Raw genomic sequence first — 56,565 nt, forward strand, 5'->3', positions numbered from 1 at the left:
TCAGGAGCAACTGCCGAGTCTGTTTTAAATACCCTGGCATCACCAGTAGGTAATCCAAATGCTCCCACTTGCATGACGTTCCCGGCTGCCGTTCCGACGTCCTTCGTAGCGCTACTTCCCAAACCGAGGTTTGTGCGACTGCCTTCTGCAGTGGTTGCCCCGGTCCCGCCGTCAGCGATTGCAAGCGCACCGTTGCTCCCTTTCTGGGCTAGTTTACCGATGCCGGGGATGGTTACTGGCGTGCCGTTGATGGTTACGGTGATGCTCTGATTTGCCGATGTGGTGGCGAACGTCTCCCACGCACCGATATTCTCGTCATACTCTTTGATAAGCTGAGACATCGCCTGTGCCAGGCCATCGACCGAGATATTGTCAGATACCAGAATGCCGTACTTCTGGCCGCTCAGCGCCGGGGAAGCAGATGGCGTAACCGTCATTGACGTGGCGCTGTTCACGGATGAAATCTGAAACATCTGGACCGGGTTAGACATGACGATAATCGTCTGGCCAGCGCGTACCTGGCTGGCCGGTGCCGTCCAGTTTGTGCCAGTGCCGGTTGCGGTATTTCCGTTAATAGCGATAGTGCCAGTGTTATAAAGCATGAACTACCTCACGATAATAACGATCGTTTGAAACGATCAATCATGTAAAATTGATCGCTCATATCAATCTGACTATTTTTTAAACTCTAATAAAATGGATATTCCCGCATTTACAGGAATGTAGAAATGAAACGATTATTTGCTGCAGTATTTTTGCTGCTGGCTGGATGTTCCAGTAAACACACAGACAACGCATTCAGAATGGACTATCCGGTTGAAGCTGCCCGTTTATCATTGGGCGGTGATATTCACGTGAATATTGACTGCGCCACACGGGAAATGACGGTTATTTCTGACAGTAGCAATGGAATATTTAGCCGACATGTAAATAAACGGCTCAGTAATATTTGCTATAAAAAAACCGATAAACTGGATGTTGTTTATCGCTTCAACGCAGCGAAAGGGGTGAGACAAAATATGATTGCCACTCAGTACCCTCGCGTTCCCCCTGAGTCAAATACCGACAAACTGAGCAATGGGGATTCGTAATCCCCTGCCCTGAAATGTCTGGCTCCAGCTGCGCTGGTTTTTTGAAATGTACCGCCCCTGCAGCTGTGAGCCCGTCCATTTGAGCACTATCCCTGAATAGCCCGTAACGGTTCCATCATCGCTGAGATTGCCAGGGCAGTTATTTACCAGAATCCAGGGGTTAAAGCTCAGGCTCACGGAAAGCGTATTGTTCTGCAGATCATAGTTCGCCGGCACATCGAAGAACCCGACAACACGTGGCATTTTTGATGCGGAAGCTGCGCTCCATATGAGATTCCCTCCGCTGTCAAATACGTCAAGATAACCACTCTGCATTCCAATATTACGTGCAGTCCGGATCATACTCCCCGCATTATCTTCAAGCAGGTCTGCACCCGGCATACCGTACCTGTTTGTGCCCAACTTCAGCCATCGCAATCTGCCGTCATTCCAGAATTGCTGCGGTGTAAAACCCAGCGTGCTGCCATTACCAAACGGGCTATCTACCTGGTAATAACCCTTACTCTCAACAGCTCCGAGAGTCCGCTGGTCATAAAAAAGGGTGGACCTGTTTTGTGAGTCCACCAGCAGTTTACCATCGCTGTTATAAACTTCGAATCCGCTCATTGAAAGTTATAAACCTCCACATTGAGTGTTATCGCAGGGCTTCCGGTTGTCGGCAAATAATAAGCAGTAAAACCGCCGTTATATGCGCGGCAGTGGTATTCATTGACCGTAGCGCCAGTAGACACAATCGAAATAAATGAGCCGTCCTGTGTTATTCCCCCGAAAGAAACGTTTTTCGACGTCTCCCCCGCAGCAAAAGTTACAGAGGTGCTTCCGATATACCGGATCGCATAATCGCTTAAATCAACTGCAATCCGCCCTGCACTATCCCAACATTGCAAACCCTGTGGCATTACCATAACCCCATTCTGACGCGCAGCACATTGTTGCTGTCGTAGATGCGAATGAGAGTGCTGGTTATCAGCATCCTCCCGCCCCCGGCCACGCCGTTGATTTCGAACGTCCCTCCCTTATCAAGCTTCCAGCCTGCAGATCCAGCCACATAATTATTCGACTGGATATAGTTGCCGATTTTGGCATTCTCAATGGTGCCGTCCTGAATGAAACTGGCCCGAATGAATGTCTGCCCGTTCTGGATCACGAACGGCAAAGCCACACTGTTTCCGGCTGCCGTGGTGACGGCGAAGCGGTCAGCCAGGAAGATAACCTGCGACTGCATGCCGGATGGCGTATTCTCAACGCCGATCCCCATCCCCGCGGCGTAATACTGCCCGTTGCTGGAGACGCCAACCTTGATGTTATACATCGCGCTGAGTTCGCCGTTTACGTTCGCTATCGCCTGAGCGTTAGTGGTGATGGCGGAGGTATGCCCGTTCACCGTCGCCGTTATGCCGTTTATCTGCGTGGCCGTGGCCTGCTGGTAATCAGAGAACGTCTGATTCAGGCTATTGATGGATGCCTTGTTGCCGTTAACGTCCGTCTGCAGGCTCAGCAGCGAACGTGCCGTTGCCTCCTTCTCGTTAACGATTACCTCATCAATACGATCCAGCTGCGCGCTGTTACCGGCGACCGTTGCGGATAGCCTTTTGCGTGTGGCCACCTGCGCCAGCCCGTTCTGGATAATGGCAATGGCTGAGTTCTTGACCCCGCCCGTCATGCCGTCCATAGACACACTGATGCTGTCGATTCGCTGGCCCAGCGCGGTATCAGCCGTCGCAACGGTCTGCTCAAGCTGACTGAGTGAAGACGAAACATTCCCGACCGTGCTTGAAAACTCATTAACGCTGGTCTGAACCTTCCCGACGTCCTGGGCATTTTTGGCAATGTCCTTCGCCTGCTGCTCCAGTTCGTCGTTGGCCTGCTTGATATCGTTAGCCATGCCCGCAATTTTTTCATTGCTGTCCACCGCGTTCTCGATCAGGTCCTTGAACGTTTCCGACTCTTTCATATCCGCCAGAATGTCATTCGTTATTTCGCTGACATCTATCGAGGACGTGCCCATGATCCAGTCGGTCCAGTCCCCGGCGTTACCGATACGGTCAATCAGGCGCGCGCGGTACCACTGGCGAACGCCGGCAGGCATGGGGCCATGCTGATAATCTGCAGCCGGGTACGGCACCAGGACCAGCAGTTCAGGATTGGCGTAGTCGGCAGTTGTGGCGCGCTGTATCTCTGTATAGGCCGTGTCGCCAGAGCCATCCGGAAATTTCCAGGTCAGGTCGATATGCCAGACCACATCTTCGGTCGCCAGGAAGTTGAGCGGAGTACCCGGTTTTCCCGTTTTACCGGAGAGATAAGTTGTTTCACCGTATCCCCATGGTGACGACGTATCCTGCGCATTCAGCGCCCGGACGCGCACGTCATAGCTGCCGGAATAAATGCCCTGAACCGAGAAACCCTGCGCGCTGGTAACCGGAACGTTTATCCAGTCCCCGTTGTCCTTACGCCACTGGGCAACATACCTGATTGCGCCCTCTACCTTATCCCATGACACATCCAGGCTTGCTACAGTCAGCCCCTGAGACACATGATCGCTCTCAGTCACCACGATATTCTTCGGAGCAGACAGGACGCTTATCGGCGTGACGGTGATCGGGGGCGACTCGACCCGTACGCCGTCATCGATGTAACGATATTTGTTTGGATCGTGCTGAACGGCCGTAATAGTGAAACCGCCTGTGCTGTCGTCGTTAGCCACGATTGAGGTGACCCTGAAGTACTGTATTGCGAGGTTATCACTGTCTATTGCCCAGACAGCGCCCGTCACAGGAATCTGACTGAATGCCGTAGCCACCGTCACCGTTTTTTTATCGGCGCTCACCGCGCTGATTGTCCGCGTCTGGGCTTTTCCGTCGGGAAGGTTAACCACCAGCCGGTCTTTCGCCGCGTAGTCTATTTCTCGATCAAGGGTAATCTGGCGGCCGTTGACCGCGCTTATGCGGCCCCCGTTCTCCTTGCCGGAACGGAAAGGATCGGCGACACCGATAATTTCAGCGGGCAAAGGGATATAACCATCCAGCCCCACGCCAAACGATACGGTCCCGTCTTTGGCATTGGAGAGCAATACCCAGCGACCGCGTCGGTGCGCTTCACTTTGCGAGGTGCAGCCGATTGCGGTCAGGGACGTCTGCCGGACGTCGTAACGTTCTACAAGCGCCGAATCATAGACCCCCTCAACGGTATCGCTGTAATGGTTCTGCGGATCGGACCAGGACACCAGGCAGGAGCTGTAGCGATTTTTGTATGAGCCACCCGCATAAGTAAACAGCCCATCGATAACGTTTGAGACGTTATAAACCCAGTCAACATCGTCCTGCGGGACGTCTGCCTGGACATAAATCTGATCGTTGCCCCAGAACGTTATTCCACGAAATACCGCGGCGAGATCGTTAAGTACCTGCCAGGCGTCCTCCTGGCTCTGAATGAAAACGTTGCAGGTGAAACGCGGTTCGGTGCCACCGGCCCCGTCGGAAACCATTTCGTCACAGTACTGGGCGATTGAATACAGCGCCCACTTATCCACCATGGACGCATCCACGCGCGTGCCCATGCCGTAAATTTCATCCAGAACCAGATCGTAAAATATCCAGGCGGGGTTATTGGACCAGGCCATTTTGAAACCGCCGGACCATGAGCCAGAATAGGTTCGGGTTATCGGATCGTAATTATCCGGAACCTTTATCAGCTTGCCCTTTATCTTACAGGTCACCTTCGGCGCGCTGCCGTTGAACTGGCTGCTGTCCACTTCGACATACAGTAGCGCGGTCAGAGGATAACGAAGCTTGCTGTCGATGACTTCCGCATACGAAAACACCTTGAAGGCGTTAACCAGTTTCGAATTTGATCCGCTGGCATCAGCCGTAATACGCCTGACCCTGACAGACCAGCCGGACGTGGATTTTGGCAGATCGATACGGTGGTCACGCTGATATTCCGTCGTGGTCTTTCCGTCAAACTTGCCGTTTACAACCGTTTTCCAGGCGCCGCCGTCCGTTGATAAATCGATCGCATACTCGGTAACCGTGCCCACCATATCGCCGTTATCTTTATAGAGATACTGGACCGGAAGGCTGAGCTTGATGCGGATGGCATCCAGGGAAAGGTTGGTAAACTGGCGTGTCCAGGGCGCGGTGGTGGTGACAGTTGTGCCCACCGCCAGCTCGTTATCGACCTGGGGCATCCCGGCAATATAGGTCTGGTCCTGTGTGCCCTTGCGGAACTCCCATTTCACGCCGCTGAAGTTGTATTCCCCGCTGTCGTTTGCCAGCGGCGTATCGTTGAGAAAAATGTTCTGTGCGGTCAGGTCGCCCTGTATTTCCCCCTCAGAAACGGCAATGAGCATTTTTAATTTTGCGACCGACAGCAGATCGTCAGGCTGCTCAACCGGAGTATGCGCGCTACCCCCGCCCCCTTTGGCACCCTGCATGATGGTTTCTTGTTCAAGAAGCTGCATTTTTTCACCCATAAAAAAAGGTGCCGAAGCACCTTTAAGTTAATGGCCGCTGGCCTACTGCTGATCGCTCGAGTACATACCGGCGCTGACTATCGCTCCCCCTGCCTCGATCAGACCGTAAGCCAGGGGGACAGGATGCCCCATAGCGACGGTATTGACCGGCGCCCCGAAGGCATAGTTAGGCGTGTTATCCGTGCTGGAGGATTTACCCGCGCCGAAGGATGGCTGGGGCGTGAGCATCTGGACAACGCCGCCCAGCATCATTGATACCCCGACCCCGGTCAAAATTGACGTGGCGCTGATGGCTGTTGCACTCATCGCCGCCCCCCAGGCTGCCATACTCGCACCGGCGGTAAAGAATGCAGCGACCAGCGCGACGGCACCAACAACTATCTGAAGGACGCCCGAGTTTTTGGCCCCCTCATAAACGGGCACGATCCGGTAAACGCTTCCCCCGCGGGTCATATCGAACTCTTCCAGCCCGATATTGTTATCCCCGTTGAAAAAGGCGAAACGGATCCCCTTCATATGGGCTTCCGACATGTATTTTTTGAAGCCGGGAACCTGCGAACATACTGCCCTGAGCATTTCACGCAGATCGGCAACATCAAACTGAACGCGGGCCCCGAATTTTTTAGCCATCTTACCGTCGAGAATAAGCGTTTTAAGCATTCATGTTGTCCTTATGCCTGACCACCCGGACCGTTCTGTCGCGATAATATTTCCCATACGGCGTACGCGAAGAAAGGTGCCCGAACAAATGATGAAGAATGATGTTGTCACCCAGATATACAGCGGCGTGATTGGTCACCGATGCCTGCACACTCATCATGATGATGTCCCCGGGCTGCATAGCACCGGCGTCAATCTCAACGAACCCCTCACGCTCCCAGTTGTCATCGTAGAGCCGCTCTTTGCCGCTCTCCCACCATTCGTAAGGCACTGAATAGTTCCCGAGGCCAATATCATATTCACGCTGATAATATTCCCGGATCAGCGACCAGCAGTCCGCGTAACCCAGCAACCATTGCCGCCCGGCATAATCCCGGTCTTCACGCGGGGAAATCGTACAAAAATCACCGTCCGGCCAGGACATGATCCCCCACTCAATACCCGACCAGTCACACTGGATGCGGTCCAGCTCGGAGGGCACCAGCCGGACCACATCCGGATGGGAGTGAATGACCATAATGATTTCACCGAGCGCGCGGGCAGCAAGCTGGTCTTCCGGAGAGAGCGTGAATGTTTCCTCCGGTTTATCCGCGATGTTGCGACAGGGAATAAAGATTTGCTGCTGCCCTGACTGAACAATCAGGCCACAGGCTTCTTTGGGGTATTCACCAGCGACGTGCTGACGGATAGCATCCAGCAATTTTTCACGCATTATCATTTCCCCTGCAGGTTGGCGGCCGGAAAGCCCCCGAATGGCAGCGGCGCGTCCGGACCGTGACGATCCTGACAGTCCTGACGGCGACCGCCACATACATCCTTCGACGGATCATCGGTAGGCGTGCCATCCTTGGTAAAATATTTCGTACCGTTGTAGTCGCATCCGGTTCCGCTTCGGTACCAGCCCCGCATACACCAGGTGCAGACAGGCGTAATCTGCCGGGTAGGCAGCTGAAGGCTCTGAATATCGAAGGGAGAGCACAGCTCAAAATCAACCTGTACCCTCGTCTCTGCGGTTTTGGCATTGACGAAAAAGAGTTGTACGCGCTCATCGGCCGGGCTGGCCCCCGGATTGCCGTCTTTCCAGTTGGCGGCATCGAGGTACTTAGAGAGCGTTGTGTGGATTTTTACTTTCGCCCGGACCATGTCATCATACTCCAGGCATAGTGCCGTGACATAGTTCCCGACGTTCCCGACTGAGAGCGTGGGCGTCGGCTGGGACCCGGTGCTTGATAACTCCATACCCTTCAGTTCGTAAGGATGAGGATCGTACTGGTTGCCCTGCCAGATTATGGCGGGCAGGTTCTCAGCGGCGAAGGCTGCCCACCCCTCCTCCTGGATATTGTGCGCATGAAACCGCAGCACCTGATCCATACCGAATTCGGTGCCGTCGATCTCAATCAGCTGAATAACGCTGCCGGGCTCAAGCTGTTGGATGTCTGCCGTAAAACTCATACTCCCCCCATAAAAAAAGCCGCCCGGAGGCAGCTTTCAGTGTTTGTCGAGAAAATCAGGGCGCGAACGCCTGTTCAAAAGTGAAGGCCACAGTGGCTTTTTTCCCGGTAGGGAAAGAAACACTGAACGAATCGGCCTTCATTCTGAACAGCTTTTTTTCACCCCATGGAGTGGTCCACCAGAACGATTTAGTAACGTGAGACATCAGGAAAGCTCGCAGCGCAGCCGCCTCCTGTCTGGTGCCCGTCCAGTCCAGGTTCCACGTTTCCTGTTTGTCGTTGATCCCCATCCCCGCTATCTGTTTGTAGCCATCCCCGAACTGGGCCTGCAGCGTTCGGGCTGTTTCAGTACCCTGCGCTGTTTTTCGCGTGCGCCAGGTAAACGTGTCCGTCACTGTGTCCTCCTCGAATAAAGCACGCCGCCTGCGGACATTTCTTTTTTCAGTCGCTCGGTGATTGTCTGCTGAACAATCGCCTGCAGCTGTTTCGCCGTCCCCGTGGCGTTCGCCTGATTTATGCTCCCGTCACTCCCCTGCTGGCTGATGCTGACTGGGGCATAAACACTGATCCCGCCGATGCCAGCACCGGCTGCGCTACCGCCGCCGACCAGACCACCCGAAGCATACCCGCGCATCAGGCGATAGAGATTAGCCACGCCGATGCGGCTGGTTGATTCTTTGGTGAAGACGAATTCCCCGCGGTGAACGATACCGGCTGGCTCGTACTTGCCGCCGTGCCCGGTAAAACCGCCCACGTCAAAACCCTGTGGCCGGTATGACGGGACCGCGAATGACTGCCCTGCAGAGGAGGTTTTCGCCCCTCCGCTCACCCAGCCCATTGCGCTCTGGATGGTGTAAGCCACCAGCAGCTGGTTGATAACGGACACTATCATTTTAAGGATGGAGCTGGTGAAGTCCCTGAAGCTCGCCTTCCCGGTTGTCGTCAGGCTGGTAAGCTGGCCCGCCAGCCCGCTGAACGTAGCCTGCGAAATCTGCTGAACAGAGCTGAAAACGTTTGTCGCTGAATCCTGATATTCGGCCCAGCCCTGTTTCGCACCGGCCAGCCAGTTTGCGCGCAGGGCATCTTCAGCCTCGAACGTCGCCCTTTGCTCTTCGAGAACCTTTTGCTGCGCCTGAGGGTTGTACGAATAGCTTTCGCTGAGACGCTGCAGCGTAGTTTGTCGCCCGGCTTCCCGGGTGGATACCCCCTCAGACTGAGCCTGTAGGCCCGCCCTGGCGGCTTTTTGCTGCTGCTCAAACTTCACGGCCTGATCGGCCAGCTGGTTGAGCTTTTGCTGCCTGGCAACCTTATCGCCCAGATCGGCCAGCTGCCGCTTGTACTCGAGCGTTTCTTCCTTGTGCGCCAGCAGGGATTTTTCCTGCGCCGTAAGCTGACGACGCCCCGCGGCCTCCTGCAGAACGGTGAACTGATTTTCAGCCTGCCAGAGATCCTGACGCTGTTTGCTTATGACGTCGTTCACGCTGGTATGCTGCTCAAGCGTTTTAAGCTGGGCCTGCAGGGTGAGAAGTTCGGTCTGCGCCTTTTCCTCGGCTTTATCCCCGGCGGGCGTTGAGTAGCTTTTGCCTTTCGGCGTTTTTGGATCCTTCCACTGCTTTTCAATCCCGGCGCGGGCAGCGGCAATGTCCTTTTCAGTCCACAGCGTGGCGACACCGTCTTTCGCATCCTGGCGGTTTTTCTCAATAAGCTGACTGAGCTTTTTCTCTGCTGAAGCCCGCTTTTCTGCCGCCGTCGCGCCGGACTCCACCAGCTGATTAAACTGCTGCTGGTTGCGGATTGCCTGAGCCTGCTGGTCCGTCCGCATTTTTTCCCGCGCGGCTGCCAGCCCTTCCTGGGCATATTGCTGATCGGCAAGATCGTAAGCCTGCTTTTTCAGCTCCACCTGCTGGCGCGCGTTTCTCAGCCTTTCCGCATCCGCTTTCTGCAGAACGTTGTTACCGGCATAATCCGGGTCGACTTTAAGATTGCTGGACAGCGCGCGGTACTCTTTCTCTGCTGCCTGCCATTCAGCAAAAGAGTCCTGGCGCTTCATCGCGGAGTCAGGATTACGCCCTATGCCAAGCATCGCATCCCATGCGCCGGAGGCGGCATTCTTCACCCAGTTCCAGGCTTTTTCGAGGGAGCCAAGATTATCCTCGACCGCCCCGGCGCGCTGAATGACCGCGTCGGAATATGCCCGCATGGCCAGCTCGGCAGCTTTCTGTGAATCCCCCAGCGCCTGAGCAGAAGCTATCTGTTCATACTGGGTGGCCGTCAGAAAGTGAAGGGAATCGTTGAGCGTAGCGACTGCGTTAACCGGATCATCCTTCAGGCGTTTAAATTGATTTATGGTTTCGTCAACGGCCTGCCCGGTAGCCTGCTGCAGCCTGGCGGCAACATTACTGACCATGCTGACGTCATTCCCGCTGAATGCGCCGCTTCCAACGACCTGTGCCAGCATGCCTGCAGCGGCATGCTGCGTGATGCCATTACCGGCCAGCGAGCGCGCCAGCGCCTGAAGCTGCCCTGACGTTTTCCCCGCGTAGTTCCCGGTCAGGATCAGCTGCCTGTTAAATTCCTCAGACTCTTTGCTGCCGTCATACCAGGCCTTACCCAGCCCGAATACCGCCGCGGCAATCCCACCAACCAGGCCGGCGATCCCCAGGCCGCGCAGCGACAGCAGCTGGTCTATCCATCCTGCCCGGTTCGCCAGCGTGATCCCGGAGCCGCGCAGTGCACCTAAGTTACCGCGCATGACCTCGCCGATAAGTACCCCCAGCTCCTGCCGGGCAGCAGCACTTTGCAGCCCCAGACCGTGCGTGGCCACTTTGGCAGATTCAAGTTTACGGATATAGACCTCAGCCGCATCGCTGGCACCGACCTGCGCCGCCTTCATGCGCAGCAGCTCGGTACCGGAGAGCTTTTGCTCTGCAACCTGTTGCTTCAGCTGGCTGAGGAATCGCGTGCGCGCTGCGGCCGATTTTTCCTCCACGATCTGCAGTTCTTTTTGCCGGGCCGTGGTGCGGGAAATAAGGGCGAGATAATCCTGCTGGGTGATATTGCCCTGTGCCCTCGCTGCGCGAAAGCGCGCCTGCACGTTCGCAAGCGACTGTGTCTCACCATTGAGCTGGCGAACGCCGTCAATCTGGCGGAAAAATGATGCCGCCAGTTCATCCTGTCGACGGGCAAGCGCTGCGGCCTGCCCGTCATTCTCACGCATGCGCTGATTAAGCTCGGTCACGCGGCGGTGAGTTTCATCAACGGACTTTGAAACGTTCTGCCAGTCTTTGGTCAGCCCTTCCGTTGCGGCCGACTGGCGGGATTTCATATCTGCGGCAGCCGCCGCGCCAGCGTCGCCCACAGTTTTAAACGCAGCCGCCTGCCGCTCGGAAGCGCGCTGCATTCGCTTCTGGACTTTTTCAGAGTCCTCTGCCATCCCGGTGAGCTGGCCCTTGATGCGGGCAACCTGCTCACTAAACGTGGCGCTGTCGACGTCAAGGTTGATGACCAGATCGCTAATCTGCTGGGCCATATCGGATACCTCCTGTTATCCCCTCAGCTGCGGTCATCAGCGTCTCGTCGTTCGGCTCATCATCGCTGACAACGACACCCGAAGGAGAAAGCAGGCTGAAATGTGCGGGGGTAAGTTCCGGGTCGCGGAAGAAAAGAGTGGAGATGGAATAAAGCAGCTCTGAGAAATGCGCATCGAGCTGCGCGTCCTGAAAATAATGCTCCCGGTAGAACTGGTGCCAGTCGCCCAGCTCACTGGAAGTCATTCCAGCCAGCATGGCGCGCCAGTCGGGTCGCCCGAACTCGCGCGCCAGATTCAGGACAAACTTCAGCTCGCTGGCAAGGGCTTTTCCGCCGTAACGGGTTCAGCGCTTTCGGCCTCCGCTAAGGCATCCGGATCGGCAACGTTGTCATCCTCAACCGGAACGAGCATGCCGGAGAGCAGCTTTATTTCCATTTCTGCTTTACCGATCGCCTCCGGCGGCCAGCCGCTAAGCACCTGCTGATAAAGCGTCTCCACATCCGAGCCGGCCGGATCGTTATGCCACAAAGACATCGCGATCAAACGCGCACCGCAGCGAATATTTGAGCCTATCAGCCTGGCGGTCATTTCCTGATCGCTGATGCCGTCGCTGTCAGCGCTGACGGCCTTTTCCTCTGCGGCCATAAACGTGATGTACTCAATACGCTGCAGCGCCGACAGCTCGAAGATGGTCAGGGATTCTGTTTGCCAGTTGAACTTCTCTTTTTTCAGAAACATGCGTCCTTCCTTACGCTGCTGTTACGGTGACTTTGCAGACCGCAACGAAATTACCGTCGCTGGTCATTACAATAATGTCAGCGGTGCCTGCCGCCACGCCGGTGACGGTGATCACGTTGCCGCTAACCGTGACCGTTGCTTTTGCCCCGTTGGAGGTCGCCACGCGGAACGAGGTATCAGAGGCGCTGGCAGGATTAACCGTCACATTGAGCGTTGTGGTTGCACCGACGGTCACGCTTGCCGTGGCTTTATCGAGCGTAACGCCGGTGACTGGGATATTCGGGCTCCCGCTTTCTTCAGCCAGCTCCGGCTTGCCGGTGTTGGTGATTTTCGCTGTGCGGGTAATAACCTCTTTTGCCGGAATGGCTTTACCCAGGCTGCTGCACCAGCCGCGGAAAACGTCGACGGTACCGTTCGGGTATTTGATTTTGTAATAGCGTACTGAGCCATCAATAAACCATGCGACCAGGTCTTTTTGCCCTTCTTCACCCGGCTTCCAGGCGAGGGTGAAAGAGGTGTCGCCAGCAGATTTTGCCCCCTGAGCGGTCGCGTTCCAGTCGGCGTCCTCGTCGTCGAGGTAGGTGTCGTCATACGATTCGGCGGTCATTTCGCCCGGCGTCAGCTCTTTAATTTTTGCCAGGCGGTTCCAGTCGATATCCGAGAGTGGGTTAGCGAAAGCGTTGCCCGTTCCGGTGTAAAGCCAGAGGGTGGTACCGGCACCTTTCACGGGGGCCAGCGGGTTTGGAGTAGGCATAAGTACCTCTTAAATTGAATAGGTGATTAAGTACGTGAAATCGACTGAACCCCAGGTGGCCATTTCATCATCCCGCTGATAGTCATAACCCTGCGGGGTGAACGTCTCGACCAGTTCGGTCAGACCCGGGATGAAGGCCATTGCCGGATACACTTTCTCTTCCATCCAGGAATCAAGCGCGCTGTCGGGGCTGGAGGCTTTAAGAAATACCTCGATGTGAACAACCGCCTGCCACGAATCTTCGTCAAGCGAATCGCCGGTGTACTCCGCGTCAGAAAGGTATACAGCCACGGCAGGGAGATCCTGCTCTTCAAGAAAAACAGGGCGCCCGTCAAACCAGGTGACGGTGTCGGTGATATCGGCTTTCAGTTTTGCCAGAATGGCTGCACGAATTGCGCTGTGTCTGTTCATCGCTTCAGGTGGATCCTCAGTTGGTTTTTCAGGGCTGCGGACAGTTCTTTGGGCATATCGCTTTCAATAAGGCGCTTTGAAATAGCGGTGAATGCCACGGTGAGCGGTGTCTCCAGAGGAACTTTGACCACATCAATCGGATAACGGGCCTGACCTACGCGCCGCATGACCTGCCAGCGCCCGTTGGCAAGCTGTTGAATAAAAGCGTTACGAAAGGTATAGGGGCCGATTTTGAGGACGCTGCCCGCTCCGTTTCTGACCCCTTTTTTACGCGAGAGCCGGACGCGCGCCGTGCCGAGCTTTATCGCAGGAAGATTACCGCGGTTGATTTTTATCGACGCGACCGGGCGATCGTGACGGGCCTTGCGCAGACGGGAACGCTGGCGGACCAGACGAACCGGAAGCCCCTTTTTCCGGTTATCATCAACTGTTGCTTCTTTCGCTACAGCTTTGCTCCCCTGGCTTATCGTTCTGCTGGCCACCCGGTTAAGTGCTTTTGCGGTTGCCTCAGGAACGATTAACCGGCTGAGGCTGTTCAGGTTCTGAATAGCCCTTTCCAGTCCTTTCACGGACATAGCGCCTCCTCATTCGAGATGGATGCGGGGTTTTCCGTTGAACATGTCATAGCGGGTAACGGTCAGGTTCTTACCGTCGTAGTCGACACTGTCGTTTCGGCGTGGCTGGTAAAGCTCAGAGAAAACCACCAGCGAAGTACCTGTTCCCGACAATGGCCCCATTTCCTCCAGCTGCTCGGCGGGAACAACGTCATAGCTGCTGCCATTGATGATCGCTGTCTTTCCCATCTTTTTTATGGTGGCCGCGTCCATGCGCGCCGCCATCCGGTCAAAGGGGTTAGACATTGATCTTAACTTCAACAACGGTGGTGCTTGCCCCTGCCTCTTCCCAGGCGATACCTGCGGCAACGGCATCCGTTTCTTCGATCGTGATTTTGCCGTCCTTCAGATACACCTGTGCCCCGGCAGTAACTGCATCAGCGGGGACTTTTGGCAGGAGGAATACCCCTTCAGTAATGCCGTCCCCGGTATCGCCGACAGGAATATCCGTAATCGCCACAGCGATAAGTTTGCCAACCACAACCGGATCGCCGCTCTGAATGTCGGTTGTACCACTGTTTACCAGAGGGATCGTTTTCCCGTCCTGCGCATAGTTCTTAGCCATAAATTTCTCCATTCAGCCCCTTGCGGGGCTGGTTTCAGGTATAAAAAAAGCCCTTACGGGCATCTGTTTGTCAGGACTGTTTTTTACTGACCAGTGGATTTGGTCATGCCGCGATAGTCCAGCGGTGCCACACCGGCATCGATACGTACTTTCGTGGCGATACCATCAGTGGTGAAGCCTTCCTGCTGATCGATGTAAGGGGTATCGACGCCGTTGAGATACGCAACCTCGATGGTATCGGTGCCCTTCGCGGCAGCCAGATACCAGGCTTTCGCATCAGCCTCATCCAGACGTGGTTCTGCAATGACTTCTGCAAAGTTCTGGATAGGGTTAACGATCCCGGCATTGATATCTGCACCTTTAACACTGGCCGACTTGATGGTCTGATTTGCCAGAGTTTCCAGGGCGACGGGCACCAGCATGTAGGCCGGACGGATATTCAGGGTTCGCTCCCCCTCCTTCTGCAGACGCATCAGCTTGCGCGACTCGTCCAGGCTGGCCACAGAAATTGCGCCCGCGCTCAGGTTCTTGTGATCGGCATGGAACAGCGCCTTTCCGTCTGAGAGTTTCGGGTTTTTAGTCAAAATGGCATAAACCAGATCGCCAATCGTTGCTTTCGCCGCGCGCCCCATCTTCATCGGTACGTCGGTAAGCTGGTTCAGATCGTCGTTGATGATCGCCTGGCGGGTTACTGAGAAGATTTCACCATACGTGGCAAGCGCGATGGTTTCGCCTTTATCACTGGTAGTGATGTACTTGTACTCAGCCCCTTCGCGAACTTTTCGCAGAGAAGGGAAACCACCCATACCGACACGATGCGCCGTTTTGAAGTCCGACAGCTGGCCTTTTTTGGTCCACTGCTCGAAGGTTTCCTGCGCCTCGTCCCAGCCCTGAATCAGCGCTTTGTTCGCAACATCAAGCAGAATGTTGCCAAAGTCAGAGGTGCTGTGGGTCAGCGCCAGGCCAACCATCTGCATCGGGTTGTAGCTGGCCACGCCGATACCTTTTTCAGTCAGGGCCATACGCGCATACTCGCGCAGCGTCATACCGTTATAAACGTTATCCCGCTCCTGACCTTCGAACCCCGCACGCGCCATCAGTGCCTGGCGAATACCATCCGCGACGAAGTTACCATTGCCCGCATGAATATGCGGCTGGGTGGTTTTATTGGACGGCGTGGCCGTTTTACCGAGTTCTGCCAGCAGCAAATCTTTCGCCTTATCGACGGAACAATCAGGGTCGGCTACACACTGGTTCTGCAGTTCCATGTGCTTATTGCCGAACATGGCAAAGAGATCGCCGATAGCGTTAACACGGGCTTTCTGCTCAGCCAACACCTGCGCGCGGATCGCATTTTCATCCGGTGCCGGGTCTGTTTTTGCCTGCGGTGCCTGAGGCTGGGTAATAACCGGGTCACGCTGGGTAGTGTTGCGCGGCGGGGTGATCATGTTGCGAATGCTTTTTGGCATTTTTTCAAATTCCTCAATACGTTTTGAATGAATACAGGCCATAGCCTGAAGGGATGGTGTCACCTGGTCGGCAAAACCCAGTTCAAGGCACTCGCTGCCGTTCATCCAGGTTTCGTCCTCCAGCATTGCCGCAATTTCTTCGGTGGATTTTCCGGTTTTCTGCGCATAAGCCGGGATAAGAACGGATTCAACCTTGTCGAGAAGATCCGCATAGTCGCGCATATCGCTCGCGTCACCACCAGCAAACCCCCAGGGCTTATGGATCATCATCATCGTGTTTTCAGGCATGATGACCGGATTGCCTACCATCGCAATCACCGAGGCCATGGAGGCCGCGAGACCGTCGATATGCACGGTAATCGCCGCGCCGTGATGCTTCAGCGCGTTATAAATAGCAATACCGTCGAAGACATCACCACCGGGCGAGTTGATATAAAGGTTGATGTGGGTGACGTCCCCAAGTGCCCGGAGATCATTGACGAACTGTTTCGCCGTTACGCCCCAGTACCCGATTTCGTCATAGATAAAAATGTCGGCCTCGCTGTTATTGCTGGCCTGCATGCGGAACCACGAATTACTTTTTGCGCTGGCTTTCGGACGGTGGCGCGCCCGGTTCTTTGGCTTCGGCACTGGTGCCTCCTTTATCATTGGCGGGGTCGGTGTCAAACACCAGGCCCTGTTCACGGTTCTCGTCAACCTCCGCTTTACGGCGTGACTTAACATCATCCGGGTTGCGCCCGCTGGCACGTATCCAGTCGGATTCAGTAGCAGCACCGCCGCGGATCTGCGTTTTCCAGGCATTCGCTTCTTTAACGGGGTCAATCCACGGCATAACGGGCCCCGAATAAACCGCGTTATACAGCGAGTCCATATCGATGCCTCTCGGCAGCTTGATTTCTCCGGCAGCAATAGCCATCTTCAGCCAGGCTCGGTACATGGGCCGGGTCACTGAACCGATGAACCAGTCCTGCAGAATCAGATATCCGTCGGTTGACTCCACAAGCTCCTGCCGCTGGGCACTGTACGTTCCGTTGTAGTTTCTGGATGTGCTGGAAAAGCTGAGGCGACTGCCGGCGGACACGGCACGCAGCTGTCCGTTACGAAACGACTCGAGGTTAGGGTTCGGGCGATCGGATTTAATCATCCCGATTTCTTCCCCGGCCTGCAGCTCGTCATAGAGCATACCGGGCTGAATCATCAGCTCCCGATCATCGCTGCCGGAATCAGAATCGAAGCTCTGTCCGTCGCCTTTTTTGATATACATGCCGAGTGCCGCAGCAATTCTGGCAGCAGTAAGCTCCGAGTCCTCATACTCTTTCAGCGCGCTCAGACGCATCAGAACACCAGACAAAAGAGACGTTCCGCGGGTCTGGTGCAGGCGTCGGGTGAATTTGAGATGAAGCATGTTTTCTGCATCTATCTCTTTGGTATCGAACTGACGCCCGGATACTGGCAGGCTTTTATACACCTGATATTTTTTCGGGCGCCCCCAGTTATCGACAAAAACGCCCTGATTGAGCTGGGTGGCGGCATCGCTGTTCATCGGCACGAAGTCCGGCTCCAGCGCTTCCAGCCAGAACGGCACGCCCGCAACCGGCTGAAGACCATTTCCGGTACCGCGAACCAGCTGAGCAAATACCTCACCGTCCCGGAGCCACGTTCGTAGCATCAGCCGCTCCAGCATGGGGCGGGTAAACTGGGTTGTGACATCGGGTTTTACGGACCATTCGCCCCACTTTCTGCGGATATCAGTGGCCAGCTTTTTAGCGATCTTGCCGTTATTCAGCATCGGATGCGGTTCAACTATGATGCCCTTCGCACCCACCACCCTTTCTTCCAGCTTGTCGAAAACGCCGATCACCAGATCGTGGTTGTTGTCCAGCCAGCGCGCCTGCTGCCTTAGTGAAACCGCCCCCATCTGGCTGAGCTGATCGGCTGAGCGACTTTCCTTCTGGGCTTTGTGGGTACGCGTTTGCTTTACCGCCTCATACGCCTTAATAACCGCACGGGCACGCAGGCGTGAGGCTTTCCAGCCTGGTGAAAACAGGCCAATCGCATCATCTAAAAAACTCATCCAAACCTCGCCAGCCTGTAGCCGGGTCGCCCTCGGCGTTTGTTATTGAGCGTAGCCAGTCGTCGCTCCCATTCCTGACGGCCTTTTCTGATTTCCGACAGGTTTTCGAGCGTCATCTGCTGCCCGTTGAAAGTGATTGATTTCCCCTCCAGAACAGACAGCTCGGCTGCAGCGTAGCGGTCGATCATGTTTTGAATATCTGCTGGATTCACACCCAACCTCCTGACGAAGACCACGGATTAGCCTGCTCGGTTACGGGCTTCTCACGTTTTGGTTTTGATTTAGATTTCGGCGCAGGCGACGGGGATGGCATTTCGCCAGCTTCCGTCTGCGTGTCCTCGATCCACGTTTCCCGCCGTGCCCACTCAGGAGCTGACGGCCATTTGATTTTTTCGTAACCACTAAGGATGGCGAGCGCGTCGGCATAAACGAGCAGGTCAAATGCTTCGTTTGCGCCCCGGCCTGGCTTACTCCATTTCCCTTCATTCGAGCGTTCCTCATACGTCAGTTCGTCATAGAACCAGCTGCCCAGCCAGGCGGGGAAATGCACATAGCCAGGGCCGGGTGAATCACGCCACAGTGCATTATTCACCCGGTCTTTAAGGGCATCGGTCTGGAGAAGATAAAGAGGCACATCCCCCGTCGCCTGTGCGCGGCGCGTTGATCTGCCCGTGTTGTCGGGAAACGTTCGCTGGATAAGTTTGCTGCGCCTGACGCTGTCCCCCTTGAAGAGATAGATACGCTTACCCAGCCCCTCACGGCGACATCTGCGCCAGAACTTGTAGGCATTATCCGTCACGCCATCTTCACCCCCGGAGTCCACGGCCATCGACATCAGCCTCATTCCCTTTGACGGGTCAGCTGCGAGTGGCCACGTTTTATCAAAGACATCGGTGAGTAAAAGATCCCAGTCCTCCGGGTAGCTCGCCGGATCCACCTGTAAGCTTTTCCCGTTTCCGTCGCAGCGCAGCGAATGCCGGATGTTGTAACGGTCAACTATCCAGCGCTCCCCCATACTTCCATAACCCGTAATCTGCACAACAAAACGCCGGTTGCGCCCGGCCTGCACGTCCACGGTCGCGGTGAGAAACTGAACGCCGTCCGGTACCGAACGTTTTGGGACTTCTTCGGCACGCTGCTCGAGCAATTCACTTTTACGCTGCTCCATGCTGGCCCGCGGCAAATAGGGCCTGCCGAAATCGGTGTTAATCACCGTCTTCAGGGTTTCTTCGCTGCGCGTGGATTCGTATTCCTGCTCGGCTGTCAGGAACTTATAAATAAGCTGCGCCCAGGTCTGGTAAGCAGCTGCCGGACCTTCCATCCAGAAGGAGGCAATACGGGAACGACGGCCATCACCGCTAACCTGGCCTTTACTGTCGATGGTTTGCCCGTCCCGGAGCCAGACACATTTCATGTTCAGCGCACGCTTCATGTCAGGCGTGATCCTTCCTTTACAGGCAGGGCACTGAAGAAACGCCGCTTCGCTGGCAAGCACAGGATCGCTGCTGTCGCGGTATCCGGTCATATTGTCCATTTCCGGCTGGAAATATTCGCCGCAATGCGGGCATGGCCAATAAAGACGACGGCGGTCACCACGGTTATAGAGCGATAAAATTCCGGTGGTCGGAGGGGCTTCATGGGGCGTGGAGCGCCGCCATTTTGTGTCTCTGATATCCCTCCCGGGCGAGCTTTCAACCAGCGTCATCCCGGAGGACATGAATGTCGTGGTACGCTTCGATGCCAGTGAAAAAGCATCCCCCTCCCCGTCGATATCTTCAGGAAAGCGGTCATAATCCGTCAGCGCCACACTCTTATAGTCCGAGGACGACATGATATTGACGGATGGCCAGCCCAGCTTCAGATAGTTACCGGCGCGAAATGTTCGGTCGTAGACGTTGTTATCGTTACGTCTTGGGCTCAGCCGGGTTTTAACTTCAGGGCTGCAGCGAAAAGTACGGTCCAGGCGTTTTTTGGAATGCTCGCGCGCTTTTTCCTCAGATACCTGAATCACAAGCATATCTGCCGGATCGCAGACAATGTTATAAACAATCCAGCCGTCAATCAGCCCGATGGTTTTACCCGTTCGTGCCGGGCCCACAAACACCACCGCATCGTATTCACGCGATGCCAGGCAGTTCATCGGCTCAATCACATAGGGTGCCAGATCCGGATCCCACGGAACTGAGTTTCCCGCCCCCATTGGCACGCGCATATAAGTACTGACCGCATCGGCCACCGGCATACGACGCGGGGCTCGTAAAATACCGGAAACATCGCGGCGGATGTCTCTGGCGGATGCCCGCTTTGGCATCAGTCCTCCTCAGGCTCTTCCTCCTCTTTTTCAGCGTCCTGCACCCTCTCCGCCATCTGGTCGCGCAGATCATCGATAACGCTTTGCACACGAACCACCGCAGCAGGCGTTAAGGCACAGTCGCGCTCGAGCACATCCGGGAGGGTTTCAAGTACCATGACGACGGCTTTCGCCATCAATGAGAATTCTCGCGCCACTTCATCTGCGGGTATTAACTGCCCCGTATCCTGTTCGAACTTCAGCCTCTCGTTCTCAGCTTTCCAGTGGGACAGCCTGTCAGAGGGGGGCATATCATCAATGTTGGCCGAAACGGTAGGGATCATCAGTTCGGTCAGAATGTCGGTCACCAGATAGAGCTTTAACTTGCTGTTGCTGCCTGGAGCAGGTTCAACATTTTTCAGTCTCGCGGCAACCGTCTGACGGTGTACGCCGGTTATCCCTGCCAGCTGGTTGATATTGAGTTTTAAAGTGGCAATTTCCTGGTCCATGATGGTGAACACTTTTTGAACGATTCGACATCTAGCGAAAATGGCCTCTAATTAAATCAAAGACCTGCGAACATGATGATGATGACCCTGGATCCGAAAAACTAGCCGTTTCCCGCGAGCGCGCCGCCCCGTGGCAGCCCCGCCCATCTGGGAGGACCCGTAAAACGTGAGTAATTTAATTAAAACTCTTCCTGTGTGGGTAATGACCAAGGTAAATCAAATAGCTATAGTAACCATGCAATCTCTACCACTACCCAAAACCAAAGGTAAAGCGTATGGACATTAGAAACAAAATTGACACAATCCTACTTTGTGACATTGCCAATCACCTCGGGGTTGAAACTGAAATTGATACTGACCTAGTAAAATATGCGATCACCACAGGAAACTCGTGGATCCTAGACGCTAAATACTCAATTTTTAACGTAGAAGAAGCCTCGAAGAAAGATCGTGACTTTGTGGTGGATATCTTGAATATGTATCGAGGTTTATCTGCTGCTATTCGTAAATTACCAGAGGATACGCAAAAGAATTTCGTAGAGAAATTTGAATTAAGAGTAATTGATAAAAACATTCAAATTCCTGGATTCGATGGTAATAATGAAGCGCAGTACTTTTCTATTTTAGAAGCATTTCTTAAATTCGATCGATATGTTGAACAGAAAGAACCAATTGAAAATACCCACTCAGAAACTGTTGATGGCTACTCAAAAATGCTGATGGAGTATAAAAAATTCGGTGCACCTAATCGAAACTTCAAACTCAATGAAGAAGAAATAGCAGCAATTTTAAGCCTCGCACCTCATGGTATTTAAGATGACATAATTTAAGCCCTTGCTACAAGGGCTTTTATTATCTACTTGCTGACAAAAGTCCATATACGTTTTGAGATAACTCAATGAATACACTCCTCCAGCTTATCGTATATAGGGATCAGTTACGTTATATCAATCGATGAGATTTATACGCTTAAAGAACACCGACAAACTCGCTTTTTAAGCGTTACTGAAAAAACTTGTGCGGCTGACATAACAGACTAATTTTTTTGATGTGTTTAATATGCTAAAATTTGTATGCTATATGTTCAAACTCACAAACATAAGGACGAATATGAACAATGACAATGCAATAAAACAACTTCAATCTGAAGTTGCCGCTCTGAAAACCATCATTACGTCAATACTCAAAACTGCTAGTGATGAGCAAATAAACCTTTATGTCAAAGAAGTCTCCATGAACCCAATCCACGAAATTGCAGTTTCCGATCAAACCCAAGCAGCATTGATACAAAACGATGCTCAACGGATTGCGCGGTCATTGGTTGAAGGTATAAAAAAAGGTCGTATGTAAAACATTACTATGAAGCTGGCTTCTGGAATCAGAGGCCGCTTCGTTTCTAACTTAACAGATCTTCCTAATTAGCTTGTTTGGTTACTTTTTGGCAGTTCGCCTGCCACACTTTGTTATGCGCCAGGATGTATTCTTCGTCTGGCAATCCATAACGTCTATATCGTACACCAATAGGTAATTTGGCCCCCCACCCCCACCTTTCTGCCTAAGTAAAATCTTAATTCTTTCCGCTTACGCTTGTTGATCTCTGGCTGGATGCCAGGATAACTAAGACTCTGATGCGGGGAATGCCAACTTCCGGGAAAAATCCATAAAAAGAGCATGTGAAACTGAGACTCTGGTAGCCCTCCCTGTGAGGGCATTTTTTTTCAATTCGGTGCTTCGCTTGTTAAATATCGAGACTTTTCTACAATTTAATGGTGCTTTGCTATGTCAGGTAAAGCCGTCGTTCAGAAATACCCGTGTGCTCAAGGACGAGCCATCCCTAGTTTTTTCTTTCCTGCTCGATCTGCCTTATGCCAGAGAAGTTATTGTTTCCCTTCTCAATAACGGCCAACAGAGGCTTAATCCACAAAACAGCCTGGCAATACGTCATTGAACTGGTGGTAGCGGAACGATCATGGACTCCGTCAGTTCCCTCGGTATCGGTGTGCATTGCGCTGGAACGTAAACGGTACGCGTGTTCGAGCAGCCCACCAGCAATGTCAGCAGGAACAGGCAGATCACAGGTTTTTTCACGGCGGAGTATCTCCCGGTATTCGATTACGGTTTCTTCGGTGCTGGTGTCGATCAGGGAGTTAAGCCTGTTGGCATGTTCTGCAACCTGATTAAACCGATTGAAGTTGAAAGCCTGAGTGGCAATCACCTGATTCTGCAAGTTGTTGTCACTGCGCAGTACAGCATTATCGCTCTGGATATTACTTACTTCAGCGCAACTTTTTACGAGTGCAATAGCCAGCCCGGAAATGACTACAACAGCGATGAACAGTGGATTAATTTTCATTGATCCAGCCCCCAGCAGGCCAGCGCGCTTTCCTGATCACGCCGCTCAACCTGACCATAGCAGCCATTCTTCTGGCCTTTAGTCATACGGCAATCACGTCCACCGTCCTTAATCCACCAGCGGATTGCCTCGCATGCACCGATGCGGTCACCTGCGTTGATGCGCTTATAGAAGGTCGATGGGAAGCATTTACCGGGGCCGATATTATACGGGCAGAAGGATGCGATACCCACCTTCTGTGGCTCTGTCAGAGGCACTTTGATATTGCGATCAACCCAGGCTAATGCCTTATCGCGTTCAATAGCGTTAACCTTACGGCATTGTTCCTCAGTGACCGTCATGCCTTTAACAACACGCCTGCCATCGATAACGGTCACGCCGTGACATAAAGACCAGACACCACCCGGATCAACAACGGCCACCAGCGCATTACCTTCTTTCTCGCTGATGAATTGGTCGAAAATGAGTGGAGCAGATGCACCTGACGCGATTAGCGCCAGCACTGCAGCGCTGAGCTTAGACTTATTCGACATTATTCACCCCGCGCAGCTTTGCGGCGATCCGCTTTGATTTGGAAGTACAGACTTGTTAACCACGTCAGCAAACCAAACATGAGGCTACCGAGCACACCAATGGCCGCCCATTGAGATGGGGAGACTTTATCGAGGAGCTGAAGCAACCAGTACCCGGTCCCCCCTCCCGATGCGCCGTATGCAATACCCGTCGTGATTTTTTCCATTCGATACATGCTCTCACCTCGCTACGTTGCGGGTGTCCTGTTGAGGTAATAAAAAGGGCCGCGATAGCGACCCAAGCTTTTATTCCCCTGTCAGCTGCCTTACCTCACTTACCGTCTGGTTGAAACGTTCCTCTTCCAGTTCTACACCGATAGCCTGGCGGCCTAGTTCTATGGCTGCTTTAACAGTTGATCCCGAGCCCATAAAGAAATCAGCTACCACATCGCCGGGCCTGCTGCTGGCGTTGATGATTTGCCGCAACATATCAGCGGGCTTTTCGCACGGGTGTTTGCCTGGATAGAACTGGACGGGTTTATGTGTCCAGACGTCTGTATAGGGCACGGTTACTGTCACAGAGAAATGCCGCCGAAGAGATTTGTACTCTTCCAGCAGATCAAGGTATTTCCGGTTCAACGAATGCCATGTGGCCACCAGCTGGTGATGCGGTGCTTCGAGTTCAGAGGCGCGGTGCTTCTCAATGGCGATCTGAGTGAACAATTCCTGCAGCTTTTCGTAATCCTGCTCGTTTGGTAGTTGCCACTGACTGGTACCGAACCAGTGAGACGCCATATTTTTCTTTCCGATGGCGTCAGCTATCTGCCTGGACGAGACACCCAGTTCAGCTCTTGCATCTCGAAAGTAGGTGATTAACGGAGCCATGACGTGCTGTTTGACCTCGTTGCTTTTCTCAGCAAACCCGTCGCTTTTCGGCTTATATGGCCCCTGATAGTGCTCAGCGAAAAGGATGCGTTCCGTTGCGGGGAAGTAAGAGCGAAGACTTTCCTTGTTGCATCCCTTCCAAGGTCCCGCTGGTTTCGCCCAGATAATGTGGTTCATGACGTTGAAGCGTTCACGCATCATGATCTCAATATCGGATGCAAGTCGGTGGCCTGAAAACATATACAGGCTACCGGCAGGCTTCAGCACTCGCCAGAACTCGGCAAGACACATATCAAGCCAGCGAAGATAGTCGGCGTCACCGTTCCACTGATTATCCCAGCCGTTCGGCTTCACCTTAAAGTAAGGCGGATCCGTAACAATAAGGTCAATGGTGTTATCTGGGAGGGTTGCGAGGTAATGCAGGCAGTCAGCGTTGATAAGCTCAACACTGTTTATATTTACAGTATTTTTCATAGATCCGTAAGCGTAACTCTGATAGGCTCACAATGCTTTTGCGCTAAAGCAGTGGGCCTTGGTTAGCTTGTGACCTGAAAGCATGAGCTAATGGCTGGTTGGGTGCGACAACACCCACCAGCCGCCCATTTCACAGCAAGAACACCTCATGGTTGAGGAGTGTTTATTATTTCGTTAGTTTGGTCACTAACTTCCATTCTGAATCAATACAACTTACAGTTGCTTTAATTAGCTCCTTGATAACATCATCAGTATCGTAATATTCGACATTTCTTACCGACAACCCTATATCTTCAGTAATCTTATCGATAAGATTTCTCATTTTAGCAAACTGTGATTTCTCATCAATCATTAGCAATAAATGATAACGAGACAAATCAAGGTCATACGCCACTTTATCAAGGCTCACCCTGCTTTCGTAATTCATATTAGACATCGATAGCTTACGCCCATAAATGTCTGGCTTTAGCATTAATGACAATTTTTCCACATCAGCTAGAAACGTAGACATTCTGGTTCTTAGTTCATTAGTGAATGTTTGCTTATCGATTATCATCTGCTGTTGCAGCATTTGTTTTCTGTTAGCTTTAATAGCATACCAAGCTACGAAAGCAGATAAACAACCGGCAACCAAAGTTCCAGTAGCAGTAGCTAATGCCCCAATATAATCTGGCGATGTTTCAACAAAAATATGAGGAATTTTTTTAATAATTAAATTAGAAGACTCCAGTAAATCACTGTGCATGAATTTAAATGGTATACCTTGCCACATATAGCCCCCTTTTTTTGACGGACTATCATAACAAAAACCCGCCACACAGCGGGTCATTATAACTTTGGCAATGTATCAAATTAGAATCAAATATCGCTCATTTTGTTGCATTTTGCAAGCCTAATTGATGGAGTTAGTGAAAGTTACCTCACATTTCCGCCACTTTCAGTTCTTGGTACTCTTCGTATCGTGTCAAAATTTCGCTTAGTGCCTGGCTGTCCATTTCAGCAAACGACGCTTTGAAAGCCGCCCAGTGGCCTGAATACACTCTGAGCCAGGTGGAACGCTCAACGCTGACCATGCGCGCCAGAGCTGCACCAGCATACTCCTGATAGGTATCGTTATTACGCGAGGCAGCAACTTCTTGCGCCGCCAGCCAGACAAGCCCTATCAGTTTTTTAGTGACACGGCCCTGTATTTTTTTGCTGCTGTGCTGACGCTGAAACTGTTCCCACACGTACTGGCACATTAACGTCTGGTACCGGAAGGTCAGGTCATACCCATAGCAGTACCGCACCCATGCCTGCAAATGCTCACCCAGACCATTTACCGACCGACGCCATGCTGAACAAGCGAACTCCGTATCCTTAATAGGCGGTAAAGGTCGACGACGGCTCCTTGTCTCAAGAACATATAGTGGAGTGGCCAGCGTTTTTATAACCTTTGACCCACAACCTTCCCCACCCTCCATGACGATTTCAGGATGGTGCCGGGGGTATTTGTTCTTATCTGCTGGTGGATGCTCACGAAACGCCTGCAGCTGTCCTTTTGTCGATCCTGATAAATCCGCCAGCGCGCGGCGCAGTTCAATCCGAGTAAATTCCAGTTCTTGTAAATTCATTATGCTCAGCGCTCCATACAATTACGCTTTTGTTATTACGCCGATCGCCAGCGCTCGATTCATAAACTGGAATAGCAGCTCCAGCTGGGTACCGTGTTTTTTCTCGAACGCTGCAACATCAGCATGTAATTTGTCGTGACACTCTCTGCACAGAGGGATCACGAACAAATCGTGGGCTTTAGTGGCGGTACCGCCCATGCCGTGACCAATGACATGGTGTGGATCATCCGCTGGCCGCCGGCAACCTTCACAGGGCTGGGTTTTAACCCACCGGGTATAGTCCTCATTCACCCACCGGCGGTGTTTTGGGCGCAACATGAATGATTCAGGAGATTCAGGATCCGCATGCAGAGCCAGAACCTTTGGCTGGTCATAGGCCACTTCCTGATTTGCTCCATGCTTTAATTTCGCAGCCGTGACCGCAGGGGTGACCTTCTTCTGCAAAATACTTTTTGCAGGGGGCATCGGCACAATGTCACTTTCTCGATATACGGATAAAAACGGCTCGTCCGGTAAGCGAAGCGCACGCAGGGCCATCCTTTCCGTGATTGCATCAGCAATGCCTGAATAAACGGCCCACCAGCACAATTCACCGAGGGATAATTCACGCTCGTTGTTATAGCCAAGCGATGACAGGATGGAACTGATCAGCCAGTTAATGAGATTACGCCGGGCCAGTTCTGCCATCGCCGGGGTGGTTTGATCGCGCAGCTGGTTATCGCAATGCCAACAGAGCAACATTGATCCAGGGGGATGTCGCATCGTTACCAGCTCATGATGGTGATAATCAGTGTGCGGGTACTGGCATTCCTTCACGTTACGCTCTAACCAAGATTCCAACGCGTTCAAACCGCCTGCTGCACGGATAACTCTCTCGTCGGTGAAGAATCCCTCGAGGGATTCATCTTCTGCCAGCTGCTGCCTGGTATCAGGGACGAGCCCCGACGGAAGTCCAGCCATGCTTTTTGGCTGAGGCTCCACCAGCACACGCCCCTGTTGAAACAGAGACATCAGTTCGCTACCCGGCTTTAACACCACAAGCCCCAGGCGCGGAACAGTCTCGGCTGTAAACAGTCCTCTCACGCGGCATGCCCCTTAGCGATGTGTGCCGTCCACAGGCCACCGATCCACTCGATGCCTTTGGGTGTAAAACGTGCCTGGCTAAAGGCGTAGTTATTTTCGCTCGAAGTGCCAGTTTTAACTTCAAACCGCCCGGCGGCAATGTGCTGGTGCCGCGGTGTCAGCACTCCGCCGAGCCGGTACATAATGTCGCTCTCAATGAGGAACAAGCGGAAATCGTTCTCTTTGGCCTGCAACAGCTTTGCCACCTGGCGGAAAGACATTGAGCCATTAGCAGTACAATACCGATCGACAAACTCAACTTTCGGCGCGGCAGCGGCTAACTGCTGGGCCAGTTGTTCTTTCTGCTCGGCCAGATCCGCGGCGAGACGTAATGCCTCCGGCAATGTTTGCGGGACACTTACGGCCTGACTGTTCTCCAGCTCTTGCCAGCGATCGACAACAGCGGCGGTAAATTCTGGCGACAGCCGGGCGACGATCACCAGAGAATCACGTTTGTTGAACCAATACTCCTCGTAGGTTTGCCCGTTTTGCGGGTGTGTGTAGGGGGTGTGCGCCAACGGCGCGGTTAAAATACCAGCAGATGCAAGGCGCTCAGCTGAGCGCTTTACATCACCATGCTTGCTCTGCACCAGCCTAGCAATTTCACGGCTGGACATTGTCACAACACCCTTTGCGGTTAACTGATTCATGCTTTTTCTCCATATCAGGCGGCTGCACCCGCCTTTTGATTTGCACATAATTCAGGAAGATTTGCCTTTCCAGCCCCACCAGAAAGTTATCAACGATAAATTCACGCATTTACGGTCCCCTGCATGCTGTTGAAGAGACCACCAGCGGTCGTGATAATCTCACTCGTCGGCATACGTTCGAGCCACAGCTGGTTGATATTGGCTTTCAGCTTGTTCTGTTGTGAAACAGGTAGAGCGTCAGCCCCTTCAATCTGGTTAAACACCAGCCCAACCTCAAGAGGCCAAACGCGCGATTCGTTTAACGCCTTGTCATTTGATTCCTGCGTCTCACGGACATGGGCGCGGATCCCCCGAATATTTGACCATTTGGCTTTATCCAGGCTTTCCATGGTCGCGATGAATTCAATGTGGTTAATGCCGTATTCTTTCGCAGACTCAACGGCAACCGTGCGTAACCGCTCTGACATGTCTTGTTTCACGTCATCGCTATCAAAGCGCAATGTTTCCAGCCATGCATTAACACCCACCAGGATGCTCTCGCTGATCAGCTTTTTCGCTCTGTCGATCGTCAGCGGTGAAACATTGGTAAATTCAGGGTTTTCCAAAGAGTCGGCAGCCCAGGTATGACCAAACTTTGACTCGCTGAAGGTGTACTCATCTTTCTCGCCGAACGCCGCGACAACACAGGCCCAAGCCTCAACACCACTGGTTTCCAGAATGGCTTTTTGGGTTAATGGCAGTTCTGCCTCTGATTTCTCCGGCACTACCTCAGCATCAAGCTCCGGCGCCGCATCAGTTTGCGTTCTTCCCACTGCAAACTGGGCCAGCAACATCGAAGCACGGCCTTTGGCCTCCAGGTCGGTACGGTTGATGTAACTGAAACGCTCACCCCGCCATGTTTTGTCGAAGACCACGATAGCGCCAGCAAAAAATGCGCTGGTGGGCTGCTGTTTTTCGTCTTTCGGCACGAACCATGTAGGAAGATCGAAACCAATTCGGCCACGGATGAATGTGAAGTGATCTGCCTCTTCCGGCCACCACGTTTCACTCGTCGCAGACTTAATGAGAAAAACGTACCGACCACCCTTTTCTCGCATAGCCATAGCGTGGTTAATGATGTGGGTCATTCCGGTGACGGCCTGCTTGTCGTGGTACTGAGAGCGGCTGTAAGGCGGGTTGCCAAACCCGGCACCGCCGAGTTCTGCCAGACGCTCTGACCAATCCTGTGTCAGGGCATTATCTTCAGCCGTGTACCATGCTGGGCACTTCGCGTTGCTGTCGTCGGCAAAAAGGTCCAATACCAGAGGGCCGAACATCGCATTGATACCCCAGAACAACAGATCCGGAGTGCGCCATTGATCGCCGACCTCTTTCAACTCGTGGGTTGGTTTAGAGCGCAGTTGAGCCAGCGCGCGGCAATATTTGTTATCAGCATTCATGCTCATCATTTCGCTCCCCTGAAGCCAGCTGGAATTGCTTTATCTGGTCCACCAAATTTCATCGGATCATGCTTACGGATTGAGCCCCAGTACTGTCGTTCTGGACGTCCTGCTGCGTTCCACTTATTTGCGGATTGCAGGTAACCTGGGAATTTTGATGGCAGAAACAGCGTTGTTGGGCGCAGATATTCGGCCATTTTCAGATCCTCGCCCCACTTCTCGACGCTGTAATCCACCACCAACAGCAGCTCATCGGGCGTAAACCCATCAGCCAGGCGAGCCCGGATGTTTTCCAAGGATGATTTGCAGACCTGATACCGTGATCCGGTGGTCTTGTTCAGATGTGATAAAACCTGCTTCGCCTGATCGGTGATAACCACCGCAGGGTCGGGTTGCGCAGCAACCGGACAAGAATGTTTTTTATCTGATGGATCAGTAGTTGTATTTACTGACGGATCCCCCCCAGATTCTGACGGGTGAAAACCGTCTTTTTCATCGTTTTTTGATGCCTCAGATTTTGACGCGTCGGTTTTTGAGGCATCAGATTTTGACGCGTCAGAATCTGACAGGTGAGAAAAGGCAGCAGCCTGTAATTTCGCAACATTGAGCTGGTAAACGTTCGATGCATTGCGGTTGCCTTTACGGCGCTGCTGGCGGGTTAACCACCCGTCTTTTTCCAGTTGTGATATGGCTGTGCGAACCGTGCTCTCACCGGCACCAATCTGGCGCGCGATGGTAGCGATGGAAGGCCAGCTTACCCCCTCATCACTGCTGAAGTCTGCCAGACGCGCCATGATGGCAACGCTGGACAGCTTCATGCCAGAAGCGGCACAAGCGTCCCAAACGTAACCTGTTAATTTAGTGCTCATGGTCGTCCTTTAACTCGGTAAACTTGCGCTTGAATTGTTCGAGCGGGCTGAAACATTCGTGGTTGTAACCATCCCGCAGGTAGATAACTCGTTGAGTCTCAGGCTCCCACCTGATAACCCGAACGGGGATCCCTCTGTGGTCTTTGAACCTTCGGTTAACTTCGCGCATAAGCGTTTCGCCTTCCTGTAGTAAACCCCCACAATTGCGACCGCCCGACTGTGGTTACATGGCACCCAGCGGTTTGCTATTCTGCGTTCATACCGAAACAACGGAGCGCCCGGTACCGGGATCATCCTGAGTTGCGGCAAACGGTTAAAAGCCGTTAAACTGGTCATGCGGATTACTTCTCCATACAAGATTTGTCTGCCACGACGCCCGGAGCTGCACACTCGCGGGCGTCACTCTTTTCCGGCGCACAAAACACACGGAAAAGCAGCGTCAAATGTTCCTGCCACTTAGCCATCACCTGATAGCTGTTCTCTTCAATCTGGGCGCGTTCCTGAGCATCAATAACGCCGTCAGCGGTAGCTTTACGAACGTATTGCGAATGCTTGCCGATCCACTCCACGGACTCCATAAGACGCTGGTTGATGTCACCGTTCTCTATTTCTTCAACGTCAGCCAATGGCACGAAAACACCGTTCGAGTGACGTGCAATAGCGTTCGCTATGTGGTTTGAACCACCAGCACGTTGAAGCACCATTGCCCAACCGAGCGGGAAGATCTGATCGCCATCGGTACGCAGCCGGTTAAACAGCGCGTTCTCGGTCACACCCAACCACTCAGCTGCTTCGGAATACCCACCAGGCAGTTCGGTTATCGTTTTTTTGATTGCGGCCACCAGCCAGGCTGGCTGCTTATCTACTTTCCATTCAGGTTCTATACCCACGGCTAGGTTCTCCCTTCTGTGGTTATTTCTGATCGTTAGGCGATGTATTCTTGCCATAACGTTCTGGGTTGAATTCCAGTTCACCAGCAGTTCGATACGCAGCTTCAGCAGCTCGTCCTTTTGGGATTAAGCGTCCGGGGCGATTACGCCACTGGTAAACGGCCTCACTGGTGATGCCAAAAAATTCGGCAACTTTCTCAGTGCTGCCGAAATGTTGTTCAATCTCGTCGGTTGTCATGAAGCCTCCTTAGCTAAGTTTGGTTAGATACTAATAACCAATCTAACTTTGGTCAATAAAAACTAAGATTACTTAGTCTTTTTTAAATTTGGTGCTTTCATGGAAACGGTTGGTCAGCGCATTAAAGCCCTACGCAGGGTTACAAAAACCTCTCAAAAAGAACTGGGTAAGTTCTGCGGGGTTAGTGACGTAGCGGTGGGTTATTGGGAAAAGGATGTGAATATCCCAAACGGAGAATCGCTGGTTAAGCTGGCTAAATTCTTCAATACATCAATAGATTACATTCTTTACGGCACTGAATTTGAAGGTACCCTCATAACTAAAATGAGGCGTGTGCCCGTGATTTCCTGGGTTCAAGCTGGGCAGTTTACGGAATGTAAAGCCGCTAATTTATTCAGTGATGTCGATAAATGGGTTGAAACATCACTCCGCATAGGGGATAGCTCGTTCGCTTTAGAGGTCAAAGGGGATTCAATGACCAATCCAAATGGCCTCCCAACAATCCCTGAAGGGGCAACCGTTATTGTTGATCCAGATGCCGAACCCCTTCATGGCAAGATAGTTGTTGCGCGTATTGATGGCACAAACGAAGCGACTGTTAAAAAACTTGTCATTGATGGCCCACAAAAATTTTTAGTCCCACTAAATCCTCGCTACCCCAACATCCCGATCAATGGTAACTGCCTCATTATTGGCGTTGTCAAAGGCGTTCAGTACGAACTCTAATCCCTTCCCATTCTTCCTCTAAGCATCAAGCTAAGTTTAGTTTGATGTTTTCGCTTGACCAATAAACTAAGTTAAGTTAGATTTTTTTTCTGTCGACACCAAACCACCGCGCCTGATGTGGTTAAAAGCAGGCCAAAGCAATAAGACGTGATCCCTGTTCTGGCTGCTCACTTTCCCCTTGAGGGTGACAGCCAGCTTTTTAAGGGCACAACGTGAAAGCGCTCTCCTTCTCTCTTTCACTGCGGGGGCAGGTTTGTTACCGAAAGAGTGCGCTTCCAGTTGTGGTAATGCGGCTCTGCGCACGTGACGAGGCCAACAAGTTTTTATTTCAACTTTTGAAATGAATACGTTTCTTGAGGTGTAGCGTCGCCGGTTCTGGCCGGTCCGGCAGGTGGAGGCACCACCGCCACAACAAAATCATTGCTGTGTGTAGTCTTTGCCCATCACATCGGTGGGCACCTTTTTTACACAAGAGACAAGGGCATCACCGGGCGACGGGCTCATTCCCCAATCCCCCCGGGCGCAGAAATGGTGTTTGCAGCCGTCAGTGCTGCGCAGGTGCCCTTTTCTGTTGTGTATGGAGAAGTTCCACTGGCGGTGGCAGCCGCCTCACAGAGGGTTAAACCATGAGTAATGACCGCATGACCGTAGTGCCCGATTTCCTGGGCGAACTGGATGCCGGCGTGTTCATGAACAAGATCGCGGCAGCTTTAAACACTACCGCGCTTGGCGTTCTGAACAACGGTACCAAAGGCAAAGTAGTCCTCACCTTTGATATTGAGCGTATGGGGAACTCCGTCGAAGAGAAGCGCGTCAAGATCAAGCACAAACTGAACTACGTCACCCCAACCCCGCGCGGTAAAGCCTCCGAAGAAGACACCACCGAAACACCAATGTGGGTTAACAAAGGCGGCAAGCTGACCATCCTGCAGGAAGATCAGGGGCAGCTGTTCGGGATCAACGGCGGCGTAGACGGAAAGCTTAAAGCGGCACAGTGATCCGCAGCATACAAATCACTGACATCCCTTTGACCACGTATTAAGGAAATTTTATGTCCCAGATTTTAGACGGCAATGCACTGCAGCAGGTGAAAGACCTGGTTCTTTCCGGTTACCACTTGGAAGCAGCAAAAGTTACGGCATGCCCGACTGCCTTGCTTCCTGAAGGGGTTCACGTAGAAAGCCTCGAGCGTTTCGAGCTGGAGCGTTTTCGCTTCCGTGGCGCCATGACCACAACCAGTATTCCTGATTTTGTGCGTTACGCCGCGGGCTACGCCAACGAAGCCGAACCAGCGCGCTGCTTTATCGATGCTGACAACATGACCGCACGCTCTGTCTTCAACATCGGTTCGCTGGCTAACCCTGGCCATGCTGATAACGTCGCCTCAATCACCCTCAAAAAGACAGCACCATTCAGAGCCCTGCTTCAGGTGAACGGTGATCGTCTGGGCCAGAAAGAAATTGCTGAATGGCTGGAGGACTGGGCCGACTTCCTGACCGCATTTGATGCCGACGGAAATGCGTTGTCCATCGCGCAGGCAGCTGGTGCTGTTCGCCGCGTCAACATTAAACAAGTCTCAGAATCAGCTCATGAAGACGAAGATTTTGGCGTCAAAAAGTCCCTGATGCAGAGCGTTGAAGCCAGCAGTAAAGACGTCATGCCAGTGGCCTTTGAGTTCAAATGCGTGCCATATGAAGGCCTGGGCGAACGCCGCTTTAACCTGCGTAACAGCCTACTTAAAAGCGGGGAGCCGGTGTTTGTACTCCGCATCGTTCAACTGGAAGCCCAGGAAGAAGCTATCGCCAACGAGTTCCGTGACCTGCTGATCGAGAAGTTCACCGACAAGCCGGTTGAAACCTTTATCGGTAACTTTAAAGCGTAATTTCTCTGCATTAAATCCCCGGCGCCGCGGGGATTTATTGAAGCGTAATTCCCTTTATTAATCGCCAATGGCGAGGGATTCGTACAACCAAAAACTGGCGCAGGTGCAGCTGCCAAATATGGAGAAGAAAATACGATGAGTTATATCCAGACACTTTCAGGTAAGAAATTCGATTACCTCAATTCAACCACTGACGACATAGAGATCGAGGATATTGCGACAGCACTTTCCCACATCTGCCGCTTCAGTGGTCATCTGCCGGAATTTTACAGCGTGGCCCAGCACTCGGTACTGTGCAGCCAAATTGTGCCGCCAGAGTTTGCCTTTGAAGCCCTGATGCATGACGCAGCTGAAGCCTATTGCCAGGATATCCCTGCCCCCCTGAAAGCATTGCTTCCAGATTACCGTCGCATTGAAGAGCGGGTAGAACAGGTGATCCGGGCCAAATTCAGCATTACCTCTGATATGGCAGCGGTAGTGAAATATGCCGATCTGGTGATGCTTGCCACTGAACGCCGCGATCTGGATATCGACGACGGTTCACTCTGGCCTTGCCTCGAAGGTATTCCGGCCAGCGACATTATCCAGATCGTTCCTCTTCGCCCAGGCCAGGCATATGGCTTGTTCATTAACCGTTTCAATGAGCTTACGGAATTACGCGCATGCCTCGCATGAAGATAAAAGAACTGGTAGCCGCAGCCCATGCTGCGGCCGGGAAATTGCCACCAGCAGAAGCCTCCCTGATGCGTGAGGTAGCCACTCGCTTGGACGTTACATTTGCCGCCTTGACGGAATCGATGGACCAGCGAATGAGCCTTGACGCCGAAATTAACCATCTTCGTCAGGAGTCCGTCCAATGACCCCAAAAAGATATGCGACTCTGCGCGGCACAATCGCCAGAGCCAAACGCCACGACTGTCAGAAAGTCGTGATGCGTGTGACGTTAGCTGAAGAACTTCTAGATCAGCTGACAAAAGCAGAACAGCGGATCGCGGAGCTGGAAGCAGTATTGGCATGTCATAGATGCGGAACAATTTGCACTCGTCCTGACGGGTCTCATTATTGCCACATCAGCGACAACGCCGCACGAGCGACAGTAACCTCCCAGTGAATCAAAAGCCTAGAATCAACAATGGAGAGAGCAATTGAACGACTTAATGATTGACCTCGAATCAATGGGGAAAAAGCCTAACGCGCCGATCGTCTCAATTGGTGCCGTCTTTTTTAACCCTCAAACAGGTGAACTTGGCCAAGAATTCTACACAGCCGTCTCGCTTGAAAGCGCAATGGCTCAAGGCGCGGTACCGGATGGAGATACAATTCTTTGGTGGCTAAAACAAAGCCCGGAAGCACGCTCAGCTATTTGTGTTGATGACGCGATGCATATCACTGATGCACTGTCGGAACTTAGCCATTTCATTCACCGGCATGCATATAACCTCAAATACATGAAGGTCTGGGGCAACGGGGCCACCTTTGACAATGTGATTCTGCGCGGAGCTTACGAACGCGCCGATCGCATTTGCCCGTGGGAATTTTGGAACGATCATGATGTACGCACGATTGTCACCCTCGGTCGCAGTGTTGGTTTCGATCCGAAGCGTGACATGCCTTTCATTGGCGATGTGCATAATGCCCTGGCTGATGCGCGCCATCAGGCAAAATACGTGTCAGCAATTTGGCAGAAACTTATCCCTGCCACCAGCACCAACGAGTAACCCACTCAGCCCGGGTGCAGCCGGGCTTTATGGAGAAGGAAACCATGGCAAAGCTAATGAAAGCGAGTCAATGGGGACGCCGAGAGTTCACCGATGACTCTGTTCCTGATAACCGAACGATTAAACGTTGGGTCGAGAACGGTTTACTCATGGGGCGTATCGTGGACGGATCTGTTTTTGTCTGCGAAACCGAAAAATGGGGCGTCGACTCAATGGTTAGTCAAGCAGTTCGCCAGTTGATTAATGAGGGCTAACCATGGCGGCAAGGCCAAGAAAAAAAGAATACCGACACCTGCCAGATTATTTATTTTTTGATAAAGATCGCGGTGTTTATAAATTCACGCTTGTTACAGGAAAGAAGAAGAATATTGGTAAGGATCGGGCCATGGCTATAGCTATTGCCCGCGAGTACAACCTTAGAATGAGACCAGAACTTTCCCCATCCGTTGATAACCTAATTAGAGAATCCGGCGGGGTTACTGGAGAAGCCAAACCGTTTGCAGATTATGTGGATCACATCATGGCTCGGGCTATTGAAGACGAACGCCCTTCTCAGAGTACTTTAGATGATTGGAACAATGACGCACTACGCGTGAAAGAGTTTTTCATTAACATACCTGCTTGCGATATCGAGCTGGAGCACGTTAACGCCTACATCAACAAGTACCATGCCAGCGCGTCCGCGAACGTGCAAAACAGAAAAGTCAGCTTTCTCAAAAAGCTTTTTTCGTATGCGGTCGATGAATCCTTGATGCTCGATAACCCAGCAACCAGGAAGAAAATGCGTAGGACCGAAGAGAAGAAAAGGCAACGACTGTCGCTAGAGCATTTCATGGCTATACGTCGTGCTGCGGCGCCGTGGTTAAGAACTGCGATGGATTTGGCCTTACAGACGACACATGCACGCCTGGAAGTGTCTAGAATTCGGTATTCAATACGTGAACCAAAGAACGGTGTTTGTGGTTGTGTGTGGCTCGAACAGCCAGATGATGGCATATATGGAACGCTTTACATCCATCGTCAAAAGGTACAAAAAAAGGAAGCATCGCACGTTGCGATTCCAATTGGGGATGAGCTAAAGCGCATAATTGATGAAAGTCGCGATAATGTCGCCAGTCCGTTTGTTGTTCACAGGATTCCGGATAGGCAGGTTAAACGCAGCAAAGAGGTATCTCATCCAACTCAAATAGCTCCAGACTATTTAAGTAGATCGTTCTCTGCTAAGCGTGACGAACTTGGCTTATGTGACAATCTACCAATGGATGAAAGACCAACTTTTCACGAAATTAGAGCTCTGGCAGCGCATCTTTATGATTTGCAAGGCATCGATCCGCAAGGAAGAATGGCACATAGCGATGCTAAATCGACAAAGATTTACACACAAAATCATATTAATTGGGTAATAGTTCCTCACGGAGAAATTAAAGCAGGATAAAATAAAAAAAATACAATGACATAATTCTAACTCAGGATTGAGTTATTTAACATAATAATAAGGGCAAATGTTTAAATTTGCCCTACGAAGTATCACTTAACTTCTTTTGAGACCTTTAGGAAGAAATGCATCAATTTCCTCATCGGAAAATGTAAGATCTTCTTTTGTTTTCAATGCATCCTGAGCCTTTTTATAAGCTTCAAATGTTGTGCTGGGGGAGCCTGAATAAACTGAGTGTAAACTTTCAAGCAAAGAGTCTCTTTCAGACTGTAATTGCTCTATTGGTTTTTCTCCCATAGCTAAGTCAGTTAGTAAAGATAAATAACGCTCTCGAATTAACCATATTTCATTGGCAGCTTGTTTATGCTTTTGCGCCAACTCACCAAGATCGTAGTCCTTCGTGTACGCATTAAGGATAAGAAGTAATGTTGAGATAACAATGCCAATACCAGTGCCTATTTCGCCTGCACCAAAGAAAGTAGCGATGAAACCGCCTGTTGTCATAGCAGAAAGAATTATCTGCGATAACTTTATCGTTGACAAACGAGAAAGAAGAATATCTGAACATTTCTCATGAGTCTTATGGGAATACACTACTCTTCCATAACACTCTCTGATCTGCCCTTCCAAAACCTTTCTTGATTCAGGTGTGTCATTAGTTTGGAAATGTTTTTCCATAAATCTCCCGCCATTTCTGTTTAGCAGACCACTCGCGCTTGGGATTAGCTAACTCATGCGATATAGCTTCTAGCGCAATATTATAGCATTGTTTTGCCTTGTACTGGAAAAGTCCTTTCCCATAAACATATTGCCCACTACCTGGTGCTTTCCAATATTCTTTACTGGTACTTTGGTCAGCCATGAATTTAAAGAAGTCACGACTCATAAAATCGTAATAGTAGTATGATTTATCTTTGAATCCCCAATTTTCTATAAATTGATATGCTAGAGTATCAATAAGTAAACCACTTATAGGTACATTCCATTCCCTCTTCCATGCTCGAGTCATTCTACAAAGTTGCACTAAATTTTTGTTGGAAAGGTCATTTCTTAACTTCATAGCAGAAATTTCTGGCTTAGGATTCGTTGTCCTCCAGCGGCCGCCATTGTTTGCATCAGGAAAAGTATAACTATTATCTACATTTATGAAAGCTGGGACAACTTCAAATGTAATACCATCATTGAACGGGACAAGAATAACTTGACCATCGCCTCTGATACTTGTATTCCAGTAGGTTTTTTCAATAGATTTTTTTACTGATTGAAGCAAGGCTGACTGCCCATTTCCTAAATAACCATTGTACTTAGTATATTCAGAGTATGGCAGTTGAAAAATCATATCCAAATCACTCATGCTTTCCGTTGCAGTGTTTCGACCATATGAACCAACGTAAAGACTATGAGTAGTTTCAGAGGCACTACCCCAAAAATCTGTATTTAAGCGCTTCGTAATATTTCTGTATCGAGTAGAAATTGTCCCGCCATCCTTTACAGTAAGGTTGGAGCAAAATCCACCAAACCACTCACCTAACCCCATATTCAATTCCTTTTAGTAAAAACTACGTTAAAGTTCAATGTGCATTTTAACATCGTAAATTATAAAGGTTTGCATACGTTAAGCCTCAAAATATCAGGCACATGTATGAGTGAACTACTTCACCTCCCTTCGCTAACAAGGCTGGTACGTTCTGTGCTAAAGCTCGCGTAACACTTTCCAACTATTTGGATGGATGAGTTAGCGCTCTCCTAGTTAAAAAAGGTGCTGTGCCGAGCAATCTGAATGACCTGCACACATGCAACTCTACCTCGTATGGCGAAAATGTCTATCATGTGAATTATCTACACATCGGTAGTGAGATTAGATCAAGTGCATTCGAGATTAACAAGCGCATTGATGATTAACTTAGGCAGCTTAAATCATGGGGAGAAACTACCCAGTAAGTAATTGATGTATATATCGCATATTTTGTCTGAAAAGCACTGTTTGTTTATACATTCGAATACCCTCAACAATCAGCAATGACGCGGCCTCCAGTCAATTTCTAACGGTGTCATGGGGTGTCGGGGGTCGGAGGTTCAAATCCTCTCGTGCCGACCAAAAACATTCTAAACCAGCCTTCCGGCTGGTTTTTTATTGCACCTCGTCCGGCGTTTTACGCAGGTAAACCAGCGTAGCCAGGCAAATCACCGCTCCGGCATAAAACGTATATTCCGCGCCTGCCGTTTCCCAGATCGCCCCTGCCCCCACACTGGCAATAAGCAAGCCCACGCCACTGACCATGCTGAAAATACCGTAGGCGGTGCCGCGTAAATCCGCTGGTGCGGTTTTCGCAATCATCGCGGCCAACAGTCCCTGCGTCATCCCCATGTGCAAGCCCCACAGCGCGACGCCTAAAATAATCCCGCCCCAGTGGGAACTCAGCGCCAGCACAACGTCGGCTCCTATCAACACCAGCAACCCCCATTGCAGCAGCCGGGTGTGGCTCATTGAGTCTGAGAGCTTGCCAAAAGGATATGCGGAAAGGAAATAGAGCAGGTTCATGGCTACCATCACCAGTGGAATCAACGCCAGCGGGACACCCGACTGCTGCGCGCGAAGCACCAGAAACGCTTCGCTAAAACGAGCCAGAGTGAAGACGGCCCCCAGTCCAATCACCCACCAGCAGCCTTTGCCCAGCCGCTTCAGGTTCTCTTTTTTAATTGGATTGGTTCGCTTATGTTCGACAGGGGTTTTCGGTTCACGAAGACCGAAGAACAGTAACGCTACGGCGAGCACGCCGGGGATCACTGCGATCCAGAAAATGGTACGAAAATCATCGTTCCACAGCAGCATTAACCCGACGGCCAGCAAGGGGCCAAGAAATGCTCCAATGGTATCCATAGACTGGCGCAGACCGAACGCCGCACCGCGCAGTTCGGGCGGCGTCACGTCAGCGACCAGCGCATCACGCGGTGCGCCACGGATGCCCTTACCCACCCGGTCGATGAGCCGTGCCCCCAGAATCATGCCGGATGACGAGGCGATAGCGAACAACGGTTTGCTCAGCGCGCCCAGCCCGTAGCCCAGCACGGCCAGCCCTTTTCGCTTGCCGAGGTAGTCGCTGATGGCACCGGAAAAGACTTTAATAAACAGCGCCGTGGCTTCTGCCAATCCTTCAATAAGACCGATGAAAATCACGCTGGCACCGAGCGTTGTGACCATAAACAACGGCAGCAGACTGTGGATGATCTCCGAGGAGATATCCATCAACATGCTAACACCACCTACAACCCAGACTCCTTTCGGGATCCGGCTGAGCGTTGCAAACCGGGATAACATTGAGCATCTCCTGCTTTATGTAGAACCATCTCGTTTGAAACAGAATATCCTGGAAATGCGAATAAATATCATCAGACATAAAAAAAGCCAGCCCGAGAGGCTGGCTTGATTCTCGCCGATAAACGATCAGTGCTTATCGCGTCCGCCCAGGAAGAAAATGCCCAGCGGAATGGCAAGCAGAACGGTGAACACCAGGCTGTAAACAAAGATCATCGCCGATTGCAGAACGTACATGCTGGTCGTCCATGCAGAGAGGGGAATGTTGTACTGTTCAATGACGCCAACAATGGTTGCCCGTCCAACGCATGCAGCAGCGATCATAAACACAACCAGCAGCGCCAGCAGGAATTTACGGCCTTCAGGTGTTTTCAGTTTTGCGCGAACCATCTCTCTTCCCTTTACAGATGAATAACATTATCTGACGCTTAAAATAACACGATCTCCCCACTGACTCCACACCAGCATTAAAAACCATTTTTAGCGCAAAAATGCAGTTTATTACACTGCGCACAATGAAAATATAAGTAAATCACTCCAGTCATTCATGGCGGTTATGTTAATCTCGACAGGATCGTTTTGACTTAAAGGAATGACTGTGAAAAACGCACCTAAATTTGCTATCGCTCTTATCGCCGCCTGTGTAAGCACCGGGGCTTTCGCCAGCACCACGCAAAGTGAGCAGCCGCTTGAAAAAGTCGCGCCGTATCCGCAAGCGGAAAAAGGGATGAAGCGTCAGGTAATTCAGCTACCGGCGCAGCAGGAAGAAGGGAACTTTAAAGTCGAGCTGTTAATCGGCAAGACGCTGGAAGTGGACTGCAACCAGCACCGTCTGGGCGGTCAGCTGGAAAGCAAAACCCTGGAAGGCTGGGGTTACGACTACTATGTCTTCAACAAAGTGACGTCGCCGGTTTCCACCATGATGGCGTGTCCGGACGGTAAGAAAGAGAAGAAATTTGTCACCGCGTATCTGGGTGATAATAGCCTGCTGCGCTACAACAGCAAGTTGCCGATCGTGGTCTATACGCCTGAAAACGTGGAAGTGAAGTATCGCGTGTGGAAGGCTGAAGAGAACGTCGGACAAGCGGTAGTACGTTAAAAATAAGTCGGGTGGCGGCTTCGCCTTACCCGACCCGGAAAGGGTGCGCTCTGGTGCCCTCACCCCAACCCTCTCCCACCGGGAGAGGGAGAAAACACTAAAAACGGTAACGAATGTTACCGTTTTGCTTTTACCTTACAGCGCGATATCCGCGACCGGTTTGTTTTCTGCCTGAGGCTTCAGCTCCGCTTTTGGCGCAGCATCCGCAGCCTGCGGCTTCACGTATTGCAGCTGCAGCACACGGCTGGTGTACTCCAGCTCCTGCTCCGTCGCGCTCACGTTGCCGTTCAGCTTCGTACCGTAAGATGGAATAATGGTTTTCAGTTTCGCCTGCCATTCCGGGCTGGCGACTTTGTCTTTAAACACTTTTTCCATCAGGTGCAGCATGATTGGCGCAGCGGTAGACGCACCCGGTGACGCACCCAGCAGCGCGGCAATGGTGCCATCCTTATCGCTCACCACTTCGGTACCCAGACGCAGCACGCCGCCCTCTTTCGGATCGCGCTTGATGATCTGTACGCGCTGACCCGCCTGCCACAGACGCCAGTCTTCTTTCTTCGCCTGCGGATAGTACTCTTTCAACGCCTCGAAACGATCGTCATCAGAGAGCATTACCTGGCTAATCAGGTATTTCACCAGATCGAAGTTATCCAGCCCCACGTCCATCATTGGCTTGACGTTAGAGGTAGTGGTTGCGCTGAGCAGATCCCATAGAGAGCCATTTTTCAGGAACTTGGTGGAGAACGTCGCGAACGGCCCGAACAGCACCACGCGTTTACCGTCAAGCATACGGGTGTCGATGTGCGGAACGGACATTGGTGGCGCGCCCACGGAAGCCTGACCGTACACTTTCGCCAGATGACGGTTCACCACTTCCGGGTTTTCAGAGACCAGGAACTGGCCGCCGACCGGGAAGCCTGCGTAGTCGTCAGCCTCAGGAATACCGGACTCCTGCAGCAGCTTCAGCGCCGCGCCGCCCGCACCGATGAAGACAAACTTCGCCTTGATTACGTGCTCGGCGTCATTGTTTTTCAGATCGGCAACGGTCACGCTCCAGCTGTTATCCGCGTTGCGCTTAAAGCCGCGCACTTCGGTGCTGAGCTGCAGGTTGAAGTTCTCTTTTTTCTTCAGAGACGCGACCAACTGACGGGTAATTTCACCGTAGTTAACGTCGGTACCAATTTCGGTACGGGTCGCCGCCACTTTCTGGTTCGGGTCACGACCTTCCATCACCAGCGGTGCCCACTCTTTGATCTGGGCGTGATCTTCAGAGTATTTCATCCCGCGGAACAAGGTGCTCTGCTGCAATGCGGCGTAACGCGCGCGCAGGAAGTTCACGTTCTGGTCGCCCCACACAAAGCTCATGTGCGGTACGGTGTTAATGAAGGAGTGCGGATCGTGCATCACGCCGCTGTTGACCTGATGAGACCAGAACTGGCGTGAGATCTGGAAGGCTTCGTTGATCTCTACCGCCTTCTCGATACTAATGGAACCGTCCTTTTTCTGCGGCGTATAGTTCAGTTCCATGAGTGCCGAGTGCCCGGTACCGGCGTTGTTCCAGCCGTTAGAGCTCTCCTGCGCCACGCCATCGAGGCGTTCAACCATGGTCATGGACCAGTCCGGCTGCAGTTCGTGCAGATAAGTTCCCAGCGTGGCGCTCATGATACCGCCACCAATTAATAGGACGTCCGTTTCCTGCTCTTTTGGTGCGTCTGCTTTCGCCGCCATTGAGACGGTGTTAAGCCCCACGGCCAGAGAAAAGAGCATGGCAGTCATTTTTTTCATAATTTATGCCTTAGTGTAAAAGTGCTTGATGCGTGGAAATTGCAGGTGAAAAAAGCTGCGGGGGCACGGTAACAACTTTTAAATATTGTTTAAAGGTTACGAAATTATTGTAATTGTGAAATTTAATGATGGATTGTTTGTAGGGGATTACGCTGGCAACTGGCAATCACTGAATTTTGTGGATACTATGCTGCACTTTGTGATCGCGCGCACGGAAGCCTGCCCTAACCAGCGAACCGTTATGTCCTTACCCCATTCTGCTGTCTCCCCTGAAGATCGCGTAGCCAGCGTGCTGCGTTCCCCTAAGCTGCTGGCGCGTGAAACGCTGGCGGGCGTGATTACCGCTCTGGCGCTGATCCCCGAGGTCATCTCATTTTCCGTGGTGGCGGGCGTTGACCCAAAGGTCAGCCTGATCGCCTCCGTGGTGCTGTGTCTTGCCCTGTCTGTACTCGGCGGTCGTCCGGCGATGGTCACGGCCGCGGCCGGTTCCGTAGCGCTGGTCATTGGCCCGATGGTGCATCAGCACGGCGTACAGTACATTCTTCCCGCCGTGCTGATGGCTGGCGTGATTCAAATTCTGTTTGGCGTGCTGGGCATGGCAAGACTGATGCGCTTTATTCCCCAGTCGGTCATGACCGGATTTGTTAACGCCCTGGGCATTTTGATCTTCTTCGCACAGGTGCCGCATTTCTGGAGCCGAAGCCCGCTGATTGTGGGCCTGTTCGTGCTGACGCTGCTGATCGTGCTGTGGGTGCCGCGCTATATCAAAAGCATCCCTTCCCCGCTGATTGCGATTGTGCTGTTAACCCTGTTCACCGTCTCAACCGGTCAAATTCTGCCGACCGTGGGCGATGAAGGCTCCATGAGCGGCGGGCTGCCGGGGCTTACCGAGCTGCTGGTGCCGCTTAATGTGCAGACGCTGAGCATTATCTGGCCGTGCGCGCTAAGCATCGCGTTTGTCGGCCTGCTGGAATCACTGCTGACGGCAAAGCTGGTGGATGAACTGACCGCAACGCCGTCGAGCAAACGCCGTGAGAGCATCGGCCTGGGCGTGGGGAATATTCTGTCTGGCTTTTATGGCGGCATTGCGGGCTGCGCGATGATTGGACAAACCATCGTCAACGTGGAGATGGGCAAGGGCCGAAGCCGTATTTCAACGCTTGCGGCGGGCATCGTGCTGCTGATCCTGGTGACGGCGCTCAGCGACGTGATGGCCAAAATCCCGATGGCGGTGCTGGCGGGGATCATGGCGATTGTCGCCGTTAAGACCTTCAGTTGGCACAGCCTTCAGCCTGCAACGGTAAAAAATGCCCCGATAGCGGAAACGGTCGTCATGCTGGTCACCGTTGCCGCCACAGTATCAACCGGCAATCTGGCGATTGGCGTGCTGGGCGGGATTATCGTCATGGCACTGCTTCCCGCCCGCATTAAGCGTCGGGCTACAGAAGAAAGATCGTCGCCAGCCCAAGAAAAATAAAGAAGCCACCGGTATCGGTGATGGCGGTAATCATCACGCTCGACCCCACCGCGGGGTCGCGCCCCAGTTTGGTCATCGTCAGCGGGATAATCACGCCCATTATCGACGCCACCAGCAGGTTCAGCACCATCGCCAGCATCATCACGCCGCCCAGCGCCATATCGTCGTACAACCACCAGGTGATGCCGCCCATAATCCCGCCCCATACCAGGCCGTTAATTAGCGCGACGCCCATCTCTCTAAAAATGAGCCACGAAAAGTTACCAGGCTGAATATTTTCCAGCGCCAGGGCGCGAACGATCATGGTAATGGTCTGGTTTCCGGTATTGCCGCCAATCCCTGCGACAATCGGCATCAGCGAGGCGAGTGCCACCAGTTGTGAAATGGTGTGCTCAAAGCCGTCAATCACCCGAGAGGCGATAAACGCGGTACAGAGGTTAATGGCCAGCCACGCCCAACGGGTTTTGACCGCTTTGCCCACAGACGCATGGACGTCATCTTCGGCGCTGATCCCACCGAGAGCACGTAAATCGTTATCGGTCTCTTCATAAACCACGTCAATGATTTCATCGATGGTCAGACGCCCCATCAGTTTACCGACGGAATCCACGACGGCGGCGCTCACAAGGTCGTCACGTTCGAAGGTTCGTGCCGCTTTTTCCGCATCGTCTTCCGGGGAGAAGACCATCGGCTCGGTTTCCATCACCTCGCTCACCCGCCGCTGGGTGCTGTTGAGCAGGATGGTTTTCAGCTCCAGCTCGCCGAGCAGAGTTTTGTCCCGGGAGGTGACGAACAATTTATCGGTGTTGTCCGGCATGCTGCCAAGGCGTCGCAGATAGCGCTGCACCGTACCGAGCGTCACGTCCGGTCGCACCGTGATGACGCCGAACTCCATGATCGCACCGACGCTGTTTTTCTCGTAGTGCATCACCTGACGCACGCGTGCGCGTTCATCGGCAGGCAGTGACGCCAGCAGGCGACCGGTCAGGTTTCGCGGCAGATGCTGAACCAGGTAAATCTGCTCGTCGATATCCAGCGTTTGCAGAGCGTCGAGAATATCCCGGTCGCTCATCTCGTCGATCAGGTCGTCCCAGACGTTTTCAGAGGCCTCAAGCAGCACCTGCCCGCGCTCGTGATCCTGCACCAGACGCCACAGAGCGTGGCGTTCCTCCGAGGGAAGCGCTTCCAGGGTATCCGCCAGATCCGGCGGGGGTAAATGAGCAACCAGCGCACCTACCTCAGCAATATCGTCGGCTAAGGTGCCGACATCATATTGCTCAGCCAGGGTCAGTTTGCCTAATAACGCAGAGGTGACCGCTTTATCGGTCGTGAGAAGCCAGATAAGTCGCGCACGCTCCTGGTCACGCTGTCTGGCGCTGTTTTTCTTTAATACCGACATCAATCATAAATCCATTAAATGAGTTGGCATTAAGCATAGCGCGGGCATATGTAAATAAGAATAAACAATAAGGCGGGATGGAGAATAAATCGCCACTACGGCCACGATCTATCCCCTCTCCCTGTGGGAGAGGGTTAGGGTGAGGGCATCAGGCCGTGCGCGCCACCGCGTCACGCGATGCTGCATCGCGCTCTTCGCCGGTCAGCTCGCTCAGCCTGCCGTCGCGCATCTCCAGCAGACGGTCGGCGTGAATGAAGTAATGATCGTCGTGGCTGATGGCGAAAATGGTTTTGCCCATCTCCTGCATCAGCGGCAGCAGCACCTGATAAAACTCGCGGCGGAAGTGCGGGTCCTGATCCGCCGCCCATTCATCCAGCAGGATGATGTCACGCTCTTCCGCCAGCGCAAGCAGCAGCGCCACGCGCTTTTTCTGCCCCTTCGAGAGCTTAAGGTTGAGGATTTTGCCGTCCTGAAGCTCCAGCTTGTGCGACATCTGCAGATGCTCAAGCCACTTTTCCACCAGCGCAGGATCGGCCTGCTGCCCTTCCGGCCCCAGCAGCCGATCAAACAGCCAGACGTCGGTAAATACCGCCGAGAAAAGCTTGCGGTAGTCTTCCGGTTTCTCAGCACTGAGCGCCTTGCCGTCCAGCAAAATCTCGCCCGACTGCGGCTGATAAAGCCCGGTCAGCAACATCGCCAGCGTGGATTTACCGCTGCCGTTGCCGCCAATCAGGAACAATAACTCGCCGCGGTGGATGGTCAGGTTAACCGGCCCCACGGAGAAGGCGTTGTCCTGATAGCGGAACGTGACGTTACGCAGCTCCAGCGTCTGCCAGTTCGGGAAGGCCTGCGGACGCGGGAATTCAGCCTTAAACGGCGCGAGATCGAATTTTTTGAGCTTATTAAATGCCACCTGCGCACTCAGCAAGGTGGGCAATGCACCGACGGCCGAGAGCAGCGGCGTGCGCAAAAACAGCAGCGTCAGCGAGTAGGTTGCCGCCACGTTGGTGTCCGCCCAGCCCAGGCTGTTCGCCATCCAGAACACCAGGCCAATGGCACCCAGCATCATGATGTTCGACCAGTTCACCGCGCTCAGGTGGAAGGTATCGGCGCGAATGATGTGATGCCGGTATTCGCGCGCGTCCGGGATATAGAGATTATTGAAGATATGCTCGGCGCGCTCGCGGTTCAGGGTCAGCTCTTTGCGCCCTTCCAGCACCGTCTGGTAATCGTTATAGAGCTTATCTTCGGTTTCGCGAAGTACCGCCATGTGTTTGTAGACGCGCGACACCAGCAGGAACCCGCCCCAGATGGTGATGACAATCCACAGCGCGGTTACTGCCAGCATTTTAGTGGAGAGCCAGGCAAGGTAGGCCGCCGAACCGAAGGTCAAAATGATACCTTGCACAAGTTCAGGCAGACGCACAAAGGCGATGGTAATGGCACGCACGTCGCTGGTCAGCCCCGCCAGCAGAGAGGCGCTGCCGAGCTGCTCCACGCGCTCAACCTGCGTGTCGAGGATCCGCTTGATAAATTCGCTGCGCAGACGGAAAACAAAGTGGTGGCCGAGCGCGGTCAGGGCCAGCTGTGAACCCAGCGTGACCGCCATCAGCAGCAGCAGTAAACCCAGGAATTCCGGCAGAACGGCCAGCGAGGTGTCGACCATTTCAATCAAACGGACGTTGATAAAGGCGATCAGGCCGATACCCAGCGCGGCACTGGCAAGGCTTAACGCCATCACCGCAATAAATGGCCAGCGATACTGACGCCAGACAAGAAGAAGTAGTTGCATGCAGAGCAATCCGGACAAGAAAATCAGCCCGCAGTGTAAACTGCCTGGCGTTTACATCAAGAATAATTCTTATTTTTATTCGCCATAAGCCGCCTGACGGAACGTCAGGTTAAAGCGAAACGCCCCCGTTTGCGGGTGAACACCGGGTTTAAGCGGTTGAATGCCGTGATAAAAGAGCCTCGACTCGCCGCCCCAGACCACCACATCACCGTGCTCCAGCATCAGACGCTTAAGCGGATCGTTGCGACGTAATCCCCCAAACTGAAAGACAGCGGGCAGGCCCAGAGAAACCGAAACAATAGGCGCGCGCAGATCCGGCTCATCCTTATCCTGATGCAGCGACAGTTTTGCCCCGACGGCATAGCGGTTGATCAGACAGGCATCCGGCTGAAAATCGGCATACCCGGCGGCAACCGCAACCTCATGGCAGAGTCGCTGAAACGCATCCGGCATCGGCGGCCACGGCCTGCCGGTGGTGGGATCATTGGGCGCATATAAATAGCCACGTTCGTTGGTCGCCCAGCCGAGTTGACCGCAGTTGGTCATCGCCACCGACATGGTATACCCGCCCGGCGTCACCATATGGCGAAATGGCGAGACGCCCACCACCTCATCAATGCCAGTCAGTAACGCCGCTGCGCGGGAAAGCGCAAAGCGGCGCAGGATCGCCGCCCCCGGCGCGAGCGGCTCCTGCCAGGGCTCCGCATCGGCAAAAAGATCGAGCATTATTCCTCCCGGCGACTCGCCTCACGTTTAAGCAATATCGCTTTTCGCGCCGTCCCCCAACGATAACCCGAAAGCGCACCGTCGTTTCGCACGACGCGATGGCAGGGAATGACGATCGCCAGTTTGTTTGCGGCACAGGCACCTGCCACGGCGCGTACGGCATTGGGTTTACCAATCGCCTTTGCCACCTGTTGGTAGCTTGCCGTTTCACCACAGGGGATCGCACGCAGTGCCTGCCAGACCTGCTGCTGAAAAGCCGTTCCGCGGATATCCAGCGGAAGCGCCAGCGACACCGAGCGGCTGTCAATACTGCTCATCACCTGCTGGATGCGCTGCGCGAATGGACCTGCAAGCAGTTCTCGCTCCGCGCGGGGAAACAGCGTCAACAGCTCCCTTTCTAAGGTCGCATCGTCGTCACCCAGCAGGATTGCGCAGATCCCGCGCTCGCTTTCGCCAACCAGACAACGCCCCAGGGAACAGTCGCTGATGGCGTAACGAACCGCGACATCCCCGCTGCGGTACTGCTTCGCCGTCATTCCCAACGCCTCATCGGCTTTCCGGTAATAACTGCTGCTATCGGGAAACCCTGCCGCCAGTACAGCGTCGGTAATTTTATCCCCCTGCGCCAGCGCGCTGCGCAGACGCTGTTCCCGCGCGGCCTGCTGCCAGGCTTTAGGCGTCATGCCGGTCACGGATTTGAACAGACGGTGGAAATGGAAAGGGCTGCTGGCGACCTTCTGCGCCAGCGCCTCCAGCGTTAAGGCCGGATCCTGCTCCAGCAGACGGCAGGCCTGTTCAACTTTCGCCAGCGTCTGCTGATGCGGGTTGAGCTTGTCCGGCATACAGCGTTTGCAGGGGCGAAAGCCGTCCTGAACAGCGTGCTGAGCATCAGGATAGAAGCGGACATTTTTACGCAGCGCGTGGCGCGCACGACAGGACGGACGGCAATAAATCCCCGTCGTCTGAACCGCAAAGACAAACTGATTATCGGCGCGAGGATCGCGGCCAAGCACGGCTTGCCAGCGATCTTCATCGGTAGTAAAGGTTACGTTTTTCATCATCAGCTCCTCTTACAAGCATAATCCTACCTTGCCCGAGTGCCACCGAACAAAAACCCGCAACCTTGCTTTTTAATTTTTTTCGCTCACCAGGAAGCCCGTAAACTGCGGCGAGCTCCAGGTTTTGAACCCGTCGCCCTCTTTAGTGATCATGTAGACCGCGAGCTGTTCCTGCCGCGCCACCTCTTTGGCCTTTTCCGGGCCGAGAACCATCAGGCCGGTATCCCAGGCGTCCGCCTCCAGTGCCGTCGGCGCGATCACCGTAACGGAAACGAGATTATGGGTAATCGGGCGGCCGGTCTGCGGATCGATGACGTGCGAAATGCGTTTACCGTCGAGCTCATAATAGTTGCGATAGCTTCCCGAGGTGCTGATTCCGTGGCCGTTGATATCCACAATCGCCTGCACCGCGTTTTGCCGATCGGTTGGTTTTTGAATGGCCACCCGCCACGGTTTGCCGCTGGCATTCATCCCCCGGCTGACGAGCGCACCGCCCACCGAGACCAGATAGCGGGAAATACCTTCCCGCTCCATCAGCGCCGCAAGATGATCTGCCGCATACCCCTCGCCTACCGTGGAGAGATCGACAAAGAGATCGGGAATGTCTTTTTGCAGATATTGTTGACCGTACTGGTTAATGACCGTCAGATGTTGCAGACCGGTGCGCGCGCGGGCGTCATCAATCGCCGCCTGGTCAGGCGTGGTCACCGGCTGCTTGTTGGGGCCAAATCCCCACAGGTTCACCAGCGGCCCGACGGTCACGTCCATCGCGCCGTTGGTTTTATATCCCACGCGCATCGACTCCGTCACAATATCGGCCATGGCTTCGCTCACCGGCCACAGAGAGGTGCTGGTTGAGAGGTTAAAACGCATGAGCGCGGAGTCGTTTTTATAGGTTGAAAGCAGCTGGTCGTCAGCGTCGAGCTGGGACTGAATTTTGCCGCGAAGTTCGTCAGCCCGCGCCGTGTCGAGATGCATGATGCTCACGCGCCAGAAGGTGCCCATCGTTTTCCCTTCCAGCACCGTCGCCGCTGGCGCGTCAGTTTGTGCTGAGGGGGCAGGCGCGTCACACGCTGTCAGGAAAAAAAGCGTAGCCAGAACGCTGGCGCGTAAAAAAGTCATATCCATTCATCATTATCCTCATGCCAGGGCGGCAAGAGTACACCAAAATGGTCTCGTTGTAAGACCCAAAAAAAGGGGCCAGAAGGCCCCTTAGTCACGCAATGAAGCGATTAGAACTGGTAAACCAGACCCAGTGCGACGACATCGTCAGTGCTGATGCCAGCGCTACGAGTGAAGTCGTTCTCGTCCAGCAGGTTGATTTTGTAATCAACATAGGTGGACATGTTTTTGTTGAAGTAGTAGGTCGCACCCACGTCAACATATTTCAGGATATCCTGGTCGCCGTAGCCGTTTTCCAGATCCTTACCTTTAGACTGCAGGTAAGCCACGGATGGACGCAGACCGAAGTCGAACTGGTACTGTGCAACCACTTCGAAGTTCTGTGCTTTGTTAGCCCAGCCCAGATCGCCCGCGCGGGTCGCGTTGTAGGTCTGGGTGTACTGTGCAGCCAGGTAGAGGTTGTTCGCGTCGTATTTCAGACCACCGGTGTAGGTGTCAGCACGATCGCCGGTACCGAAGCCGTAGTCATTCTGGGAATTGGTACGTTTAGAGCTGGTGAGAGCAGTACCGATACCGAAGCCTTCGCCCAGATCGTAAGTGATAGAACCACCGTAGCCATCACCGTTCTGACGGAGTGCAGAACGACCGTTGTTGGTCTGATCTTCACCGCTCACGCTACCGTTTTTACCCTGGTACTGCAGCGCGAAGTTCAGGCCATCAACCAGACCGAAGAAGTCCTGGTTACGGTAGGTCGCGAAGCCATTACCACGCTGCTGCATGAAGTTGTCAGAACCGTAGGTGTCGCCGCCGAATTCTGGCAGTACGTCAGTCCAGGAGGTGACGTCGTAAACAACACCGTAGTTACGACCGTAATCGAAAGAACCCGCGTCGCCAAATTTCAGACCCGCGAACGCCACACGCGTCCAGGAGTTGTTTTCGTTTTCGCCGGAGTTACCCTGAATCTGGTATTCCCACTGGCCGTAACCGGTCAGCTGGTCATTAACCTGAGTTTCGCCCTTGAAGCCAAGACGCATGTAGGTCTGGTCGCCGTCAACGCTGTCGTCGTCGGAGAAATAGTGCAGACCATCAACTTTACCGTACAGATCTAATTTGTTGCCGTCTTTGTTATAAATTTCAGCCGCATTTGCTGCGCCTGCTACCAGCAGTGCTGGTACCAGGAGGGACAGTACTTTAACTTTCATTTTATTAACCCTCTGTTATATGCCTTATTATTACCACTGCTTACTGATTAACCCTCTTAACCAGTCGGCAACTTCATTCTCCTCAAAAATACAGAATAATCCAACGGGAATATGATACGAAAACTTTTAAGATGTTTCATTTATCTATCAAGATGTTTCAATTTGTAAATATCAAGGAACTTTTACAAAGCACGCAAGGGTCAAAAATATAGCACCAATAATCAAAATGAAAAAAAAGAAGCTTTAAATCATGCGGTTACATAAAAACCCATGACAGCACTGAATGATAAAACAAAACAAGCCAATATCACTAAAATAACTCTCGCTATCATCATTAACTTTATTTATTACCGTCATTCAGTTTTGAATGTCTGTTTATCCCTAATTGAACCGAATGCCGAGCGTTCGGTTTTTTTTTACCTTTCTTTACGCAATTATATTTTTCTTGTGCTACCGTCCCGAAATCGTAACGACTATTAACTAAATCAGCCCCTACCCCTTCGCAGACCCGCGTCATTTCTACAAATCTCAATTTCTTGTTTATTCGTGCTATTCCCGGAAAGATGCCGATCTATATTTATACACCCCGCCGTCATTTGTACATATTTTACGCGCCGCGCACTGTCGACATTCTTCGTGGAAAAAGTCAGTCATTCTCAGACCATGACGCTGGAAATTCAGGTTTTACCCTTTATACTGCCGTATCCCTTTAAAGCACGGCCATCACGGGTTAAAGATATCAATGAGTCAGACTGAAACTACCGCCCTGAGCAAATTCTCCCTTCTTCCGGGGAGCATCACCCGTTTCTTTCTTCTATTGATCGTTGTGCTGTTAGTCACGATGGGGGTCATGGTTCAAAGTGCGGTCAATGCGTGGCTCAAGGATAAGAGTTACCAGATCGTTGATATCACCCATGCGGTCCACAAACGGATCGATACATGGCGCTATGCGACCTGGCAGATTTACGACAACATTGCCGCCGCGCCCGCCACCACCACCGGGGAAGGGTTACAGGAGACACGCCTTAAGCAGGATGTGTATTACCTGGAAAAACCTCAGCGTAAAACAGAAGCCCTGATTTTCGGTTCCCATGACAGCGCAACGCTTGAGATGACGCAGCGCATTTCAACCTATCTGGATACTCTCTGGGGTGCAGAGACCGTACCCTGGTCCATGTACTACCTGAACGGTCAGGACAACAGCATGATCCTGATCTCTACCCTGCCGCTCAAAGACCTCTCATCCGGTTTTAAAGAGACGACGGTAGGCAGCATTGTGGATTCACGCCGCGCAGAAATGTTGCAGCAAGCCAACGCCCTGGATGAGCGCGAGAGTTTCTCCTCATTGCGCCGTCTGGCCTGGCAAAATGGTCATTACTTTACGCTACGCACGACGTTTAACCAGCCGGGGCACCTCGCAACCGTGGTGGCGTTCGATCTGCCGATCAATGACCTGATCCCGCCGGATATGCCGCTGGACAGCTTCCGTCTGGAGCCTGACAACAGCACGCAAAACCTGCGCAATCCGCCGGATAAAGAAGGGGCCGAGAGCGTCTCTATTTCATTTAACGGCTCAAAAATTGAAATTGCGTCATCGTTAAATTCAACCGGCATGCGTCTGGTGTGGCAGGTGCCGTTTGGCACCTTGCTGCTTGATACATTGCAAAACATCCTCCTGCCGCTGCTGCTGAATATCGGTCTGCTGGCGCTGGCGCTGTTTGGCTACAGCACGTTCCGCTTCCAGCCGGGACGTCAGAGTGACGCCTCTGCTGTCTCTACGGGCACCAGTAATGAACTTCGCGTGCTGCGCGCTTTAAATGAAGAGATTATTTCGGTCCTGCCGCTCGGGGTGCTAGTTCACGATCAGGAAGCCAACCGCACGGTGATGAGCAACAAGATTGCCGATCACCTTCTGCCCCACCTCAACCTGCAGAACATCACGGCGATGGCGGACCAGCACCAGGGGGTGATTCAGGCGACCATTAACAACGAGCTGTATGAGATCCGTCAGTTCAGCAGCCAGGTTGCATCCCGTACGCAAATCTTTGTTATCCGCGATCAGGACCGTGAAGTGCTGGTCAACAAAAAGCTCAAGCAGGCGCAACGGCTTTACGAGAAAAACCAGCACGGCCGCACGGCCTTTATGCAAAATATCGGTGACGCGTTCAAACAGCCGCTAAAAACGCTGGCTGCTCAGGCTGCGGGTCTGAATACGCCAGAAGGCCAGCAGTTGACAAGCCAGGCCGAGTCGCTGGTACGCATGGTTGACGAAATCCAGCTTGCGAACATGCTGGAAAATGACATCTGGAAAGGCACCCCAACCCTCTTCTCTATCCAGGATCTGATCGATGAAGTGGTCCCGGAGGTGCTCCCGGTCATTAAGCGCAAAGGGCTGCAGCTGCTGATCAACAACCACCTCCCGGCGAATGACGAGCGTCATGGCGATCGCGAAGCGCTGCGTCGGATCCTGCTGATGCTGATCCAGTATTCGGTCACGACTACCCAGATCGGCAAGATCACTCTCGAAGTCAGCACCGATGAATCGACGGAGGATCGCCTGACGTTCCGTATTCTGGACACTGGCGAAGGCGTGACAGTAAGTGAAATTGATAACCTGCACTTCCCGTTCCTGAACGATACCCAGAGTGACCACTACGGCAAAGCGAACGCCCTCACCTTCTGGCTGTGCGATCAGCTGGCACGTAAACTGGGCGGTCACCTGAATATCAAGGCGCGTGAATCTCTCGGCACACGCTACTCGCTGCATGTCAAAATGGCGGCGAATCCACAGGAAGAAGATGAAGAACGCCTGCTGGATGATGTGGTGGTGATGGTTGATGTGACCTCAAACGAGATCCGCAATATCGTGGTTCGCCAGTTAGAAAACTGGGGTGCGGCCTGCATCACGCCGGACGAAAGGCTTGCGAGTCAAGAATTTGATCTATTTTTAACTGATAATCCGTCTAATCTTACTGCCACAGGCTTGCTTTTAAGCGATGATGAGTCAGGCGTGCGAAAAATCGGCCCAGGCCAGCTGCGCGTCAACTTTAATATAAGCAATGCGATGCAGGAAGCTGTACTACAACTAATAGAAGAGCAGCTGGCGCAGGAAGAGATAGCGGAATCCCCGTTAGGCGGCAACGAAAATGCCGAGCTCCACGCCAGCGGATATTATTCACTCTTTGTTGATACAGTACCAGATGATGTTAAGCGGTTGTATACTGAGTCCGCTGCGAATGATTTTGCAGCGCTGGCACAGACAGCACACCGGCTTAAAGGGGTGTTTGCCATGCTTAATCTGGTTCCCGGCAAGCAGTTATGTGAAACGCTGGAACATCTAATTCGTGAGAAAGATGCCTCTGGCATTGAAAAATACATCAGCGACATTGACACCTATGTCAAGAGCTTGCTGTAGCAAGGTAGCCTTATACATGAACAATATGAACGTAATTATTGCCGATGACCATCCGATTGTACTGTTCGGTATTCGCAAATCACTTGAACAGATCGAGTGGGTGAATGTAGTCGGTGAATTTGAAGACTCTACAGCACTGATCAATAACCTTCCTAAACTTGATGCACACGTGCTCATTACCGACCTGTCCATGCCTGGAGACAAATACGGTGATGGGATCACGCTCATCAAATACATTAAGCGTCACTTCCCGGACATCTCGATCATCGTTCTGACCATGAACAACAACCCGGCGATCCTGAGCGCGGTGTTGGATCTGGATATCGAAGGGATTGTCCTGAAGCAGGGTGCACCAACCGACCTGCCAAAAGCGCTGGCAGCGCTGCAGAAAGGCAAGAAGTTCACGCCTGAAAGCGTCTCCCGCCTGCTGGAGAAAATCAGCGCGGGTGGCTATGGCGACAAGCGCCTGTCTCCAAAAGAGAGCGAAGTTCTGCGTCTCTTCGCAGAAGGTTTCCTGGTAACCGAGATTGCCAAGAAGCTGAACCGCAGTATTAAAACCATCAGCAGCCAGAAGAAATCAGCAATGATGAAGCTGGGTGTGGACAATGATATTGCGCTGCTCAACTATCTCTCCTCCGTCACGCTGAGCGCAACGGACAAAGATTGATCCCCACTGTAAATGCCGGGCGGCGCTCGCGCTTACCCGGCCTACAAAACCCCTAGGCCCGCGCAAGCGCAGCGC

At 52.7% G+C, this 56,565-nt stretch carries 60 protein-coding genes and 1 pseudogene; 15 read left to right on the forward strand and 46 right to left on the reverse strand.

Annotated features, from left to right (window positions below):
* A pseudogene (locus K5E19_RS20680) lies at window positions 1-602 on the reverse strand (phage tail protein); the annotation flags it as partial.
* Window positions 603-728: 126 nt separating this feature from the next.
* Here K5E19_RS20680 and K5E19_RS20685 point away from each other — a divergent pair.
* A complete protein-coding gene (locus K5E19_RS20685) occupies window positions 729-1,091 on the forward strand; it encodes a hypothetical protein (RefSeq protein ID WP_156118172.1) in 363 nt (120 codons plus the stop codon).
* On the opposite strand, the gene K5E19_RS20690 is transcribed toward K5E19_RS20685, so the two are convergent.
* The 20 genes from K5E19_RS20690 to K5E19_RS20785 all read right to left on the reverse strand — a co-directional run bounded on the left by K5E19_RS20690 (window position 1,056) and on the right by K5E19_RS20785 (window position 20,626).
* A complete protein-coding gene (locus tag K5E19_RS20690; protein WP_177336695.1) occupies window positions 1,056-1,697 on the reverse strand; it encodes a hypothetical protein in 642 nt (213 codons plus the stop codon). The genes K5E19_RS20685 and K5E19_RS20690 overlap by 36 nt on opposite strands.
* Window positions 1,694-1,996, reverse strand: coding sequence for a hypothetical protein (locus K5E19_RS20695; RefSeq protein ID WP_260411886.1), 303 nt, complete (start codon window positions 1,994-1,996; stop codon window positions 1,694-1,696). Before K5E19_RS20695 ends, K5E19_RS20690 begins: the two co-directional genes overlap by 4 nt.
* On the reverse strand, window positions 1,990-5,562 hold the full coding sequence (locus tag K5E19_RS20700) for a host specificity protein J (RefSeq protein ID WP_221552847.1): 3,573 nt from the start codon (window positions 5,560-5,562) through the stop codon (window positions 1,990-1,992). Before K5E19_RS20700 ends, K5E19_RS20695 begins: the two co-directional genes overlap by 7 nt.
* Window positions 5,563-5,604: 42 nt before the next feature.
* Entirely contained in the window at window positions 5,605-6,222 is a 618-nt protein-coding gene (locus K5E19_RS20705; RefSeq protein WP_020690728.1) for a tail assembly protein, read from the reverse strand.
* Window positions 6,215-6,934, reverse strand: a complete 720-nt coding sequence (locus K5E19_RS20710) for a C40 family peptidase (protein WP_020690727.1) — start codon at window positions 6,932-6,934, stop codon at window positions 6,215-6,217. The genes K5E19_RS20705 and K5E19_RS20710 overlap by 8 nt, the downstream gene beginning before the upstream one ends.
* Before the next feature lie 2 nt (window positions 6,935-6,936).
* On the reverse strand, window positions 6,937-7,674 hold the full coding sequence (locus K5E19_RS20715) for a phage minor tail protein L (RefSeq protein WP_020690726.1): 738 nt from the start codon (window positions 7,672-7,674) through the stop codon (window positions 6,937-6,939).
* 55 nt (window positions 7,675-7,729) lie between these two features.
* Window positions 7,730-8,068, reverse strand: coding sequence for a phage tail protein (locus K5E19_RS20720; protein WP_001704112.1), 339 nt, complete (start codon window positions 8,066-8,068; stop codon window positions 7,730-7,732).
* On the reverse strand, window positions 8,065-11,202 hold the full coding sequence (locus tag K5E19_RS20725) for a phage tail tape measure protein (RefSeq protein WP_221552848.1): 3,138 nt from the start codon (window positions 11,200-11,202) through the stop codon (window positions 8,065-8,067). The genes K5E19_RS20720 and K5E19_RS20725 overlap by 4 nt, the downstream gene beginning before the upstream one ends.
* On the reverse strand, window positions 11,186-11,458 hold the full coding sequence (locus tag K5E19_RS20730) for a phage tail assembly protein T (protein WP_049134815.1): 273 nt from the start codon (window positions 11,456-11,458) through the stop codon (window positions 11,186-11,188). The genes K5E19_RS20725 and K5E19_RS20730 overlap by 17 nt, the downstream gene beginning before the upstream one ends.
* A gap of 50 nt (window positions 11,459-11,508) precedes the next feature.
* Window positions 11,509-11,940 carry a phage tail assembly chaperone G gene (gpG, locus tag K5E19_RS20735; RefSeq protein WP_221552850.1) on the reverse strand — a complete coding sequence of 144 codons (432 nt, stop codon included), beginning with the start codon at window positions 11,938-11,940 and terminating at the stop codon, window positions 11,509-11,511.
* A gap of 10 nt (window positions 11,941-11,950) precedes the next feature.
* Window positions 11,951-12,694: a phage tail protein gene (locus K5E19_RS20740; protein ID WP_221552852.1), complete on the reverse strand. Its 744-nt coding sequence runs from the start codon at window positions 12,692-12,694 to the stop codon at window positions 11,951-11,953.
* A 9-nt stretch (window positions 12,695-12,703) separates the two neighbouring features.
* On the reverse strand, window positions 12,704-13,105 hold the full coding sequence (locus K5E19_RS20745) for a phage minor tail U family protein (protein WP_020690721.1): 402 nt from the start codon (window positions 13,103-13,105) through the stop codon (window positions 12,704-12,706).
* Window positions 13,102-13,680 carry a phage tail protein gene (locus K5E19_RS20750; protein ID WP_020690720.1) on the reverse strand — a complete coding sequence of 193 codons (579 nt, stop codon included), beginning with the start codon at window positions 13,678-13,680 and terminating at the stop codon, window positions 13,102-13,104. Before K5E19_RS20750 ends, K5E19_RS20745 begins: the two co-directional genes overlap by 4 nt.
* A gap of 9 nt (window positions 13,681-13,689) precedes the next feature.
* Window positions 13,690-13,932 (reverse strand): DNA breaking-rejoining protein, encoded by a 243-nt coding sequence (locus K5E19_RS20755; protein WP_230852446.1) that lies wholly within the window; start codon window positions 13,930-13,932, stop codon window positions 13,690-13,692.
* A 25-nt stretch (window positions 13,933-13,957) separates the two neighbouring features.
* A complete protein-coding gene (locus K5E19_RS20760) occupies window positions 13,958-14,284 on the reverse strand; it encodes a DUF2190 family protein (RefSeq protein ID WP_020690718.1) in 327 nt (108 codons plus the stop codon).
* Between the two features lie 83 nt (window positions 14,285-14,367).
* Complete coding sequence (locus tag K5E19_RS20765) at window positions 14,368-16,383, reverse strand: ClpP-like prohead protease/major capsid protein fusion protein (RefSeq protein ID WP_020690717.1); 2,016 nt, start codon at window positions 16,381-16,383, stop codon at window positions 14,368-14,370.
* Window positions 16,328-17,827 (reverse strand): phage portal protein, encoded by a 1,500-nt coding sequence (locus K5E19_RS20770; RefSeq protein WP_221552853.1) that lies wholly within the window; start codon window positions 17,825-17,827, stop codon window positions 16,328-16,330. The genes K5E19_RS20765 and K5E19_RS20770 overlap by 56 nt, the downstream gene beginning before the upstream one ends.
* Entirely contained in the window at window positions 17,824-18,039 is a 216-nt protein-coding gene (locus K5E19_RS20775) for a hypothetical protein (RefSeq protein ID WP_001704123.1), read from the reverse strand. Before K5E19_RS20775 ends, K5E19_RS20770 begins: the two co-directional genes overlap by 4 nt.
* The gene (locus tag K5E19_RS20780; protein WP_221552854.1) at window positions 18,036-20,138 is read right to left on the reverse strand and encodes a phage terminase large subunit family protein; all 2,103 of its coding nucleotides are present in this window, start codon (window positions 20,136-20,138) and stop codon (window positions 18,036-18,038) included. Before K5E19_RS20780 ends, K5E19_RS20775 begins: the two co-directional genes overlap by 4 nt.
* A complete protein-coding gene (locus K5E19_RS20785; RefSeq protein WP_020884621.1) occupies window positions 20,138-20,626 on the reverse strand; it encodes a DUF1441 family protein in 489 nt (162 codons plus the stop codon). The genes K5E19_RS20780 and K5E19_RS20785 overlap by 1 nt, the downstream gene beginning before the upstream one ends.
* Before the next feature lie 275 nt (window positions 20,627-20,901).
* Here K5E19_RS20785 and K5E19_RS20790 point away from each other — a divergent pair, with 275 nt between their 5' ends.
* The gene (locus K5E19_RS20790; protein ID WP_221552855.1) at window positions 20,902-21,441 is read left to right on the forward strand and encodes a YfbU family protein; all 540 of its coding nucleotides are present in this window, start codon (window positions 20,902-20,904) and stop codon (window positions 21,439-21,441) included.
* Between the two features lie 295 nt (window positions 21,442-21,736).
* The gene (locus K5E19_RS20795) at window positions 21,737-21,976 is read left to right on the forward strand and encodes a hypothetical protein (protein WP_221552856.1); all 240 of its coding nucleotides are present in this window, start codon (window positions 21,737-21,739) and stop codon (window positions 21,974-21,976) included.
* 484 nt (window positions 21,977-22,460) lie between these two features.
* Here the strand turns inward: K5E19_RS20795 and K5E19_RS20800 are convergent, their stop codons facing one another.
* The 14 genes from K5E19_RS20800 to K5E19_RS20865 form a co-directional block, all read right to left on the reverse strand.
* A complete protein-coding gene (locus K5E19_RS20800; RefSeq protein WP_221552857.1) occupies window positions 22,461-22,979 on the reverse strand; it encodes a hypothetical protein in 519 nt (172 codons plus the stop codon).
* Window positions 22,976-23,512, reverse strand: coding sequence for a lysozyme (locus K5E19_RS20805; protein WP_221552858.1), 537 nt, complete (start codon window positions 23,510-23,512; stop codon window positions 22,976-22,978). Before K5E19_RS20805 ends, K5E19_RS20800 begins: the two co-directional genes overlap by 4 nt.
* Window positions 23,512-23,727: a class II holin family protein gene (locus K5E19_RS20810; protein ID WP_000286102.1), complete on the reverse strand. Its 216-nt coding sequence runs from the start codon at window positions 23,725-23,727 to the stop codon at window positions 23,512-23,514. Before K5E19_RS20810 ends, K5E19_RS20805 begins: the two co-directional genes overlap by 1 nt.
* 70 nt (window positions 23,728-23,797) lie before the next feature.
* Complete coding sequence (locus tag K5E19_RS20815; RefSeq protein WP_221552859.1) at window positions 23,798-24,850, reverse strand: site-specific DNA-methyltransferase; 1,053 nt, start codon at window positions 24,848-24,850, stop codon at window positions 23,798-23,800.
* 166 nt (window positions 24,851-25,016) lie between these two features.
* The gene (locus K5E19_RS20820; protein WP_221552860.1) at window positions 25,017-25,622 is read right to left on the reverse strand and encodes a hypothetical protein; all 606 of its coding nucleotides are present in this window, start codon (window positions 25,620-25,622) and stop codon (window positions 25,017-25,019) included.
* 148 nt (window positions 25,623-25,770) lie between these two features.
* Entirely contained in the window at window positions 25,771-26,463 is a 693-nt protein-coding gene (locus tag K5E19_RS20825) for a bacteriophage antitermination protein Q (RefSeq protein WP_221552862.1), read from the reverse strand.
* A 21-nt stretch (window positions 26,464-26,484) separates the two neighbouring features.
* A complete protein-coding gene (locus K5E19_RS20830) occupies window positions 26,485-27,546 on the reverse strand; it encodes a DUF968 domain-containing protein (protein ID WP_221552864.1) in 1,062 nt (353 codons plus the stop codon).
* A complete protein-coding gene (locus K5E19_RS20835; RefSeq protein WP_221552865.1) occupies window positions 27,543-28,235 on the reverse strand; it encodes a phage antirepressor KilAC domain-containing protein in 693 nt (230 codons plus the stop codon). The genes K5E19_RS20830 and K5E19_RS20835 overlap by 4 nt, the downstream gene beginning before the upstream one ends.
* Complete coding sequence (locus K5E19_RS20840; protein ID WP_221552866.1) at window positions 28,189-28,344, reverse strand: hypothetical protein; 156 nt, start codon at window positions 28,342-28,344, stop codon at window positions 28,189-28,191. The genes K5E19_RS20835 and K5E19_RS20840 overlap by 47 nt, the downstream gene beginning before the upstream one ends.
* Entirely contained in the window at window positions 28,337-29,683 is a 1,347-nt protein-coding gene (locus K5E19_RS20845; protein WP_260411887.1) for a phage N-6-adenine-methyltransferase, read from the reverse strand. Before K5E19_RS20845 ends, K5E19_RS20840 begins: the two co-directional genes overlap by 8 nt.
* Window positions 29,680-30,543: a conserved phage C-terminal domain-containing protein gene (locus K5E19_RS20850; protein WP_221552867.1), complete on the reverse strand. Its 864-nt coding sequence runs from the start codon at window positions 30,541-30,543 to the stop codon at window positions 29,680-29,682. Before K5E19_RS20850 ends, K5E19_RS20845 begins: the two co-directional genes overlap by 4 nt.
* A complete protein-coding gene (locus tag K5E19_RS20855; protein WP_020690687.1) occupies window positions 30,533-30,712 on the reverse strand; it encodes a DUF4222 domain-containing protein in 180 nt (59 codons plus the stop codon). Before K5E19_RS20855 ends, K5E19_RS20850 begins: the two co-directional genes overlap by 11 nt.
* Before the next feature lie 172 nt (window positions 30,713-30,884).
* Window positions 30,885-31,433, reverse strand: a complete 549-nt coding sequence (locus tag K5E19_RS20860) for a YmfL family putative regulatory protein (RefSeq protein WP_020690686.1) — start codon at window positions 31,431-31,433, stop codon at window positions 30,885-30,887.
* Window positions 31,434-31,455: 22 nt separating this feature from the next.
* Window positions 31,456-31,671, reverse strand: coding sequence for a Cro/CI family transcriptional regulator (locus tag K5E19_RS20865; RefSeq protein ID WP_001515606.1), 216 nt, complete (start codon window positions 31,669-31,671; stop codon window positions 31,456-31,458).
* 99 nt (window positions 31,672-31,770) lie between these two features.
* Here K5E19_RS20865 and K5E19_RS20870 point away from each other — a divergent pair, with 99 nt between their 5' ends.
* From K5E19_RS20870 to K5E19_RS20900, 8 genes are all read left to right on the forward strand, one after another.
* Window positions 31,771-32,397, forward strand: coding sequence for a LexA family transcriptional regulator (locus K5E19_RS20870; protein WP_221552868.1), 627 nt, complete (start codon window positions 31,771-31,773; stop codon window positions 32,395-32,397).
* A gap of 626 nt (window positions 32,398-33,023) precedes the next feature.
* Complete coding sequence (locus tag K5E19_RS20875) at window positions 33,024-33,395, forward strand: hypothetical protein (protein WP_016247397.1); 372 nt, start codon at window positions 33,024-33,026, stop codon at window positions 33,393-33,395.
* Window positions 33,396-33,448: 53 nt separating this feature from the next.
* Entirely contained in the window at window positions 33,449-34,279 is an 831-nt protein-coding gene (locus K5E19_RS20880) for a YfdQ family protein (protein ID WP_221552869.1), read from the forward strand.
* A gap of 135 nt (window positions 34,280-34,414) precedes the next feature.
* Entirely contained in the window at window positions 34,415-34,954 is a 540-nt protein-coding gene (locus K5E19_RS20885) for an HD family hydrolase (RefSeq protein ID WP_221552870.1), read from the forward strand.
* The gene (locus tag K5E19_RS24270) at window positions 34,942-35,139 is read left to right on the forward strand and encodes a hypothetical protein (RefSeq protein ID WP_016247400.1); all 198 of its coding nucleotides are present in this window, start codon (window positions 34,942-34,944) and stop codon (window positions 35,137-35,139) included. Before K5E19_RS20885 ends, K5E19_RS24270 begins: the two co-directional genes overlap by 13 nt.
* A 285-nt stretch (window positions 35,140-35,424) precedes the next feature.
* Window positions 35,425-35,997, forward strand: coding sequence for a 3'-5' exonuclease (locus K5E19_RS20890; RefSeq protein WP_221552871.1), 573 nt, complete (start codon window positions 35,425-35,427; stop codon window positions 35,995-35,997).
* A gap of 44 nt (window positions 35,998-36,041) precedes the next feature.
* Window positions 36,042-36,251: a hypothetical protein gene (locus K5E19_RS20895; protein ID WP_047055370.1), complete on the forward strand. Its 210-nt coding sequence runs from the start codon at window positions 36,042-36,044 to the stop codon at window positions 36,249-36,251.
* A 2-nt stretch (window positions 36,252-36,253) separates the two neighbouring features.
* Window positions 36,254-37,432 (forward strand): phage integrase Arm DNA-binding domain-containing protein, encoded by a 1,179-nt coding sequence (locus tag K5E19_RS20900; RefSeq protein WP_221552872.1) that lies wholly within the window; start codon window positions 36,254-36,256, stop codon window positions 37,430-37,432.
* A gap of 96 nt (window positions 37,433-37,528) precedes the next feature.
* On the opposite strand, the gene K5E19_RS20905 is transcribed toward K5E19_RS20900, so the two are convergent.
* The 4 genes from K5E19_RS20905 to K5E19_RS20920 all read right to left on the reverse strand — a co-directional run bounded on the left by K5E19_RS20905 (window position 37,529) and on the right by K5E19_RS20920 (window position 41,138).
* Window positions 37,529-38,110, reverse strand: a complete 582-nt coding sequence (locus K5E19_RS20905; protein WP_221552874.1) for an SLATT domain-containing protein — start codon at window positions 38,108-38,110, stop codon at window positions 37,529-37,531.
* A complete protein-coding gene (locus tag K5E19_RS20910) occupies window positions 38,088-38,969 on the reverse strand; it encodes an SMODS domain-containing nucleotidyltransferase (RefSeq protein WP_221552876.1) in 882 nt (293 codons plus the stop codon). The genes K5E19_RS20905 and K5E19_RS20910 overlap by 23 nt, the downstream gene beginning before the upstream one ends.
* A gap of 594 nt (window positions 38,970-39,563) precedes the next feature.
* Window positions 39,564-40,751 carry an MFS transporter gene (locus tag K5E19_RS20915; protein ID WP_221552878.1) on the reverse strand — a complete coding sequence of 396 codons (1,188 nt, stop codon included), beginning with the start codon at window positions 40,749-40,751 and terminating at the stop codon, window positions 39,564-39,566.
* A 126-nt stretch (window positions 40,752-40,877) separates the two neighbouring features.
* On the reverse strand, window positions 40,878-41,138 hold the full coding sequence (locus K5E19_RS20920; RefSeq protein WP_010433451.1) for a DUF2534 family protein: 261 nt from the start codon (window positions 41,136-41,138) through the stop codon (window positions 40,878-40,880).
* Window positions 41,139-41,340: 202 nt separating this feature from the next.
* Here K5E19_RS20920 and eco point away from each other — a divergent pair, with 202 nt between their 5' ends.
* Window positions 41,341-41,847, forward strand: coding sequence for a serine protease inhibitor ecotin (gene eco, locus K5E19_RS20925; RefSeq protein WP_260411889.1), 507 nt, complete (start codon window positions 41,341-41,343; stop codon window positions 41,845-41,847).
* Window positions 41,848-41,982: 135 nt separating this feature from the next.
* Here the strand turns inward: eco and mqo are convergent, their stop codons facing one another.
* On the reverse strand, window positions 41,983-43,632 hold the full coding sequence (gene mqo / locus K5E19_RS20930; RefSeq protein ID WP_221552879.1) for a malate dehydrogenase (quinone): 1,650 nt from the start codon (window positions 43,630-43,632) through the stop codon (window positions 41,983-41,985).
* 187 nt (window positions 43,633-43,819) lie between these two features.
* On the opposite strand from mqo, the gene K5E19_RS20935 reads away from it, so the two are divergent.
* Window positions 43,820-45,109 carry a SulP family inorganic anion transporter gene (locus K5E19_RS20935; protein WP_221552880.1) on the forward strand — a complete coding sequence of 430 codons (1,290 nt, stop codon included), beginning with the start codon at window positions 43,820-43,822 and terminating at the stop codon, window positions 45,107-45,109.
* Here K5E19_RS20935 and mgtE read toward each other — a convergent pair.
* From mgtE to K5E19_RS20965, 6 genes are all read right to left on the reverse strand, one after another.
* Window positions 45,072-46,508, reverse strand: coding sequence for a magnesium transporter (gene mgtE, locus K5E19_RS20940; RefSeq protein ID WP_221552881.1), 1,437 nt, complete (start codon window positions 46,506-46,508; stop codon window positions 45,072-45,074). The genes K5E19_RS20935 and mgtE overlap by 38 nt on opposite strands.
* Before the next feature lie 148 nt (window positions 46,509-46,656).
* Complete coding sequence (locus K5E19_RS20945; protein WP_221552882.1) at window positions 46,657-48,300, reverse strand: multidrug ABC transporter permease/ATP-binding protein; 1,644 nt, start codon at window positions 48,298-48,300, stop codon at window positions 46,657-46,659.
* A gap of 75 nt (window positions 48,301-48,375) precedes the next feature.
* Window positions 48,376-49,026, reverse strand: a complete 651-nt coding sequence (gene alkB / locus K5E19_RS20950; RefSeq protein ID WP_221552883.1) for a DNA oxidative demethylase AlkB — start codon at window positions 49,024-49,026, stop codon at window positions 48,376-48,378.
* Complete coding sequence (gene ada / locus K5E19_RS20955; RefSeq protein WP_221552908.1) at window positions 49,026-50,084, reverse strand: bifunctional DNA-binding transcriptional regulator/O6-methylguanine-DNA methyltransferase Ada; 1,059 nt, start codon at window positions 50,082-50,084, stop codon at window positions 49,026-49,028. The genes alkB and ada overlap by 1 nt, the downstream gene beginning before the upstream one ends.
* 72 nt (window positions 50,085-50,156) lie before the next feature.
* A complete protein-coding gene (apbE, locus tag K5E19_RS20960) occupies window positions 50,157-51,212 on the reverse strand; it encodes an FAD:protein FMN transferase ApbE (RefSeq protein WP_221552884.1) in 1,056 nt (351 codons plus the stop codon).
* A 104-nt stretch (window positions 51,213-51,316) separates the two neighbouring features.
* On the reverse strand, window positions 51,317-52,408 hold the full coding sequence (locus K5E19_RS20965) for a porin OmpC (RefSeq protein ID WP_221552885.1): 1,092 nt from the start codon (window positions 52,406-52,408) through the stop codon (window positions 51,317-51,319).
* A gap of 742 nt (window positions 52,409-53,150) precedes the next feature.
* On the opposite strand from K5E19_RS20965, the gene rcsD reads away from it, so the two are divergent.
* Together rcsD and rcsB are read left to right on the forward strand one after the other, a co-directional pair.
* Complete coding sequence (gene rcsD, locus K5E19_RS20970) at window positions 53,151-55,823, forward strand: phosphotransferase RcsD (protein ID WP_221552887.1); 2,673 nt, start codon at window positions 53,151-53,153, stop codon at window positions 55,821-55,823.
* A gap of 16 nt (window positions 55,824-55,839) precedes the next feature.
* Window positions 55,840-56,490 (forward strand): response regulator transcription factor RcsB, encoded by a 651-nt coding sequence (rcsB, locus tag K5E19_RS20975; RefSeq protein WP_003859405.1) that lies wholly within the window; start codon window positions 55,840-55,842, stop codon window positions 56,488-56,490.
* The last annotated feature ends 75 nt before the right edge of the window (window positions 56,491-56,565 follow it).

It is taken from the genome of Enterobacter sp. RIT637, assembly GCF_019718755.1.
Classification (GTDB): domain Bacteria; phylum Pseudomonadota; class Gammaproteobacteria; order Enterobacterales; family Enterobacteriaceae; genus Enterobacter.

Coding starts and splice junctions, on each gene's coding strand:
- gpG (WP_221552850.1), bottom strand. CDS start 11,940: ATGTTTCTGAAAAAAGAGAAGTTCAACTGGCAAACAGAATCCCTGACC.
- K5E19_RS20780 (WP_221552854.1), bottom strand. CDS start 20,138: ATGCCAAAGCGGGCATCCGCCAGAGACATCCGCCGCGATGTTTCCGGT.
- K5E19_RS20740 (WP_221552852.1), bottom strand. CDS start 12,694: ATGCCTACTCCAAACCCGCTGGCCCCCGTGAAAGGTGCCGGTACCACC.
- K5E19_RS20815 (WP_221552859.1), bottom strand. CDS start 24,850: ATGAAAAATACTGTAAATATAAACAGTGTTGAGCTTATCAACGCTGAC.
- K5E19_RS20695 (WP_260411886.1), bottom strand. CDS start 1,996: ATGGTAATGCCACAGGGTTTGCAATGTTGGGATAGTGCAGGGCGGATT.
- K5E19_RS20900 (WP_221552872.1), top strand. CDS start 36,254: ATGGCGGCAAGGCCAAGAAAAAAAGAATACCGACACCTGCCAGATTAT.
- apbE (WP_221552884.1), bottom strand. CDS start 51,212: ATGGATATGACTTTTTTACGCGCCAGCGTTCTGGCTACGCTTTTTTTC.
- K5E19_RS20715 (WP_020690726.1), bottom strand. CDS start 7,674: ATGAGTTTTACGGCAGACATCCAACAGCTTGAGCCCGGCAGCGTTATT.
- K5E19_RS20725 (WP_221552848.1), bottom strand. CDS start 11,202: ATGGCCCAGCAGATTAGCGATCTGGTCATCAACCTTGACGTCGACAGC.
- rcsB (WP_003859405.1), top strand. CDS start 55,840: ATGAACAATATGAACGTAATTATTGCCGATGACCATCCGATTGTACTG.
- K5E19_RS20760 (WP_020690718.1), bottom strand. CDS start 14,284: ATGGCTAAGAACTATGCGCAGGACGGGAAAACGATCCCTCTGGTAAAC.
- K5E19_RS20920 (WP_010433451.1), bottom strand. CDS start 41,138: ATGGTTCGCGCAAAACTGAAAACACCTGAAGGCCGTAAATTCCTGCTG.
- K5E19_RS20865 (WP_001515606.1), bottom strand. CDS start 31,671: ATGACAACCGACGAGATTGAACAACATTTCGGCAGCACTGAGAAAGTT.
- K5E19_RS20935 (WP_221552880.1), top strand. CDS start 43,820: ATGCTGCACTTTGTGATCGCGCGCACGGAAGCCTGCCCTAACCAGCGA.
- mqo (WP_221552879.1), bottom strand. CDS start 43,632: ATGAAAAAAATGACTGCCATGCTCTTTTCTCTGGCCGTGGGGCTTAAC.
- K5E19_RS20965 (WP_221552885.1), bottom strand. CDS start 52,408: ATGAAAGTTAAAGTACTGTCCCTCCTGGTACCAGCACTGCTGGTAGCA.
- K5E19_RS20770 (WP_221552853.1), bottom strand. CDS start 17,827: ATGAGTTTTTTAGATGATGCGATTGGCCTGTTTTCACCAGGCTGGAAA.
- K5E19_RS20805 (WP_221552858.1), bottom strand. CDS start 23,512: ATGTCGAATAAGTCTAAGCTCAGCGCTGCAGTGCTGGCGCTAATCGCG.
- rcsD (WP_221552887.1), top strand. CDS start 53,151: ATGAGTCAGACTGAAACTACCGCCCTGAGCAAATTCTCCCTTCTTCCG.
- ada (WP_221552908.1), bottom strand. CDS start 50,084: ATGAAAAACGTAACCTTTACTACCGATGAAGATCGCTGGCAAGCCGTG.
- eco (WP_260411889.1), top strand. CDS start 41,341: ATGACTGTGAAAAACGCACCTAAATTTGCTATCGCTCTTATCGCCGCC.
- K5E19_RS20895 (WP_047055370.1), top strand. CDS start 36,042: ATGGCAAAGCTAATGAAAGCGAGTCAATGGGGACGCCGAGAGTTCACC.
- K5E19_RS20710 (WP_020690727.1), bottom strand. CDS start 6,934: ATGCGTGAAAAATTGCTGGATGCTATCCGTCAGCACGTCGCTGGTGAA.
- K5E19_RS20855 (WP_020690687.1), bottom strand. CDS start 30,712: ATGCGCGAAGTTAACCGAAGGTTCAAAGACCACAGAGGGATCCCCGTT.
- K5E19_RS20945 (WP_221552882.1), bottom strand. CDS start 48,300: ATGCAACTACTTCTTCTTGTCTGGCGTCAGTATCGCTGGCCATTTATT.
- K5E19_RS20875 (WP_016247397.1), top strand. CDS start 33,024: ATGAGTAATGACCGCATGACCGTAGTGCCCGATTTCCTGGGCGAACTG.
- K5E19_RS20825 (WP_221552862.1), bottom strand. CDS start 26,463: ATGAATTTACAAGAACTGGAATTTACTCGGATTGAACTGCGCCGCGCG.
- K5E19_RS20750 (WP_020690720.1), bottom strand. CDS start 13,680: ATGTCCGTGAAAGGACTGGAAAGGGCTATTCAGAACCTGAACAGCCTC.
- K5E19_RS20700 (WP_221552847.1), bottom strand. CDS start 5,562: ATGGGTGAAAAAATGCAGCTTCTTGAACAAGAAACCATCATGCAGGGT.
- K5E19_RS20840 (WP_221552866.1), bottom strand. CDS start 28,344: ATGCGTGAATTTATCGTTGATAACTTTCTGGTGGGGCTGGAAAGGCAA.
- alkB (WP_221552883.1), bottom strand. CDS start 49,026: ATGCTCGATCTTTTTGCCGATGCGGAGCCCTGGCAGGAGCCGCTCGCG.
- K5E19_RS20880 (WP_221552869.1), top strand. CDS start 33,449: ATGTCCCAGATTTTAGACGGCAATGCACTGCAGCAGGTGAAAGACCTG.
- K5E19_RS24270 (WP_016247400.1), top strand. CDS start 34,942: ATGCCTCGCATGAAGATAAAAGAACTGGTAGCCGCAGCCCATGCTGCG.
- K5E19_RS20845 (WP_260411887.1), bottom strand. CDS start 29,683: ATGATGAGCATGAATGCTGATAACAAATATTGCCGCGCGCTGGCTCAA.
- K5E19_RS20915 (WP_221552878.1), bottom strand. CDS start 40,751: ATGTTATCCCGGTTTGCAACGCTCAGCCGGATCCCGAAAGGAGTCTGG.
- K5E19_RS20730 (WP_049134815.1), bottom strand. CDS start 11,458: ATGCTGGCTGGAATGACTTCCAGTGAGCTGGGCGACTGGCACCAGTTC.
- K5E19_RS20790 (WP_221552855.1), top strand. CDS start 20,902: ATGGACATTAGAAACAAAATTGACACAATCCTACTTTGTGACATTGCC.
- K5E19_RS20795 (WP_221552856.1), top strand. CDS start 21,737: ATGAACAATGACAATGCAATAAAACAACTTCAATCTGAAGTTGCCGCT.
- mgtE (WP_221552881.1), bottom strand. CDS start 46,508: ATGTCGGTATTAAAGAAAAACAGCGCCAGACAGCGTGACCAGGAGCGT.
- K5E19_RS20800 (WP_221552857.1), bottom strand. CDS start 22,979: ATGAAAATTAATCCACTGTTCATCGCTGTTGTAGTCATTTCCGGGCTG.
- K5E19_RS20850 (WP_221552867.1), bottom strand. CDS start 30,543: ATGAGCACTAAATTAACAGGTTACGTTTGGGACGCTTGTGCCGCTTCT.
- K5E19_RS20885 (WP_221552870.1), top strand. CDS start 34,415: ATGAGTTATATCCAGACACTTTCAGGTAAGAAATTCGATTACCTCAAT.
- K5E19_RS20810 (WP_000286102.1), bottom strand. CDS start 23,727: ATGTATCGAATGGAAAAAATCACGACGGGTATTGCATACGGCGCATCG.
- K5E19_RS20690 (WP_177336695.1), bottom strand. CDS start 1,697: ATGAGCGGATTCGAAGTTTATAACAGCGATGGTAAACTGCTGGTGGAC.
- K5E19_RS20685 (WP_156118172.1), top strand. CDS start 729: ATGAAACGATTATTTGCTGCAGTATTTTTGCTGCTGGCTGGATGTTCC.
- K5E19_RS20755 (WP_230852446.1), bottom strand. CDS start 13,932: ATGGACGCGGCCACCATAAAAAAGATGGGAAAGACAGCGATCATCAAT.
- K5E19_RS20905 (WP_221552874.1), bottom strand. CDS start 38,110: ATGGAAAAACATTTCCAAACTAATGACACACCTGAATCAAGAAAGGTT.
- K5E19_RS20745 (WP_020690721.1), bottom strand. CDS start 13,105: ATGAACAGACACAGCGCAATTCGTGCAGCCATTCTGGCAAAACTGAAA.
- K5E19_RS20785 (WP_020884621.1), bottom strand. CDS start 20,626: ATGGACCAGGAAATTGCCACTTTAAAACTCAATATCAACCAGCTGGCA.
- K5E19_RS20870 (WP_221552868.1), top strand. CDS start 31,771: ATGGAAACGGTTGGTCAGCGCATTAAAGCCCTACGCAGGGTTACAAAA.
- K5E19_RS20820 (WP_221552860.1), bottom strand. CDS start 25,622: ATGTGGCAAGGTATACCATTTAAATTCATGCACAGTGATTTACTGGAG.
- K5E19_RS20705 (WP_020690728.1), bottom strand. CDS start 6,222: ATGCTTAAAACGCTTATTCTCGACGGTAAGATGGCTAAAAAATTCGGG.
- K5E19_RS20910 (WP_221552876.1), bottom strand. CDS start 38,969: ATGGGGTTAGGTGAGTGGTTTGGTGGATTTTGCTCCAACCTTACTGTA.
- K5E19_RS20835 (WP_221552865.1), bottom strand. CDS start 28,235: ATGAATCAGTTAACCGCAAAGGGTGTTGTGACAATGTCCAGCCGTGAA.